The sequence below is a fragment of the Geomicrobium sp. JSM 1781026 genome (genome assembly GCF_041949955.1).
GTDB lineage: Bacteria > Bacillota > Bacilli > Bacillales > Marinococcaceae > Geomicrobium_A.
Genome location: NZ_JBHFQF010000015.1, coordinates 1 through 57,671 on the forward strand (window position 1 = coordinate 1; position 57,671 = coordinate 57,671).

The window sequence follows — 57,671 nt, forward strand, 5'->3', positions numbered from 1 at the left end:
AAAGCGCTCGATCTAGTTCCATAAACGCCTGTTTGGAAGCAGACGTCCATGGATTGGAAGCAGAATGAAGGCAAAAGGGCATCGATGGGGGATTCTGTTTCCAATCCAAGCGCTTTGGAAGCAAAACCCGTTTTCTAGCAATCTCCAGCGCCGATCGATTCCTTCGACCGGCTCTTCGGCCCTTAAAAAGATGGTCAAAATCAAAGCACCAGCAGCGAGAATTAGGAAATCCAACGTAAATCCCCTCGTAAAAGCGTCTATGTGGGGATATTGAGGCGCACGCGGGCCGATCTGTGCCCAAATCCCCACATAAGAAAGGGATATCTCCCCCCATGACCACGCTTACGATGGGATTTGGCATTGAATGGCGGGGGAAGATCGTCCAAATCCCCCCATTGCCGACGCACCGAGGCCGGGCGCGGGGCGAAAATTCTACCCATAACCCCTCCCATGGGCTGATTTGTCTTCTTTTCCGCGTTTCGTGGGTGCAAATCGTACCATAGAAATCAGAAATCCTCCCATTAATGAATCTATGGTAAGATTTTAGGCAAACAGCCTCTCCAATTCCAGAAAATCTTCCCATAGCCTACAGGCACTCACGTGTAAAAGCTTGAGCGGTGTTTTTAACTAGCAAATTCCCTGAATACTGCATGCAAGTAGGTTAGTCATGTATAAGTCTTCGAAAATAACTGTCTACACTGTGGACTGAGTAGTCCTTTCAGAAACCGTCTTCGGTGTATAAAACTCCAGTGGTCAAAATTATGTGAGCACGCTCCCTCGTCTAAGTGAACAACCGAATCCCCCAAAATAAAATAATTATCATAAACAGGCACATTCAGGGTCATTTGCCCATATGCTTAAAGAGAACGTGAAATCTCCAAAATGAATGAATTCCCAGTAAATGTCCTCAAACGATCCCGGTATAGATCTATTAAAATTGGAAACACTAAAACCGATACCAGAATTTAAGGGAGAGATGAGGATGAATACGATGGAGCATCGGTGTGGGGTTTGTGAAAGTCATGGAAAAGACGGCTTTCATCTTTTATCTATGTGGCTTTGTAAGGACTGTGAACGTGCGATAGTAACGCTGGATGTTGAGCATTTGGAATATGATTGGTATGTTCAGCAACTGAGAAAGAGTAAAATGAATGTATTGTTGGCTCATTAAGTGAGGCTATACCCATTCTTTGTTATAATGAAACAATGATTGTATAACAAAAGGATTGACGATGATGAACACTCCAATACTCCAAAAACTTATTGAGCATGCTCATGATCAACCGGTATCACTTCACGTGCCTGGTCATAAAAATGGCGAATTGGCAGAAGGTGACTATGGACGTTTTTTTGAGCAAGTGATGAAACTAGACGTAACTGAACTGCCTGGTTTTGATGATTTACATGCTCCAAGTGAGTGCATTTATGAAGCAGAACAGCTGGCAGCAGAGCAATATGGAAGTGCGCGGACGCGCTTTCTTGTTGGCGGTTCTACCGTCGGGAACCTTGCGATGCTGTTGGCGTTTTGTAATCGTGGTGATACGGTGTTTGTGCAGCGCGATTCTCACCAATCCATTGTTCATGGTTTGGAACTGGCGGGTGTACAAGCTGTGTTTTTGCGGTCTGATCTTGATGAACAAACCGATTTAAGCCGGGGGATTGGCCGAGCGACGTTGGCATCGGCTTACAAGGCTTATCCTAACGCTCGTGCACTAGTCATGACGTCTCCTAGCTATTATGGCTCTGTTGGCGAGTTAGAGGCTGTTGTGAACCTCGCAAAATCGTATGGCCTGTCTGTGCTCGTTGATGAAGCTCACGGGGCACATCTACATATTGATTCAACGTTTCCACGTTCAGCACTTGAATTGGGGGCAGACGCTGTTGTGCAATCTGCACACAAAACGTTGCCTGCGTTAACGATGGGTGCGTATCTACATTTGCGCAGTCTAAAAGATGAATGGAAGATAAATGGATGGCTAAAACGACTGCAAACGAGTAGTCCATCATACATTATCATGGCTTCATTAGACGCAGCACGTGCTTATGCACGTACGATGAAACAGCGTAAACCTGCACGAGCGCTTAGCCGCTTTCACTCGAAAGTACACACTAAGATCCCAGGTGCATCTGTGTCTACGGAGGACCCTCTTAAATTGCTTATGTATGTTCCAGAGGGCTATACGGGGTCAAACTGGGAAAAAGAGTTTCATAGACAAGGGGTTTATCCTGAACTTAGTAACGAACAATTTGTACTCTTGATCCTCCCGATACAGATGAGTGAATCCTATGAACATGAACTGCTTCATGTTTTGGGGGAATTGTACGATGAACAGACGCTACCTAAAAAGAAACAGCGGTTTACCCCTGATTATCCAGAAACGAGTATGATTTCGTTTGAAAGTATCGGCGAAACCGCGACAGAATATATCCATCTAGACCAAGCAGTAGGAAGAACGATTGCAGAAGAAGTTGTTCCCTATCCACCGGGAATTCCTTTATGGATTGTCGGGGAGCGTATTGATGAGAGCAGGCTAGTGTTTTTACTGGAGTGGTGTAAAAGTGGTGGTCGTGTTCAAGGTGGGAATCAGTTGCAGAACGATGAATTACTCGTGGTGAAAGAAGAGGTTACATATGAATAAAAAAGGGTTGTTTATCACATTTGAAGGTGGAGAAGGGGCAGGGAAATCAACGGTATTGAAAGCTGTAGCCGAGCGCCTTGAAACGAATGGTTATCGCGTTGTGACAACGAGAGAGCCTGGAGGTGTGAAGCTTGCAGAAAGTATTCGGCATTCACTTTTGGATGATCCGTCACTTGACATCGATCCAAAAACCGAAGCACTTTTATTTGCAGCGGCAAGAAGGCAACATCTTGTAGAGAAGATTATTCCAGCATTAACTGAGGGGGCCGTGGTCCTCTGCGACCGCTTTGTGGATAGCAGTCTAGCCTATCAAGGAGCTGGCAGGGGGATTGGTGTAGAGGCAGTCCGCCATATTAATGAGTTTGCGGTGGAGGAGCACATGCCAGACGTCACGTTGTTATTTGACTTACCTATTCAAATTGGACTGGACCGAATCAAAGGAAATAAAAGAGAGAGCAATCACCTCGATGAAGAGGGAGCTCTGTTTCATGAGACTGTGAGAAGAACTTACCATCAACTTGCGTCACAAAATGAAGAACGGTATCGTATGATAAAGGCAGATGCCCCTATTGGGGCAGTCGTTGAAGAAACTTATTCTGTCATTCAATCTGCACTAGACCGTATATAGGTCAATCCAGTATGATAAGGACAAGAGATGCGCATGAGTGCATTGTAAAGGGAGGAAAACAGCGTGAAATTAATTGTATCCGTTGTTCAAGATAAAGACAGCAACCGCTTATCAACAGCTCTTGTAGAGAATGATTACCGAGCAACGAAGCTAGCTTCAACTGGAGGTTTTCTAAAAGCGGGAAACACGACGTTTCTCATTGGGGTTGAAGACGATCTTGTTGCCGATGTTTTGGATATCATCAAAGAGAACTGTGAAAGTCGGGAACAACTGGTTGCGCCTGTCTCTCCGATGGGTGGAAACGCTGATTCTTATGTACCTTACCCTGTCGAAGTACAGGTTGGCGGAGCCACTGTCTTCGTGTTGGACGTCGACCAATTTGAACAATTTTAAGTTTGGAAGGGGCGTCGACCGATGACTTGGGATCGATTGCGAAGCCGTCAGCCTGTTGTTGCAAAGCTCTTGCAACAAGCAGTTTTACGAGAGCGGCTTCCTCACGCATATGTTTTTGAGGGCGAAGACCGTTTGGAGCATCGAGAAGCGGCTTCGCTCCTTTGTCGTGCATTTTTATGCAGGTCAACAGAAACGAAGCCTTGCGGAGTTTGCCATGATTGTAAAAGAGCGGAAAACGGAAGTCATCCAGATTTGACAACAATCCAACCGGATGGCCTTTCCATAAAAAAGAACCAAGTAGAGCTACTACAAAAAGAATTTGCCTATAAAGGGATGGAATCTCCTCGCAAAGTATATGTCATCGAGGACGCTGACTTAATGACGGCGAGTGCTGCTAACAGCTTACTCACCTTTTTGGAAGAACCTGAAGGGGAGACGTTAGCGATTCTTATGACGCGCAATCTGCATTTTTTACTGCCGACGATTGTTTCAAGATCTCAAATTCTATCTTTCTCACCTTTATCAGATGTTGAAAGACAAAAAAACCTTGAGGCTGCTGGGGAGAAACCGGTGCTTGCCGCTCTTCGAGCACGGATTGGGGACAAGCCTGTTGATCTTCCCGAAGAAGAGCGAACCGCGTGGATTGTACACGGGCGTCAGGTAGTGATACAATTGGCGGAAGAGGTTCTTCAGCGACCTCAGCAAGCAAGGTTAATCTTACAAGAAAAATGGCACAGTCATTTTAAAGATAGGAATCACATTGATACGGGACTAGACCTTTTCCTATTTTGGTACCGTGATGTACTTTACTTGAAGTGGGAGAGAGAAGACTTAGCGTATCCGGATCAGGCCGAGCGTTTACGTGTAGAGAGCTTGCATCGTTCAGAAACCATGCTTGCTTCCAATATGAAAGCGGTTATGGAAGCGAAGAAATACTTGTCTGCAAACGTAAATCCGCAGCTGATTATGGAACGTCTCTTGCTTCGTATTCAGGAGGGATCATAATTGCACCAAGTGATTGGGATTCGATTTAAGAAAGCAGGGAAGATTTATTATTTCTCACCTGCAGAATTTGACATTCACGTTGGCCAATCTGTGATCGTTGAGACCGCACGAGGTGTGGAATATGGGGTTGTTGTCCTCGGGGTAAAAGAAGTAGATGATGACGATGTTGTACTTCCCCTCAAGAAAGTGCTGCGAATCGCAACGGATGAAGATACGGCCAGGGTGATCGAGAACGATACACTAGCAAAAAATGCACATGACGTATGTTCAGATAAGATTAATGAACACGAATTAGATATGAAGCTCGTCAGTGTAGAATATACATTTGACCGTAATAAAGTGCTGTTCTATTTTACAGCGGATGGCAGAATTGACTTCCGCGAACTCGTGAAGGACCTTGCCTCGGTTTTTCGAACGCGGATTGAGTTACGTCAAATCGGAGTTAGAGATGAGGCGAAGATGCTTGGGGGCGTTGGACCGTGTGGATTGGTTCTATGCTGTTCAACATTTCTTGGTGATTTTGAGCCTGTCTCCATTAAAATGGCAAAAGATCAGAATCTCTCGCTCAATCCTGCAAAGATATCTGGATTGTGCGGCCGACTCATGTGTTGTTTGAAATACGAGAATGACGAATATGAGCAGGCGAAGAAAGAGCTTCCAGATGTAGGCGAAAGAATTCATACCGTTGACGGTAAGGGCAAAGTCACGGGTTTGAATATGCTTGAGCGCATCGTCCAAGTCGAATTATTTGATGAAGAACGCACCTTGGAATATTCCTTAGAAGAATTGATTGAACAAGGATCACTAACCGGCTAAGCTGCCACAAGAGGGTGGGAGACGAACGTGGCGAAGAAAGAAATGTTTTCACAAGTTATCCATATGGAGAAGCAACTCCTTGCCTTCCATGAAGAATTGCGGGAATTAAAGGAGCAGCTTGCTTCACTGATTGAAGAGAATCAAGGGTTGGTTACGGAAAACCGACTGCTGCGAGAGCGGCTTGAACATGAAGGAATTAAACAGCCCTCCCAAGACGAGCAGCGACCGCCCGCAGATGATGGACAAGGGGAAACCGTCCCGCCCGGAGAAGGCTATGATAACCTTGCCCGTTTGTATCATGAAGGTTTTCATATTTGTAATTTGCATTATGGCAGCTTACGAACGGATGGAGATTGCTTGTTTTGTCTTTCATTCTTCCAAGCGAAGTAAAAATCTCTATGTAGACGACCCGACACGACATGTGCCGGGTTTTTCTTTTGAGGAGTCAAGCTATGGAGTTATTATCGAGAGAGAGAATCGATTATATTTACAGAAATCGCCTTAAAATTATTCAGAGTAAGGAGCGCCTTGCGTTTAGTATCGACTCCGTATTATTAGCGCGTTTTGTTTCGGTAAAGCGAACACGAGGACGCATGCTGGATTTATGTTCAGGAAATGGCGTTGTGCCACTCGTACTCACGATGCGAAGTGAGGTGCCGATTACAGCGGTCGAAATTCAAGCGGATGTGGCCGACATGGCAAAGCGAAGTGTGCAAATGAATGGGATGACGGACCAAATTGATGTGCGTGTGTTTGACTTAAAAACGATCAAAGACGAAATGCCACATGGAACATTTGACGTCGTTACGTGCAACCCTCCGTATTACCAGGACTCGCTCAAAAATGACGCCAAGCCTTTTACGATTGCTAGACACGAGGAAGCGTGTACGATTTATGATGTGGCACAAGCGGCAGCTTATGCTCTTAAACATAAAGGCAAAGCAGCATTTGTGTTTCGACCAGAACGCATTCATGAGCTTTTTCAAGCGTGTGCAACGGCAGGTTTAGAGCCGAAAAGACTACAGTATATTCATCCTAAACAAGAGGCCCAGGCAAACATTGTCCTTTTGGAAGCGGTCAAAGGTGGTAAGCACGGGGTAACGACATTACCGCCTGTTTTTGTGTACGAAAATGGCGAGCATACGACGTCTTTTACTCGGGCATACGAGGGGGAATCGTTTGCCTATGAACGCATACAGTGCAAAGTGAAACGAAGAAGCCATTTTGTGTATATGCTGGAGTGCAAGGATGGTTCGTACTATACAGGATACGCACGTGATGTATGGGCGAGACTGAAGATGCATATCGAAGGAAAAGGGGCAAAGTATACACGTGGACGAGGTCCATTTACGTTAATTCACCAGGAAGCGTTTGATACGAAGAGAGAAGCATTACAAGAGGAATGGCGATTAAAACAATTAACGAAGCGCGAGAAAAGGGCGTACATATTAGAAAGAAGGAGGGGTGTTTATGCACCGGGGCACATTATACCTCGTTCCTACACCGATCGGTAATTTAGAAGATATGACGTACAGAGGTGTACGTGTGTTGTCTGAAGTCGATCTCATTTGTGCAGAAGATACGAGACAGACAAGAAAATTGCTCACACATTTCGACATTCCTACACAGACGATTAGTTTACACGAGCATAATGAACATGCTCGTATTCGCGGGTTAATCGAGCAGTTGCAAGCCGGTAAAGATGTGGCCATTGTTAGTGATGCTGGAACACCGCTTGTATCTGATCCAGGGGCGGAATTGGTTGCACAGTGTATTGAAGCAGGAATTGTTATTACTCCTCTTCCTGGAGCTAACGCAGCGCTTACAGCTTTCATTGGATCGGGCCTCGGGGGCGGCGCTTTTTATTTTCATGGATTTTTGCCTCGGAAAAAGAAAGAGATTCGAGAACAACTTGAACATTTACGCCACTTAAAAGTACCGATTATCTTTTATGAGTCTCCTCACCGAATGAATGCGACGCTTGAAACGATGGCAGAAGTTTGGGGAGAAAGAGAAGCGGTCATCGGTCGAGAGCTCACGAAGCGTTATGAAGAGTTTGCTAGAGGTAAGGTGAAAGATCTAGGTCGTGATGAATGGCGAGGTGAGATTTGCTTTGTCGTTGCCGGTGCAGATGAATCGGAACAGGCAGAAACAACCGACTGGTGGGAAGGGCTTTCGATTCGTTTGCATGTGCAAGCCTATGAAGAAAAAGGAATGCAAAAAAATGCAGCGATGAAACAGTGTGCACTTGATCGCAACATCCGCAAGAAAGAAGTGTATAACGACTATCACGGACTTAGCTAACCGGCGTATAGGCTGTTCTATGAGGAGTTTTGGGATGGAAAGCGTCTCAAAAAAGCAAAAATCACACCATACGTATCGAGCCAATAAAAAAGAGCTACCCATCGATTTGGGTAGCTCGACTTATGATATTTATAGAGCGGTTGACTTTGAATTGTCCAAGTACTCTTGAAGCGAACCAATTACTTCGCGTGCCCCGTCCGGGCTAAGTATAATCTTGCCGTCGGCAATTGAGATATTTTCGTCAGAGACTTCGCCTGTGACTTGACAAGTCATATTCGGCTTATATTTCTTTAGAATAATGCGGTCGTGATCCACATAAATTTCTAACGCATCTTTCTCTGCAATATCTAATGTACGTCGTAACTCGATTGGAATTACCACGCGGCCAAGCTCGTCAACCTTGCGAACGATGCCAGTTGATTTCATTGCTTAGAATCTCCTCCTTGCGAGCGCAAATGTATATTTGTGTCACAATTTGACACTTTTTATCTCTATGTGTGCAATCATACCAGTATAGTAAAATCAAGTCAATATAATAATCTTAAAATTCAAATGCGATAAAATGGCTATATCTCAAGTGTTTCTGCATTTTCTGAGACAGCACGAGTGTTTGATATGGTATATGTCTGTTGACTTTAGGGAATCACTGATGTATAATTATCAATTAAGTTTGTGGTTTTTCAACGAATAAACATACCGATGAATGGATGAGTAAACAATAACGAGTGTTCAGAGAGCCGGGTTGCTGGGAACCGGTCACAAACGTATTGTTGAAGATGGTCCGCGAGGTTTTGCATTTTAAGCGTAACGCGTGAGGAATGCACGGTTGACCGACCGTTAGCAGGTGTGTAGCTAATTGTAACTGATTAGCGCTGTTGAGCTTCTCTATCACGAGAAGAAAGCAGGGTGGTACCACGTGAGTCCAACTCTCGTCCCTTCACATAGGGACGGGAGTTTTTTAGATTTGATGAATAGATGGGGGCAAATACAATGAGTAATAAACCAACGTACTATGTGACGACACCGATTTATTATCCGAGTGGAAAGCTTCATATCGGTCATGCGTATACGACTGTAGCCGCTGACACGCTTGCACGTTACAAACGTCTACAAGGCTATGATGTGATGTTTTTGACGGGCACTGACGAACACGGGCAAAAGATTGAAAGAAAAGCGAAAGAAGAAGGGGTTACACCGATTGATTTCGTGGATGAAATTGTCGCAGGCATACGTCAGCTTTGGGACAACCTGGACATTTCTTACGATGATTTCATTCGTACGACCGAAAACCGTCATAAACACTCCGTTCAACAAGTTGTGGAGCAGCTAAAAGATCAAGGTGACATCTATTTGAGCGAATATGAAGGCTGGTACTCTGTGCCTGATGAGACGTACTACACAGAATTGCAGCTGGAAGATCCGGTAAAAGATGAAAATGGCAAAATAATCGGAGGTAAAAGTCCCGATAGCGGGCATCCGGTAGAACTTGTTCGTGAGAAATCGTACTTTTTCAAAATGAGCAATTACGCAGAGCGTCTGCTTCAATATTACGAAGACAATCCAGACTTTATTCAGCCTGAGGCTCGTAAAAATGAAATGATCAACAACTTTATTAAACCAGGTCTTGAAGACCTTGCCATCTCTCGGACAGCATTTTCGTGGGGAGTACCGATTAAAAGCGACCCTGAACACGTCGTGTACGTCTGGATTGACGCATTACTTAACTACATTACAGCGCTTGGTTATGGGACGGACAAAGACGAAGCTTATCACAAGTTTTGGCCAGCAGATGTGCATATTGTCGGGAAGGAAATCGTTCGTTTCCATACCATTTATTGGCCAATCATGTTAATGGCGTTAGACGTGCCATTGCCGAAGAAAGTTTTCAGTCACGGTCATTTACTCATGAAAAATGAAAAGATGTCGAAGTCCAAAGGCAACGTCGTGTATCCCGATGCGCTTATCGAACGTTACGGGCTTGATGCGGTACGTTATTACCTCTTGCGAGAAGTGCCATTCGGTTCAGACGGTGTATTCACGCCAGAAGCTTTCGTTGAGCGGATTAACTATGATTTAGCCAACGACCTTGGCAACTTATTAAATCGAACGGTTGCGATGATTAATAAATACCTTGATGGTGAAATTCCAGAGTATCTAAAAGATGGCACCGGTTATGATGCTTCGTTACTTGATGTGGCTGACGCAACGATCGAAAAAGTGGAAGCGCATATCGAAACGATGGAATTCTCAGTTGCTCTCACCGCCATTTGGCAGTTTATCAGTCGTACGAACAAGTACATTGATGAAACACAACCGTGGATGCTCGCTAAAGAAGAAGGAAGTGAAGAGCTTCGCGCTGTGATGTACCATTTGGCTGAATCGCTACGAATCATTTCTGTTTTGCTCAAGCCGTTCTTTACAGAAGCACCAACGGCAATTGCACAACAACTTGGATTTAGTGACCAAGAAGATCTTGGCACTTGGGCATCGCTCAAACAGTTTGGTTCATTACCTAAAGGCACACAAGTCGTGAAGAAAGGGACGCCGATTTTTCCACGTCTTGAGATTGAAAAAGAAGTGGACCATATTAGCGGGCTAATGGCAGCGCCAAAAACCGACGAAGCGGAAGCTGAAGAGGAAGAGGGCGCGAACCTTATTACGATTGATGACTTTAAAGCGGTCGAGCTACGGGTTGCACAAGTCACAAAAGTAGAGCCGGTGAAAAAAGCAGACCGGTTGTTAAAGTTGCAATTGGATCTTGGTGATGAGACGCGTCAAGTCGTTTCAGGTATAGCTAAAGATTACACAGCGGATGAACTTGAAGGGAAAAAGATCATTTGTGTAACGAATCTTACCCCTGTAAAGCTGCGTGGTGAGCAGTCTCAAGGGATGATTCTTGCTGGAAAAGCGGAAGACACATTAAAATTGGTCACAATTGATGGCGATCTTCCGAATGGAACACTCATATCTTAATTGATGGAAAGCCGGGCATGCCCGGCTTTTTAAAAAGGAGTTAACGATGGTTGAATTGTTTGATACACACGTGCACGTAAACGTGCATCAGTTTGATGATGATCTTGAAGACGTGCTTACCCGTGCACGAGAAGCCGGTGTGAAGTGGATGAATGTCGTCGGGTTCGATCGTGAAACCATTACCCGAGCGATGGCGCTCGTAGATGAATATGAGTTTTTGTATGCGACGATTGGCTGGCATCCAGTCGATAGTGTCGACTTCACCGATGAAGATCTTGCATGGATCGAATCGTTAACGGAGCACCCAAAGGTCATAGCCATCGGTGAAACGGGGCTTGACTATCATTGGGACAAATCTCCGGCAGCGGTTCAGAAGGAAGCGTTTATAAAACAGATCCAGCTTCATAAGCGAGTCGGACTTCCTCTTGTTATTCATGGTCGAGAAGCCCAAGCAGATATTGCGACGATTCTTGAACAAGAAGGGGTCGGCCCGGCAGGTGGAATCATGCATTGCTTTAGCGGAGACGAAGAGACAGCAAAGCGTTGTTTAGATGTGGGCATGCATATTTCTTTTGGGGGACCGGTTACGTTTAAAAATGCGCAACTACCGAAAGATGTAGCGAAGATGGTGCCGCTGGATCGTTTGCTTATTGAGACTGATTGCCCGTTTCTCGCTCCCCACCCTTACCGGGGAAAACGAAATGAGCCAGCTCATGTGGCACTCGTCGCCGAAAAAATTGCTGAACTAAAAGGCGTTACCGTAGAGGAGATCGCTGAGATTACGACAGCCAATGCAAAACGACTTTTTGGGCTTACCGATGAAAATTAAAGAGTGCATCGTTGTAGAAGGCAGGGATGACACGGTTGCAATCAAGCGAGCGGTCGAGGCAGATACGATTGAAACAGTGGGCTCAGCTGTGCCACCGCAAGTGATCGAGCGAATTAAACTTGCTATGATACGTCGAGGCATCATCGTCCTTACCGATCCCGATTATCCCGGAGAGCGAATTCGGCGAATCGTGACCGAAGCGGTACCTGGTTGCAAACATGCATTCATTAAGAAAGTCGATGCGCTATCTGCAAATAAAAATAGCGTCGGGGTAGAACATGCGTCTCCAGAAACGATACGAGAAGCGTTGAGGAATGTTCAGACCATTGGTGAAATGCCTGCGTATGATCCAGTAACGATGGCTGATATTCGAGGAGCCGGCTTATTAGCAGGTGAGGATGCCAGGTCTCGAAGAGAGAAAGTTGGATCGGAATTAAATATTGGTTATGCAAATGGAAAGCAATTTGTAAAGCGGCTAGATGTTTTTCAAATTGAACGTGAGGAATTTTTGGCTGCTTTAGAAAAGGTAGGTTTACGATGAAAGAAATTGCAACCCCTACAAGAACGAAGGAAATTGTGGAACGCTACAACTTAAAAGCGAAAAAAAGTCTCGGACAGAACTTTATGGTTGATGCTCAGTTACTCAGCAAAATGGTTGATCATACAGGTTTAACAGAAAGAGATGGGGTCATTGAAGTGGGGCCTGGCATCGGAGCGTTAACCGAGCAGCTAGCAAAGCGCGCGAAGAAGGTTATCGCTTATGAAATTGATCAGCGCCTTTTACCCGTTTTAGACGATACACTGTCTTCGTATGACAATGTAGACATCAGGCATGAAGATTTTTTGAAGGCCGATCTTACGGAAGTGTTTAAAAAAGATTTTTCCGATGTAGACAACGTGTATGCGGCAGGCAATTTACCGTATTATGTTACAACGCCTATCCTTATGCGTTTTCTTGAAGAGAGGCTGCCGATTGAAACATTAACGGTCCTCATTCAAAAAGAAGTAGGCGACCGTCTCGCCGCGAAGCCATCGACGAAAAGTTACGGATCGTTGTCAATCGCCGCGCAATATTATGCGGAGACAGAAGTCATATCAGCGGTGCCACCGCAAGCTTTTATGCCAAGACCGAACGTTGATTCTTCGATTATTACGTTTCGCATTCGCAAAGAAAAAGCTGTGCAAGTAAACGATGAAGCTTTCTTTTTCAAGTGCATTCGCGCATCGTTCGCTCAGCGCAGAAAGACGCTCCGAAATAACCTGAATCATTGGCTTGGAGACAAAGAGCGGGTAACCGAAGCTTTGGAACGCTCAGAAATTGATGGAGCACGGCGAGCTGAGACGTTAAGCATTCAGGAATTTGGTAAATTGGCAGATGCCCTAAATTCTTAACCATTCGTTTCACCTCTTCCATGGCAAATGCATAGTGTACCGTATGGAGGAGGAGTCACGATGAGCTTACAAGTTGGTGATCTTGTTACGCGAATCTCCTATGGTGAAGATGTTTTGTTTCGTGTGACGGCAGTTGATGACAAGGATAATATTGAACTAAAAGGTGAGGAATTAAGGCTCGTAGCCGATGCCCCGCTGGCGGATTTGAAAAAGGTTGACGATGATGAGCGTTCGGAATTTGAGGAAGAAGAGAAGAAAAAAGAAGAGCAATGTTATCGGCTATTCCGACAAGATAATCGATTGATGCGTGAGAAAAATGAATATGAATTGTCATCGGCATATGCGACCCCGAATCCCCAATATTTTGAGATGAGGGGTCGTGTTCTGCATATGGATGGCGACGCTTCGTATTTGCAAAAATGCACGACGATGTACGACCGTCTCGGCATTCCGGTATACGGTGCGCATATGAGGGAGACGGATATGCCGCAACAAGTGGCGTCACTACTTGAGATGGTACAGCCGGATATCCTCGTGATCACGGGGCATGATGCCTATACGAGAACGAGGGGAGATTCGAATGATTTGAAAGCTTATCGTCACTCCAAAGCGTTTTTACAAACGGTACGTGAAGCACGAAAGGCTGTCCCTAATCTCGATGATCTCATCATTTTTGCAGGTGCGTGTCAGTCGTATTTCGAAGGGCTCATCCGCGCAGGAGCGAATTTTGCGAGTTCACCATCACGGGTGAATATTCATGCGCTTGATCCTGTCTATATTGCTTCAAGAGTGAGCATGACACCTTTTTTAAATCGCGTACACTTAAATGAAGTACTTCGCAACACGATTACGGGTGAAGATGGGCTCGGTGGCATCGACACAAAAGGGGTATTAAGAAGAGGCATTCCCTTGAAAGAACAAGAAAATATATAATCCAAAAAACCTGTCATAGATCATTGCTTTGTGCATGAAACGGCAGGTTTTTGCTATTTTCTCAATGATTTTTGAATAATACGAGGAAATTTCGGCAAAATAAGAGGAATCTTACCGTTCGACAAATTAAACAGTTGACATGCAGGGCTTTTCACTGTTAAAATTTAATATTTTGTATCGGTTTGACGTTTCATAAAAATTGTGGTAAAATTATTACTAGTGAGGTGGGGTGACATAATGGGTAAAACGTTAGTGGAAATTAAGCAGTCGCTTGAAGAGAACGTCGGTAAGCGTATCACACTGAAAGCGAACGGCGGACGCCGCAAGATCGTCGAACGCTCAGGCATGTTAGAAGGAACGTACCCCTCAGTTTTTATCGTGAAATTAGATCGCGACAAACACAAAGTTGACCGTGTATCTTACAGTTATACAGACGTCCTGACAGAAACCGTGCAACTAACGGTTTGTGAAGACGAAGAATTACAAGCATAATATTTTTACTTAAGCTGCCATTTCTTACAGAAATGAGCAGCTATATTTTTGTCTTTTTTGCCGATGCTATGTGTGTACGGGATTATTGAAAAGGAGATGGTTCCGTTGAGCCGTCATCGTAGTATCATGTCTTATGCACTCAAAGAAGAAATCGCAAAAGAATTGGGATTTTATGATACCGTCCAACAAGAAGGTTGGGGCGGAATCAAGGCGAGAGATGCTGGAAACATGGTAAAACGAGCTGTTGAAATGGCAGAAGAACAACTCGCTTCAAGGCAGCAGAAATAAACCGTACACGCCCAGTGAAATCAATGATGATTTCACTGGGTTTTTTACGTCACGATGAATCTGATGAGTGACATTTCAAAAATACTTGTGAAAGCCCTTGCAAAGTAAACATATCCACGTTATAGTTGAGCAACTCTAACTTGTATATACAAGTTAAAAAGGAGGTTGAAACATGAGCGTACAAAAGTTAATCGCACCACTTTCAGGTCGTATTCTCCGGTTGGAGGATGTGCCAGACCCGACATTTGCAGAAAAGATGATGGGCGATGGAATTGCAATTGAACCGAATGAAGGAGAAGTCGTTGCACCTGTCGATGGTGAAATTGTGCAAGTATTCCCAACGAAGCACGCGGTTGGATTACGGACAACCGAAGGGTTGGAAATTCTCATACATGTCGGTATCGATTCCGTCCAGATGGATGGAGAAGGTTTTGAGGTTCATGTAAAAGCAGGCGATTCTGTTCGTGCCGGCGATCGTTTACTTACATTTAGTCTTGAGTTATTGCGAACAAAAGCCGCGAGTGCGATCACTCCGATCGTAGTTACAAACAGCGATGCGGTAGACGCAATCGAATGGAACTCTGAAGAACAACAAGCGACAAAAGGAAAAACCGAACTACTTACTGTACATGTGAAACAAAATAAATCTGAAAAGAAGAAAAAGACAAAAGGTGACTATACCGAAGAAGCAAAACGAATTGTTGAAGCGGTAGGCGGAGAGGAGAACATCATCGCCGCCACGCACTGCGTGACTCGTCTTCGATTTGCCTTAAAAGATGACGCTCATGTCGACAGAGATGCACTAGATGAGATGGATGTCGTACAAGGGCAGTTTCTTACAAATGGTCAATATCAAGTCATTATTGGGCAAGGAACGGTAGATAAAGTTTATAAAGCCATCGTTTCTGACACGAATATTGAGGAAGCATCTAAAGATGAAGTGAAACAAGCGAGTGGAAAAAAACAAAACGTTATTCAAAGAGGCGTTCGTGTTCTTGCTGATATTTTTATTCCGATCTTACCGGCCATCGTCACGGCAGGTCTTTTAATGGGGCTAAACAATATCCTCGCCAATCCAGGTATCTTTGGAGAGCAATCGGTCGTGGAAATGTTTCCACAATGGGCTGATTTTGCAGACATTGTTCATCTCATTGCCAACACCGCATTTACGTTCTTACCCGCACTCATAGGTTGGTCTGCCGTCAAACGTTTCGGGGGCAGTGAACTTCTGGGCATAGTTCTTGGACTAATTCTCGTTCATCCGGATCTATTAAATGCGTGGGCGTACGGAGAGGCTCAAGCGGCGGGGGACGTGCCTACATGGACGATATTCGGTCTAGAAATTGAGCAAATTGGATATCAAGGCCAAGTGTTACCAGTACTCTTTGCTTCTTGGATTTTAGCAAAGATTGAAATCTTTTTACGTAAACGTGTGCTTGATTCGCTACAACTGCTCGTCGTTGCACCGATTGCACTGCTAGTCACTGGTTTTCTCACATTTTTATTTATCGGTCCAGTAACGTTCACATTAGGGAACTTACTAACCGATGGATTGGTCACTGTATTTGACCAGCTTGAAATTGTCGGTGGTCTCGTATATGGTGCGGTGTATGCACCACTTGTTATTACGGGGATGCACCATACATTCCTAGCAGTAGACCTTCAACTTATTGGAACGTTAGGCTTTACATTCCTTTGGCCAATTCTCGCACTATCGAACATTGCGCAAGGGTCGGCAGCACTTGCGGTTATGCTTGCGACCAAAGATGAAAAGCTAAAGGGATTAGCAGGAACATCAGGTTTGTCTGCATACCTTGGAATTACAGAGCCGGCGATGTTTGGAGTGAACTTGCGTTTTCGCTATCCGTTTGTAGCGGCCGTAATCGGCTCAGCAATTGCAGCAGCTTGGATTACATCACAAAATGTTGTCGCAAACTCTGTTGGGGTCGGTGGAGTCCCAGGGTTCTTATCGATTACGAGCTCAGGTTGGATCGCTTTCTTCATCGGAATGGCAATCGTTATCGTCGTTCCTTTTACGATTACGTATTTATTAGCAAAACGAAAAGGGTTTGAAGAATAGAAAGTAGGGTTAGGATGAACGCGAATTGGTGGAAAGAAGCGGTCGTTTATCAGATTTATCCGCGGAGCTTCAATGATACGACTGGCAGTGGAACTGGGGATTTAAATGGAGTAACAAAGCGTCTAGACTATCTAAAAGATCTCGGTGTTGATGTTGTTTGGCTGACCCCAGTTTATAAATCACCACAACACGATAACGGTTATGATATTGCAAATTACTACGAAATTGATCCATTGTACGGCACGATGCAAGACTTTGATAAGTTACTCAACGAGACTCATGCACGTGGTATGAAACTGATTATGGATTTGGTCGTTAATCACACCTCAACCGAGCACGAATGGTTCCAAGAAGCGCAGAAATCAAAAGATAATCCATACCGAGATTACTATATATGGCGTGACGAACCGAACAACTGGGAATCTAAATTCGGTGGTTCTGCGTGGGAATGGCATGAAGCGACTGGACAATACTATTTGCATCTATTTGATAAAACCCAAGCAGATTTGAACTGGGATAACCCAAAGCTACGAGAAGAAATCTATCGGATGATCGAGTTTTGGGGCAAAAAAGGTATCGATGGATTTCGCTTGGACGTTGTTAACTTGCTATCGAAAGGCGAAACTTTTGAGGATGATCATGTTGGGGATGGTCGCCGTTTTTACACCGACGGTCCGAGAATTCATGAGTACATCCATGAAATGAGCACTCGTGCATTTTTGCCTTATGGTATGATGACGGTAGGAGAAATGTCTTCCACAACGCTTGAACAAGGAGTTCTTTACACGCGCCCTGACCGTCAGGAATTGGATATGATCTTTCATTTTCACCACCTTAAAGTCGATTATCCCAGCGGTGAAAAATGGACCGAAGCACCGATTAATTTCGAGCAATTAAAAGAGATTTTTACGAAGTGGCAAGAGGGAATGGATTCAGGCGGTGGTTGGAATGCGGTATTTTGGAGTAATCATGACCAACCGCGCGCGGGTTCGAGATTTGGTGACGGCTCCCCTGAAGCGGCTAAAATGTTAGCGACAACCATTCATCTTCTAAATGGGACACCGTATATATATCAAGGTGAAGAGCTCGGCATGACAAGTCCGGCATTTAAAACCATTGAGGAATATCGAGACGTGGAAACACTCAATGCGTATGATCTGCTCAGAGAACAAGGCGTTCCTGAGAAAGAGGTTCTGTCAATTCTCGCGAGTAAATCCCGTGATAACGGAAGAACACCAATGCAATGGAGTGGTGAAAAGCCTCATGCCGGATTTACAAACGGTACGCCATGGATTGGCCTTGCAGACAACTGGGAGACGATCAATGCAGAGAATGCCATCAATGATCCTTCGTCTGTATACTATCATTTCAAGCAGCTCATTCAACTGAGAAAGAAACATCCGATCATCCAATCAGGAAGCGTTCGATTCCTCGATCATCTTCACCATGCACTGTTTGCTTATGAACGAGTGTTAGATGACAAGCGGCTCGTTGTGGTGAATAACTTTTCTAGTGAAGCGGTGGAGGTTCCTTTACAGATACACGAGGTGCTCATCTCTCATCTGCCTATTCAGAGCGTTGATGACCAGAAGTTTGTATTACCTGGTTACGGTGCAATAGCTTTTTTTGCATAGTTGAAGGAGCGAGAAGGTATGGAGAGAAAATATATAAGCGTGTACCAAGAACTAGCGCAAGAGATACGCCAAAACGTATATGAACCAGGTACACTGCTTCCGTCTGAGAATGAGCTGACCGATCAGTTCACAACATCTCGGGAAACGGTTCGAAAAGCACTAAACTTGCTCGTTCATTATGGGCTCATACAGAAGGTTAGAGGCAAAGGGTCGATCGTATTAGATTCACAGCCGTTTGATCTTCCGGTTTCAGGAATTACGAGCTTTAAGGAATTGACTGAAAACATGTCCATACGAGCGGTAACGAACGTCGATCGAATTGAATCGTTACCTTAAGATAACGACATGCACAAGAAAATGGACATCCCCCCGGATACGCCGGTATGGCAAGTCGTTCGAACGAGGGAAATTGCTGGAGAAGTTGTGATTGTAGACCGAGATTGTTTCATTGAGAACGTTGTTCCGAAGCTCAGCCTAGAAGTTTGTGAACAATCCATCTACGAGTATATTGAAAACGAGTTAGGTCTCACCATTGCTTTTGCACATAAGGAGATCGTCGTCGAGTTGCCTACAGCCGAAGACCACCGGTTACTTAGCCTAAACGGTGCACCGAACGTCGTCGTCATTCGTAGCCTCGTTTATTTGGAAGACTCAAGTGTGTTTCAATATACGGAGTCACGGCATCGCCCTGACAAGTTCCGTTTCGTAGACTTTGCTAGAAGAGAAAAGTGAACCTGTACTGCCCTTATGATCTGGAGAAAAGCTTCCGCCTATGATGGAAGCAAGAATCAACAGCGCAAATTATAAAATGTGAAGTTCACACTATCTAGATCGTTCTTCACTGTTTAAGGTACCGAAAGTGATGATTTGTACTCGTTTTCTGGAAGTAATTAGGAGATTGGCGATCTAGATCGCCCCCTAAATGGTCTAGATAACGTTAAAACGATGGATTTTACCAAATACTGGGCGATCTAGATCATTTTCATGATGATCTAGATCGTTTTTTGCGGTTTTCAGCAGCTACGGTGGCGACGGTCGCTCATTTTTGGGAATGATTAGGAGGTTGGTGAACTAGATCACACCCGAAACGATGGTAAGATTGGTAAAGTGGAAACTGTTCTCGAGTTGCGACCGAACTGTTCTCAAGTTAGGAAAAATTGCAGGGAAAGCAGTATATTTTCATAAACTAGGTAACAGAATGAGCAAACTCGGTAACAGATTACAAAGTCACGTGTGCATCCCCGCCCTTAAGTACCAAACCTCAAGAGCTAGCAACTATCGGCACCAGAGGTGCCGAACATAAACCAAACGAGACGTCGGCATGACTCATGCCGACGTCTCGTTAGCCTTTGTGACAAAAAGGGTCGTAGATTCTCTTACGACGAGCGAAGGGAACGGAGGTTTGATGCGATTACAACATCAAGAATTAGTGATTTCTTTAGTACAACGGATATAGAACGTAAAATGCTGAAAATTAGTCGTTATGTTAGAAACGGGTGTGGTTTACGTCCACTACATTCTAAAAGGTATCCAATGAATCGAAGTTGTTGCTCTTATCGCCGTCAGGCTCACTCCGCAAGATGTCTCTGCCGTACCGTTGAAATACATCAACGTGGGCGAGAGTACCGGCTTTTGCCTCTTGGAGTGCCGATGGGTAATCTAGTTCCCTTCCTCTGTTTGTCTTAAAGGCAATCAGGTTGCCGTCCTCATTCTTTCGCACGGCAACGATCTGCTCATGATCCGAACCAATGTCCGGTTCTGTCGTTCGTGCTTCGTTTTTGTAACGCTCATAAGCATCTTCAAAATCTGTCATCTTTTGACCTCCTTTCACCCTAGTGTGTGCTCGTTATTTTGGATTTAACCCCTGTCCTGTACATGCCCTTTATTTTCGACTAGAATAAAGGAAAACCAAGACCATCTTGTGAAAGAAGGAGAATGACGTTGAAATGTTCGTTAAAGGCACCGGCGAAAATCAACCTTTCTTTAGATGTGCTTGCCAAACGCGAAGATGGATTTCATGAAGTAGAAATGATTATGACAGAAGTTGACCTTGCCGATCGGATCGACCTTACGAGCCGGAGAGATCAGCAAATTGTCATTCAGACGCATGCAGGCTATATTCCTGCAGATCGTCGTAACCTCGCGTATCAAGCGGCAAGTCTTTTGAGAGAAAGGTATCGTATTTCAGCAGGTGTAACGATTTATATACAAAAGAATATTCCTGTAGCGGCTGGACTGGCAGGGGGAAGTAGTGATGCGGCAGCGGTGTTACGTGGGCTGAATCAGATGTGGGGATTGAAGCTTTCCAAAGAGCGTCTGGCAGAACTTGGCTCGGAAATCGGCTCGGATATTGCGTTTTGTGTTCATGGTGGCACTGCCAGGGCGACAGGGAGGGGCGAGAAGATTGAGCATTTGCCTGCGCCTCCTGCTTGTTGGGTCGTTCTCGCAAAACCTCCGATCGGTGTTTCGACAGCAGATGTGTACGGCAGAGTCCAGGTGACGAACCCAGATCCTGCGAACACAGGTAGCCGAGCAATTGAACAAGCCATACGTGACGAAGATTATCGCCAGATCTGTACGCACCTTCACAATGATCTCGAACAAGTGACGATGAAACTTTATCCTGAAGTCGGGCAGATTAAAGAACGGATGCTTGAGTCAGGAGCGGATGCGGCGCTAATGAGCGGGAGTGGGCCGACCGTATTTGGCCTCGTTAACAGTGAAGGCAAAGTTCATCGCGTGTACAATGCATTGCGTGGTTTTTGTGATCAAGTGTATGCTGTGCGGCTAATTACGTGAGTAACTTGAGAAAATACGTATAATAATGGTAAAATAATCTTTAATATTCGTGTTTTCGGAGGTTCTGATGAAAAAATTAAAAAGAAGCGGTCGTCTAGTTGATATGACACATTTTTTGTTGCAACATCCGAATCAACTCATTCCTCTTACTTATTTCTCTGAAAGGTATCAGTCTGCAAAGTCTTCAATTAGTGAAGATTTAACGATTGTAAAGAGTATATTTGAGAGCGAAAAGACGGGGTACTTAATTACGGTACCTGGGGCGAGCGGAGGGGTTCGTTATGAACCTGCAGTACCCGCAAAAGAGGCCGAAGAACTCGTTCAGTCTCTATGCCAGAAACTTCAGGATCCAGAGCGGCTTTTGCCTGGCGGTTATTTGTATTTGATGGATATTCTCGGGCGTCCACGATTGATGAATGATATTGGACGTTTATTTGCAGGGCTGTATCGGGAGACACAAGTCGATGCCGTTATGACAGTAGCAACGAAAGGGATACCCCTTGCGTATGCCATTGGCAATCATCTTGATGTGCCTGTCAGCATCGTCCGTAAGGATCATCGGGTCACGGAAGGCTCGCTCGTTAGTATTAACTATGTGTCAGGCTCATCGAAAAGAATTCAAACGATGTCTCTCGGTCGTAGAAGCATCCAAGAAGGGGCAAAGGTCCTCATTGTTGATGATTTCATGAAAGGCGGCGGAACCGCTCAAGGAATGGCAGAGCTTCTTAAAGAGGTTAAAGCAGAACTTGTCGGGACAGCTGTTCTTGTAGAAGCAACGACCGATGAGCGAGTGGTACAAGACTACATTTCATTAATTTGCTTGGAAGAAGTGAATGAACGAACGAAGAAGATTATTGCAAAGCCGGGAAATTTTGCTAAACATTTACGTTAGGGGAGAAGGAAGATGAAAAAAGTTTTTACAAAAGACGCACCTGAAGCGATTGGACCGTATTCTCAAGGGATGATTGTAAACAACCTATTTTACAGTTCAGGCCAAATTCCTCTCACTAAAGAGATGGAAATTGTTGAAGGTGGCATTGAAGAGCAGACGCACCAAGTGATGAGTAACGTGAAAGCGGTCTTAAAAGAAGCCGGTTCTTCACTTGACCAAGTTGTAAAGACGACGGTGTTTATTAAAGACATGAACCAATTCCCACAAATTAACGACGTGTATGGACAATATTTCAGTGACCACCAACCGGCCAGGTCTTGCGTAGAGGTCGCTCGACTACCTAAAGATGTGCTCATAGAAATTGAAGTTATCGCCCTTGTTTCCTAAACGTTATAGCCTCCATATCCTCATGATATGGAGGCTACTTATTGGTGTTAACACTTTCACGCTCGTTATTTATATTATTCTGATAATAAAAAATGCAGGTAATATAGCATCGTCTCCAGCAATTCTATTATAGTTCTGTGTCAACCTATTTTCCTACGTAATGTTGACGAACCGTTAATTACTTCAAATTACCACTCGGTTTGGTTTTCAGTTATTATAAGCCCGATTGTCTCTAATTCATGATCACAACCAATTACGCGATAGGATGTCTCGTTACCTTGAGTATTGGCTTCGATATCTTCACACGTAACTGTAAATGTACCATACGGCTTTGCGTACTCATCATGCCGATCGTTATAAGTGACTTCTAAACCATTGTTTTCATATACGAGGTCAATAAAGATTGGGTCACCCTCGTCTGTGAACTGAGTAACTCTCACTTCGTCACTTTCGCCGAGTTCCATGTTTACTATAAAATCCTCTAATAAGTGGACGTTTTCACCTTCTGGAGCAGCTCCTGGACCACTTACGACCTCGTTATTTTCTATTGCATCTTCTGCAGTATAACTACAGCCTCCGAGAAGTATAATAAGAAAAAAAGAAAGGCCCATCTTGTTATTCATAATATCACCACCGACTTTTTATAGTAACGTTAACATGAAAAAATTAATTTGATGATTATTAACCTGTGTTTCACTAAAGATTAGGCCAAAAACCACACTAGATCCGGTACAATAACTGTCACATTGTACGAGGATTTTTCAAGTAGAACGATTTAGGTGCATTTCCAATTTCTGAAACCGCTAATGCGCTCAAATCGAAGGTGTTACTACCTACTTACCTAAGCAAGACCATTTTCGTTTTGGCACCAGGGTGGCCTCCCTCCCCGCCATGGGGTAAGGAAGCTAATATCGTTCTTATGCCCCAGAGCGCAACCATCCATTTGTTGTAGAAATCAAAACCTACAATGTAGCTCGGTATCGTCTATAGTTTGTCTCTTTTCGGAAATTTCTGGGAACAAATCGTGAATATTTTTTGAAAGTTAGCAGGAATTCAAGTTCCCGATGTTGAAAGGTATTGCCCAGAGTCAAAATAAAAACGCTCACAACTAGAATTTTGTGAAGTAGGAGAAGGTGGTGAAAGGATGGAAGTAACAGACGTAAGACTTCGCAGGGTAAGTACAGCTGGACGCATGAGGGCCATTGCATCGATTACTTTCGACCAGGAATTTGTTGTACACGACATTCGTGTCATTGATGGGAACAATGGATTGTTCGTTGCAATGCCAAGTAAGCGGACCCCTGATGGAGAGTTTAGAGACATCGCCCACCCGATTTCTTCTCGGACACGCGAGAAAATCCAAACTGCGGTACTGGATGAATACGAGCGTCAAGGTGATTTGGAAAATGTAGAATATGAAGAAGCGGGTGCTTCTTAATCAATGAAGACTCTGTACAAGCCGTTGTACAGGGTCTTTTTTCGTGTATGGAGACTGTTCCCATCTGTTGAAAATCATGCGATTATAGGATATATTCATACGAGATACGAGCGCGTTACATGTTAAAGATTTAAATGTGGAGGTCGTTGAATGAGTAATCGATATGCAGTTATTCTCGCTGCGGGTCAAGGCACTCGAATGAAATCGAATTTGCCAAAGGTTTTGCACACGGTGTGTGGAAAATCAATGATTAACCATGTCATTGATCAAGTACAATTGGCAGGTTTTGACCAGACAACCGTTGTAGTTGGCCACAATGGGGAAGATGTGAAACAAGCGGTCGGAAATTCAAGTGAATTTGTATGGCAAAAAGAGCAACTAGGAACAGGTCATGCGGTTAAGCAAGCGGCTCCCCTTCTTGCAGGAAAGGAAGGAACAACGCTTGTCATCAGTGCGGACACGCCGATGATTTCTGCAGCAACGATGCAAGCGCTAAGCGACCATCATGAGCATAGCGGTGCAAAGGTAACAGTGTTAACTGCTCGAGTTGATGATGCAACCGGCCTCGGTCGAATTATTCGTGACTCAGAAACTGGTGATGTACAAAGGATTGTAGAACATAAAGATGCCTCTTTGAAAGAACGGGGCATTTCAGAAATTAATACAGCTACGTATTGTTTTGACAATGAAGCGCTTTTTTCCGCACTCGAAGAAGTGAAAAATAACAACGCACAGTCAGAGTATTACTTGCCTGATGTGTTAGAAATCCTTCGTAATCGTGGTGAGCGGGTCGCAGCTTGGGAAACTTATGACGGTGCAGAAGCGATGGGTGTAAACGACCGTCTTGCGTTGTCGCAAGCAGAGAAAGTTATGCAAAAGCGCATCAATGAAGCGTGGATGAAACAAGGCGTGACGATGATTGATCCTGATCAAACGTACATTGCTGCTGATGTTCAGTTAAGCGCGGACATTCTTTTGGAACCAGGCACTGTAATACGTGGAAACACGGCAATTGGAGAAGGGTGCACGATCGGTCCACACACAGAAATTACAGACAGTCAAATCGGAATGAGTACGAACATTAAACAATCGGTAGTAACGAATAGTCAAATCGGGAACGATGTGAACATTGGACCGTTTGCCCACATTCGCCCAGAAACGGTCGTTCATGATGAAGTGAAGCTTGGAAACTTTGTTGAAGTGAAGAAATCAACGGTCGGTGAACGTTCGAAGGCCAATCACTTAAGCTATATTGGGGATAGCCATATCGGGCAAGATGTGAATGTTGGCTGCGGCGCGATTACCGTCAATTATGATGGAAAGAACAAACACCTCACTACCGTCGAAGACGGTGCGTTTATCGGATGCAACGCAAATTTAGTCGCACCGGTTACAGTTGGCAAAGGCGCATTTGTTGCTGCAGGATCTACGATTACAGAAGATGTGCCAGCGAGTGCTCTCGCGGTTGCAAGAAACCGTCAAACCAATAAAGAATCGTACATGGACAAAAAATAACAATTGTGGAGGACAAATTCTCATGACGACGTATGATGATTCATCGTTAAAGATTTTTACGTTAAATTCCAATCCTGCATTGGCAGAAGAGATCGCAGAGCATATCGGAGTACGCATGGGAAAAAGTTCAGTCAAGCGCTTTAGTGATGGCGAAGTACAAATGAACATTGAAGAGAGTATACGTGGGGATGATGTGTACCTTGTTCAATCGACATCGAACCCTGCGAACGAACATATGATGGAGCTTCTCATTATGATTGATGCATGTAAACGAGCATCAGCGAAAACGATCAATGTCGTCATGCCGTATTACGGCTATGCTAGACAAGATCGCAAAGCGAGATCAAGAGAGCCGATTACGGCAAAGCTCATGGCGAACCTTCTTGAGACAGCCGGTGTAACGAGGTTGTTAACCTTTGATTTGCATGCATCTCAAATCCAAGGATTTTTTGACATCCCGGTTGACCAGCTCCTCGGCTCCCGGATCCTCTCTTCTTATTTTAAAGACAAGAATTTAGATGACCTTGTCATCGTGTCACCAGATCATGGCGGGGTTGTACGTGCACGTCGTATGGCCGACATGATGGATGCCCCAATCGCCATCATTGATAAGCGGCGCCCGCGACCAAATGAAGCAGAAGTGATGAACATTGTCGGAAACATTGACGGCAAAACGGCGATTATTATCGATGACATTATAGATACTGCAGGTACACTGCAAATTGCTGGTGATGCATTGATCAAACAAGGAGCAAAAGAAGTCTATGCTTGCGCGACACACCCGGTATTCTCAGGCCCAGCAATTTCTCGTCTAGAAGATTCACAGATTAAAGAAGTCGTTGTAACGAATACAATCGTTCTCCCAGAAGAAAAGCAAATTCCTAAAATCAAGCAGTTATCCGTCGGATCATTAATGGCAGATGCGATTGTACGCGTTCATGAACAAACGTCAGTAAGTACATTGTTTGACTAAACAGTCATTCATTTGCAACAGTTCGTGAATCGTGCTAGCATATAAGCTTAGAGGGATACAGTTTTAGTACACATGTTTAAGGGAAAATATAAACAGTACTAGGAAAATAAATGACGAGGTGACAATAGAACAATGGTTAAATTACAAGCACATTCTAGAGAAGACTTGCGTCGTTCTGTAACGCGTAAGCTAAGAAAAGACGGCTATGTACCAGCTGTTCTTTACGGAAAGAAAACAGAAAGCACAGCGGTTTCTGTACCAAGCATTGAATTTATGAAAACGCTCCGTGAAGCGGGTCGTAACGGTATTATCGACTTGTTCGTTGACGGAGACGGCAAGAAGCACCAAGTCATGGTTCACGACGTACAAAGCGACATCTTAAAAGGTGACACGACGCATATCGACTTCTTCGAAGTGGACATGAAGTCAGAGCTTGATGCTGACGTAGCCGTTAACCTTGTTGGTGACGCACCAGGCGAAGCTGAAGGCGGCGTTTTATCACACATGATGTTTACAATTTCTGTACGCGCATTGCCAACAGAGATTCCAGAGCAAATTGAAGTCGATATTTCCGGTCTTGGAATCGGTGACTCAATTGCAGTTGCAGACCTCAAGTCTGGTAAGAACTTCGAATTCAATAACGATGACGAAGAAACAGTTGTAGCTGTACTTGCGCCAACGATTGAAGAAGAGCCGGCTGAAGGCGAAGAGACTCAAGAAGAGCCAGAGCTTGTTGACAACGATGAAGATGCTAGTGAAGGTTCTGACGAACAATAGAATTATATGCGGAGCACAAGGCATAGCCTCTTGGTTATGCCTTTTTCGCATCACAAAAAACGAGGAAGGAAGAGTGCAGTGAAACTAATCGCCGGTCTAGGAAACCCCGGACTGAAATATACGAAAACGAGACATAATGTTGGGTTTATGGCAGTAAACGATTTAGCAGCGGCGTGGAATATGAAACTCAAAAAGCATACTGCTTTTCGGGGTGAATATAATGAGATCAATGTGAACGGGGAGAAGGTCGCACTATTAAAACCGCTTACATTCATGAATCGGTCTGGCGAATCGATTAAAGCTGTTATGGATTTCTATAAACTTAGCCCAGAAGACTTGCTCGTCGTTTATGATGACTTAGATTTACCGGGGGGCACGGTTAAATTCCGCAAATCAGGTGGACATGGGGGCCATAACGGCATCCGCTCAATTATTGACCATCTAGGTACGAAAGAATTCAATCGGGCTCGAATGGGCATCAGTCGACCTCCTGAAGGCGTCCAGGTGGTCAATTACGTGCTGTCCAAATTTAGCAAAGAGGAAAAATCGAGCATTGAAGAGGCGAAGCAAATCGTCGTTCAGGCAAGCAAAACATGGTCGGAGAATGATTTTGATCGGGTGATGAACAGCCATAATTGATGTATATCTGTCTCCTTAATCGTTGAAACTAACGATAAAACAGAAGATAAGGAGACAGCGATGATGGTTGTATATTATCGATGCCGACAGTGTTTAAAAGAAATGGGTAAAGTGTCGTCAGAAAAAGCAACGCATTATAACTTAGGGTTTGATGCGCTAACGGAAGAAGAACAAGCGGAAATGATTTCGGCTGACCAAGACGGTCACGTACATGTAGAGTTACTCTGTGAGCATTGTCATCAAATGACGGCAAATAACCCGGATCTGCACGCGCAAACGAACTGGTACCACTAGATCGAAAGCGCGGGCGAATGTAGATTGTATGTTGAATTGTTTGAAAGTTCAAGAGGAGGACCGGCTTCATGAAAGCGATTGAAGAAAAGCTGCGCGTAAACCAACACATCCAAAGCGTCGCAGACGGTTTGGATGAAGGGATGCGCGAACAGCTATTAACAGGCCTGAGCGGTTCAGCGAAAACGTTATTGTTATCCGGTCTTTATGATCAGGGCAGCAAACCACAAATATTAATTACGTACAACTTGTTGCAAGCGCAAAAATGGCAAGAAGACTTAAGTGATCTCGTCGGTGGGGACAACGTATACTTATACCCAGTAAATGAGTTAATCTCTTCGGAAATTGCGATTGCAAGCCCAGAGATGAGAGCGCAACGCATTGAAGTCATGAATGCGTTTTTTGCTGATTTTAAAGGAATTGTCATCGTCCCTATCGCTGGACTGAGAAGACTTCTGCCACCTAAAGATTTATGGCAAAAAAGTCAGTACACACTCACTGTAGGCGAAGATATTGAGGTTGAATCCTTTTTGGCTCACTTACAGGCGATGGGCTACACCCGAGTTGATCTCGTCCAGACACCGGGTGAATTTAGTGTGCGCGGTGGAATTATAGATATTTATTCATTAACCGAAGAGTACCCGCTACGCATTGATTTATTTGATACTGAAATCGACTCGATGAGGTTTTTCAATGCCGAGGACCAACGCTCTCTTGAAGAGATTACGACGGTGCGTATCGGACCTGCGGAAGAGACGATTATGTTTGATGAAGAGTGGGACCGAGGGGCTCAGAAGTTGCACAGCGAGATGCAGCAAACGATGAAAAAAGTGAAGGATGAAGAAACGCGCGATAAATTAGAGCAAAACTTAACGTACGAAATTGACCAGCTTAAGGAACGAATTCGTTTCCAAGGGTTGTATAAGTATGTGTCATATTTCTATGAAACGGGCAGTACGCTCATTGACTACTTGCCTGAAGATGCAACGATTTTCGTTGATGAAATTAGCCGTGTGCAAGAGACGGCTGAACGTTTAGATGGAGAGGAGTCTGGCTGGAAGCTCACGATGTTAGAGCAAGGGGAAGCTCCTCACAACTTGCACCTGTCTACTGACTTCCAAGGGCTGCTTCAAGCGATGCATCAACAAGTCGTGTACTTCTCAATATTTATGCGCAATATCCCAGGTGTGCAACCTCAAAACGTCGTGAATATAAACTGTAAAGCTATGCAGCAATTTCACGGACAAATGCCGGTGTTGCAAAGTGAGATGGACCGTTGGATGAAAGCGGAGTTTACTGTCGTATTTATTGCATCCGATGAGGACCGGGCAAAACGTTTGCAAAGTGTGCTGAGTGATTATGACATTCACGCCTCAGCGGTTTCTAGGGATACGTCACTCCAGCCTGCTCAGGCGTATATTATTGAAGGGGACTTACACAACGGCTTTGAATTGCCATTTGATAAGTTTGCGCTCATTACCGAACGTGAAACATTCACAAAAAAAGTGACCAAATCGCGACGTAGGCAGAAACTTTCAAACGCTGAGAGAATCAAAAGTTATTCAGAACTAAACATCGGCGACCTCGTTGTACATGTAAGCCACGGAATTGGGAAGTACCTAGGGATTGAAACACTCGCTGTAAACAATATGAACCAAGACTACGTGCACATTTCCTATGCAGGTAACGATAAACTTTATGTGCCTGTTGAGCAAATTGATCAAGTTCAAAAATATGTAGGTTCCGAAGACAAAAATCCGAAAATCTATAAACTTGGTGGTCAAGATTGGAAGAAAGTAAAACGTAAAGTCCAATCGTCGGTTGAAGACATTGCCGATGATTTAATCAAACTATACGCTGAACGAGAGAGCTCAAAAGGGTATGCGTTCCAAGAGGATAGTGCGGAGCAGCGTGAGTTTGAAAATGCGTTTCCATACGAAGAGACGGAAGACCAAGTGAAAGCCATCGGTGAGATTAAAGAAGATATGGAACTCGAACGACCGATGGACCGATTGCTATGCGGAGATGTAGGTTACGGAAAAACTGAAGTGGCAATACGTGCAGCGTTTAAAGCAATTATGAGTGGCAAGCAAGTGGCATTATTGGTGCCGACGACAATCCTTGCCCAGCAGCATTTTGACACGTTTACGGAGCGCTTTGCTGACCATCCCATTAATATTGGCTTGTTGAATCGCTTCCGAACGAGAAAACAACAAAATGAAGCGATCCGCTCGCTAAATGCAGGCGGTCTAGATTTGGTCATAGGAACACACCGCATTCTGTCAAAAGACGTTCAGTTTAAAGATTTGGGTCTTCTCATCGTCGATGAAGAACAGCGGTTTGGGGTGACTCATAAAGAGAAGATTAAACAGATGAGGGCAAACATTGATGTGCTTACGTTAACAGCGACACCTATTCCGCGTACGCTGCACATGTCGATGCTCGGGGTGCGAGACTTGTCGTTAATTGAGACGCCACCTGAAAATCGTTTCCCGGTGCAGACGTATGTGTTGGAATACAATGCATCGCTTGTGAAAGAGGCGATCGAGAGAGAAATTAGTCGGGGAGGACAAGTGTACTTCCTCTACAATCGTGTCGACAATATTGAACGAATGGCCGAAGAGATTTCGATGCTCGTGCCGGATGCGGACGTGTCTTATGCCCACGGGCAAATGAATGAACGAGAACTCGAATCGGTCATGATTGATTTCTTGGAAGGGCATAAAGATGTGCTCATTACGACGACGATTATTGAGACGGGTGTCGACATTCCAAATGTAAATACGTTAATCATTGCTAATGCTGACCAAATGGGATTGTCACAACTGTATCAAATTCGAGGACGAGTCGGACGATCCAATCGAGTAGCGTATGCATACTTTACGTACAAGCGCGATAAAGTGCTCACTGAAGTTGCGGAGAAGCGTTTACAAGCGATCAAAGAGTTTACAGAACTTGGTTCAGGTTTTAAGATTGCGATGCGAGATTTGTCCATTCGTGGGGCTGGGAATCTGCTAGGTGCAGAACAGCACGGCTATATTGACTCGGTCGGGTTCGATATGTATTCCCAGATGTTAAAAGAGGCTATTGATGAACGCAAGTACAAAGGCACGAAAGAAGAAGGAAAGCCAAAAGCAGATGATATGCAGCTAGATATTAAAGTGGAAGCGTACCTTCCAGAAACATATATTAAAGATGCAAAACAAAAAATTGAAATGTATAAACGTTTCCGGAGTGTCTATACATTCGATGAATTATCAGACCTTCAAGATGAAATGATTGACCGCTTCGGGGAGTATCCAGATGAGGTTCGCTCTTTATTTTCTGTTGCAACGGTGAAGTTGTATTGCTTGCAAGAAGGTGTTGTTTCTGTGACAGAGACGAATGGGAAGTGTACGATCCTTTTCTCTGAAGAAGCTTCAAATGAGATAGACGGTGCTGAACTGTTCCGAGTTGTCAATGAGATGGGTAGAGACGTTGGGGTAGGGACCGAAGGGAAAAGCATAAAGATCAATATTCAGAAACGGAAGATGAGTTCCCTCGTCTACATTACATTACTTGAGAAGCTCATGGCACGAATTCCAGATATTAAAAAGCGGAACACGCCACAAAACGTTTCGTAACGAGAGTCGGCGGAATTTATTTCCGTCGATTTTTCCTATTATGGCAGGCTTTCTAAAGAAAAAGGGAAATTTATTTCTTTATGGGTGAATAGTTCTTTTTTGGTTACGAATACTAAAAACAGTCATGAGAGCCAAATCATCGCTGTAGTAGAGAAACCATATTGAAAGAGAGGCATTTCCATGAAAGCTACTGGTATTGTTCGTCGCATTGACGACCTTGGTAGGGTTGTAATCCCAAAAGAAATTCGGCGCACGTTGCGCATTCGTGAAGGTGATCCTTTAGAAATATTTGTTGATCGTGACGGTGAAGTCATTCTAAAGAAATACTCACCCATCTCAGAGCTAGGTGATTTTGCAAAGGAGTATGCAGAAGCGTTGTATGATAGCTTGGGGCATCCGATTCTCGTTGCTGATCGAGACTCTTATATTGCTGTATCTGGCGGATCAAAAAAAGATTATGCGAACAAGAGCATTGGGGATATTGTGGAAGATTCGATTAACAATCGCTCGACGAATGCAGCATTTGAGCCTGGGGACTATAATTTAGTGAGTGACCATCGCGATAATATGCAAGGGTATGTTGTTGCGCCAATCATTGCAAGCGGGGATCCTATCGGTGCTGTCGTTATGATTGCAAAAGAAAAGCCGCCCGAGGAAAGTGTTGCACGCATGTTAATTGAAACAGCTGCAGGCTTTCTCGCGCGACAAATGGAACAATGATACCGAACTTATTAATTTTTCAGCTGGTATCCCTTTACAGATTCCGGCTGTTCCTTTATCATTGTAAGTAACATATCGATTCACCCCAAATATCATAACCCAAGGAAGCAGGCCATTGTCATCGTGGTCTGCTTTTATCGTTCTTAGTAGAATGTTTACCCACTGTGAGAATTCTTAAACATACGATCATGAATTAAGTTCTCTAGCGCCTGGTTTTGATCATCCAGTTCTTCAAACTGAGACTCGATGGTTTCTACATGGCCTCTTTGTTCTTCCACGCTGGCAACAACTTCTTCCATTGCGGTGAGAGACTCGTCGCTAGAAGCAGCAACTTCTGATAATTCGTCGGTAATCGTAAGAGAAGATGATGTTAAATGCTTCACAATTGAGTTTAGTTCACTTGCATAGTCTGAGAAGGTGTGGGCATGATTGAGTAGCACCGATATGCTCTCCTCGTTTTCCTCCGTTATTGCAAGACTTAATTGCATCGCTTTTGTACTTTCCCGCACTTCTTCTTGAACCCTTTTTGTTTGCTCCTCAATTTCCGTTAACATGTTGCGAATCTCTTCGGTCGATTGTTTTGAATGATTGGCGAGCTTTTTGATTTCGTCTGCAACGACCCCGAAGCTTTTGCCGTGTTGTTTGGCACGAGCGGCTTCTATAGCAGCATTAAGAGATAAAAGGTCGGTTTGTTCAGCGATTTGATCGACGGTTTCTAAAATGCCGCCAATGTTTCCAGACATATTGGTGAGTCGTTCCATCGATTCGGTTGTTGTATCCATTCGCCCTTGTAACTGTTGAATTTCTGTTTTTAATTTCCCGATCCGCACTCGCTGCGCTTTCGTTTCCTCCAAACTCGCTTGAGACGCTTTATTTGAACGTGCAGCTGCACCACCTAGATGTTGCACTTGTTCGTCTTGTTTTGTCATCATGTCATTCATCGTGTTTACGCTAAGTGATTGTTGCTCTATACCAGCAGACACCTCATTGAAAGCGGTCTCAATTTCTGAAGTGACTTTTCGCGTAGATTGAACATTTGATTTCACCCGCTGGCCAAACGTAGAAATCGCCGCTTGTGTGCGTTGAATTGATTGGAGAAGCTTTTGCATCTGGGCGTTGCTTTCTTTGGCGTGAGCGGCTTCTTTAGCCGTTTCCTGTTGCATCGTTGAAGCAATGTGAGCTTGGAACATTAAGATAATGGTTGTTAAAATGATGTATAAGTTTAACGAGAATAAAATGTCGAACCCAAGCCCTTGAAACATGGAGTCATTAAATGAAATAAAAAAGAAGTTGGTTAAACCAAGATTCAATACTCCAGATATTCCGATTAATGAATAACGATTGTATAATGAGACGACCGCCAAACTAATAAAGATGATGAGCAAATTCGACAGCTTCGGTGACGTTGCTGTTAAAATAAGGCTGAAGATGGAAATGAACACGACGACAAGATATGGAACTGTTCTAGGTATCCACTTTTTGTACGCACTGACGGTAATAATGAGTACGAGTATTGCTCCAGAGGCAGCATAAGCGACAATGCCTTGGACGGGGACACCGCTAATAAAATTGTTTGCGAGGCCTAATAGATATAGAATAATAAGCAGATTAGAAAGCATTCGATTGCGTGAAATGAGTGTCTCTCGATTCATACATATACCCCCGAGGTTAATCGTGTACTAGTACTTATATCGGCGAATTCCCAAATAATTCAAGCGCATAAGGAGGTAAGCCCCATGAGCCCTATAAAAAAGTCATTGCCTTACTACATCCAGCTGTATCATGAGATGAAACGGATGATCTATCAACAAGAGCTACCGCCAGGAGAGCGAGTGAATGAGAGTAAACTTTCGAAAGACCTTGGTGTGAGTCGTTCGCCCATTCGCGAGGCGATGCGCTTATTGGAAAAAGACGGCCTCGTTATTGATGATGAATCTGCGGGGTTTATCGTCTATACGTTTAAAAGCGCAGATGTGAAACATATTTATCAAATTCGGTCAGCGTTGGAATCCCTCGCTGTGCAGTTGCTCATTGAACAGGCGACAACAGCTGAGCGGTTGGAAATTGGCAACTTGCTGGATGACATTGATGATCGGATTCATAAAAACGACACGGACCCGAAGATTATTAATATGAATCAGCAGTTTCATGAAATGATTGCCGCAGGAAGCCAAAATCCATACTTGGTCAAACAACTGCATTCTATTAAAGTGTTGACGTATTATTTTCGGGTTTTGAATTTCGAAGGGGCTGGCAGAGCTCGTCGAATTCAACAGGAACATCGCGCAATTTATGAGAAAATCGAGGGGTCCGACGCGGCAGGTGCTGCTTATGAGATGCAAAAGCACCTCGCCCAAGATCTACAACATTTACGACGTGTGATTAATAAAGACGACAGCGGGGTGTAAGCATCCCACTGTCGTCTTTTTTTATGAAGCATCAAATTATTTCCCGGGAAAAGGTGTGTCGCCACCAGAGCGCGACCGCGAACAATATGAACGCCCCGACGAGGTATAGAAGGCGAATGTCTACAAGTTCGGCAATAATGCCGACAAGTAGTGATCCGACGCCGAACGCCAGCATGGAGAGAGCATGTTCCGCTGCGTAAACGTTGGCGAGTAGCCCTTCCTCAACCTTCGCTTGGTAAATCGTCTGGGTGCCGACATTCTCCAGCTGTAAAAACCACCCAAGCCCAATCATGAGGATGAGGGCAACAACGGGAACGGTATTTACACTAAACAACAACGTGAGTATCGCAGAGCCTAAAAATCCTACAAATACGACACGAGCCAAGTAGAGCTGAACAAACTGATCGTATCGTTGCAACAAGATGCCTGCGACCATTAGTCCGATAAATAAGCTTGCATTTAGCAGCCCCCACCAAGCTTCAGACACCGCTAAAACCTCTTCGGTAAACACGTAGAGTATCGCGGCAATCCAAATGACACTAATGATCGACGAGAAAAAGGATATGCCGGTCGTGTGGCGAAGCCACCGGGTTTGTAAAATCGTTACCCACCCTTTCTTCAATGTGGAGGAAAACGACTCCGTCGATCCTTCCTCGTTCGCGAAAACGTCGGGCAGACGTCTCATTAGAATAAAGAAACAAACCGCAGCGATCGTATAGACGGTGAGCACGATCCAAAGAACGAATTGTGAATGAGTCACCGCCAGTAGGACGCCACCAAGTGCCCAGCACCCCATTTCCGTCGTTTCATTTACAACGGCAGCTTTACTGTTTGCTGCAACACGCTTGGAAGGATCAATGATCCGAGGAATGAGCGTGTAGCTACACGGATCTGCCCACGCATCAAAGCTTGCGAGCAAGCCGATAACAATAAACCAAACGGGTACTGGAGCGAAAGGCACCGCCCATAGCAATGCCAACATGAGAACGACTTTCGTTCCTTGCGCAATAAATAGTAGACGAGTTAACGTGACACGTTGAAAGAGCAAAGGGACGATGAGGCTTGATAGAAACCGTACCCCAGTAATCGTGACAGGTATAAGACTCATGATGAACGGTGACGCGGTTTCAGCATAGATGACATGCATCAAGCTAACGATGTAAAGGACCATCCCCGCTTGATTGAACCCTCTGCCACTAACAAGTAGGGCGAACGTGCGGTTACGCATGGAACGTAAGCCTCCTTTTCGTCTTCAATGTTTAGCCAATGAGTAAAAGGAAGGCTTGTTTACATCGGAACACCCCTCTCTATAAAGGCGTAGCTCAGTTTATTCATCGCATCGAATCACATTGGATTCACCTCGTCATATGTATTGAATACAGTTTAGCACGAAACACGAAGACAACTTAAGAAGAAAAAAAGTAGAAGTTGTAACTGCATCAACCCTTCTTTCCATACACTCATCGAAAGGTATTCGACCATATTTCGTTCGCGAAAACCAACATGACGACAGCACAGACCGTTCGGTTCACCATCGGCACCTCTGGTGCCGATGGTGGCCAGCTCTAGAGGTTTATGTAGATAAGCAAGGTTGAAGCTTGGTGTAGAAGCAAAGGTTCATATAATGCCCTTTATTAGGTGAATTGCGGTGTTTTAAAGCGGTCTAGATAGCCAACCTCCTAGGAATTCCCCAAATGAGTGTCGCCACGAATTGTGTAGAAAATCGTGAAAAAACGGTCTATATAGAATGAAATTAAGATTTTCCTGAGTTGCTCTGTTGGGAGTTGCTTTCCACTGCAGGCGGATGCTTGCACTCCAGAGCATAAGGGCAACATCGGCAGCCAAAATACGTCCGCCGTGTTTTCTTTACACTCCGGAGTACAAGGGCAACATCGGTGGCGAAACATCTGCCACCGTGTTTTCTATGCACTCCAGAGCATAAGGGCGATATCGGTTCACGTTTTTGCCTCCTGGCTACGGTGTGTGGAAAGAAGTCCAAATGCCCCATATATTCATATTTGTGACACTTGAGAAAGAAAAATCATGATTTTAAACGTGAATGTGCACATAAATGGTGTCAGCTGTCACAAATATTGCGATTTGTGACAGTTGCGTGCCGAAAGTGCCCGATTTGAGGGCTGGATTGTCACATACGTGACCGACCATTACATGCTTGTGCCAGGTGGTGAGCCTCGGTCACGACTTTTTACCCTTCGGAAAACGTTTTTCGTGTTGCCCCCAACCTTTGCAGTGACGAACAACGATCGGCAACGATGTTGTCGAAGTGCAACGAGATGAATTTCAACACGCAATACGCAAGCACTCACCCGCAAGGGTCCATCTCGGTCATCCGATTCAATGAATTTCTTTAGTTCAACTTATATAGATCATCAATCTCCTGAAATCCCTCAAATTTTACACAACTGGAGGCTTATGTGAGCAAACACCGCCTCAACCGCGGTAGAGTGCAACTGCAACCGTAAAACGACTGCACATATGTGGATGTCGGGGTTTCCCACTAGCATTGCTCGCTTATTATCTCTTCGGTCATGCGTACGGCAAATCGTCGTTTGTTCATCTTTACAACGTAAAAAAGACCGAACTCCATGTGGAGTTCGGTCGATTTCTTAACCTATCTCATTCGCCTCAATAGAAATTAAATCTCGGTTTAGTATCCGCCAGCATCTCCAGAAATAGAAACGTTACTGAAGTCATAGATGCCGTTATTTTGTAATACAAACCCATCAACAGAGTCAGAAATTCCAGTAATATAATCGTTATGAACAGTGAAGATTTGTGGCGCGTCGTTAATGATAATTTGTTCAGCTTGTGCGTACAAGTCTTCACGAACTTCATCATCGGTTTCGCGACGTGCTTCGTCAAGAAGCTCGTCAACTTCTTCATTCACATAGAAAGAGTTATTCCCTTCAGAACCTAGGTTATCTGAGTGGAAGTTCGGGTGCATGGCATAGTCTGCATCTGCCGTTACTGTAGACCAACCAGAGATGAAGATCTCGGTATTACCAGAGTTCATCGCCTCTAAATACGTACCCCATTCCATCATTTCAATGCTAATATCGACACCGATTTGACCAAAGTAATCTTGAGCAACTTCGGCTAATTGAATACGTGAGTGGTTTTCATCGTTCGTGTATAGTGTTGCGGAGAATCCATCTTCATAACCTGCTTCGGCAAGAAGGTCTGCTGCAGCATCAAGATCATGTTCAATCGCTTCAGTATCTTCACTATAACCAAATGTAATCGGGCTTAAAGGTCCTTTGGCTACTTGACCGTAACCGGAGTATAATCCTTCTACAATCGCTTCACGATCAATGGCCATCGCAAGTGCACGACGTACGTCAGGATCGTCGAATGGTTCTACTTCAGTGTTAAAAGCAATCGATTGAAATCCGAGTTGTTCTTGAGACAAGAGAGATGCACCATTGATGTTATCAACACTTGCAGCATTTGCAGGTTCAATCTGGTCAATGAAATGCACTTCGCCTTGATCGAGCATTCCCATTCTCGTGCTCTGTTCAGGAACAACATTGAAAGAAACAGTGCTCACTTGTGGCTCATCGCCCCAGTAATCATCATTTTTCCCTAAGTCAATCGCGTTTCCTTGCTCCCAATGCTCAAGTTGGAATGGCCCAGTACCATAAGCTTCAGTACCGAGTAATAGGTCACCATTGTTATGGTCTTCAATCGCTTGCGGGCTAATAATCGCAGCGGCACTATGTGTAAGGTGGTCATCAAGGGATGCAAATGGTTCACTTAATTCAAAATGAACAGTATAGTCATCAACCGCAATCACATCTTCAACGAGTTCAAACATGTTAGCGCGTGGTTTTAGCTCATCTGGATCAAACAATCGATCAAAAGAAGTGACTACCGCTTCTGCATCTAACGGTTCACCGTCATGGAATGTAACCCCTTCACGAATATTAAATTCCCAAGTAAGGTCATCAATAATTTCGAATGATTCTGCAAGTGCAGGAACAACTTCCATGTTCTCGTCATGTTCAACGAGTGTCTCATAAATATTCGTTGTGACTTGAGAAGAAGGTACGTCTGTAGCAAAGTGAGGGTCCAGTGTGTCAATATCAGAAGATACTGCCATTACAAAATTATCTCCACTTGCAACTTCACCTTGGTCGTCACTACCTGCAGCGCTTTCGTCAACGTCGCCAGGGTCTGATGTACATCCAGCAAGTAGAACCGCCGTACCAGCAATTCCGGCAAATAAGTGTTTCTTACTTGTCATTACTCATTCCTCCAATTATAGTATGGTGCATCTGAGATGATTGAGGCATTACCTATGATATAATAACACAGACAAGCAATAGAAACGAGGAGATGTCATTGGCGAAATTTCCAACAATTTGTGTATTTGGACTCGGGGCGGGAACGCTCGATCAAATGACACTTTCCACTTACCGACAACTACAAGAGACAGACCTTCTATACTTGCGTACGAAAGCACATCCTGTCGTACGTGAACTTCAGGACCTTCACATCCAAATGGAATCCTTTGATCATATATACGAATCACATGAAACATTTGGCCCAGTGTATGAAGCAATTGCCGAGCAATTAATAGAGAAAGCGAAAGATACGCCTGAGAAGACGGTGTTTTATGCTGTGCCAGGTCACCCACTTGTTGCCGAAGAGACGGTCCAACGTCTGATTGACGCTGAAAGAAAAGGTGAGATCATCTTGACGATTGTAGGAGGACAAAGTTTTTTAGATCCAGTATTTAACGCCCTTCGCATCGATCCGAGTGAGGGGATGCAACTGCTTGATGGTACGCAATTTCGCGGGCGAGATTGGCAGGTGACAAACCACCTCATTGTTACACAAGTGTATGATTCAATCAGTGCTTCCAACGTAAAGCTCGAACTGATGGAGCAAGTTCCAGATGATTATATTGTCAAAGTCGTCGTGAGTGCAGGAAATGATGATGAATCAGTCAAAGAAATTCCTTTATATACATTAGATCATGACTTTGAGATGACGAATCTTGCAGTTGTTTATGTTCCTCCTATAAGCGACCTAGAGGAGCGTTACCACACATTCCAAACGTTAAGAGACGTCATTGCGACGTTGCGTGGACCTGGCGGTTGTCCGTGGGATCAAAAACAGACACACACATCATTGAAAAAGTATTTGCTTGAAGAGACGTACGAAGTGTTGGAAGCGATTGATGAAGAAGACGATGACCACTTAGTCGAAGAGCTAGGCGACGTTTTGCTGCAAGTGATGTTACACAGTCAAATCGGAGAAGACGAAGGCTATTTCTCTGTTGATGATGTCATCCGTACCCTCACCGAGAAGATGATTCGCAGACATCCACACGTGTTTCATGTGGATTCACACAGTGAGAACATCACTTCAGAACAAGTCGTTTCGAACTGGGAGCAGGTTAAACAGCGTGAAAAAGAAACAGATCAAAAGCTGTTAGATGGGATTCCAACGTCCATGCCTGCCATCATGATGTCGTATGAACTGCAGAAAAAAGCGGCCAAAGCAGGCTTTACTTGGCGTGAGGCAGAGCCGATGTGGGAAAAGCTCCAAGAAGAGATACAGGAATGGCAAGAAGCACTAGCCCAAGGGTCTGACACCGAGTCAAAGAAAGAATTAGGTGATGTGTTGTTTATCATCGTCAACCTTGCAAGATTTTACAAACTCCAGCCTGAAGAAGCTTTGCTTATGACAAACCATAAATTTAAATCTCGCTTTTCGTATATCGAAGATCGCTTAAAAGAAGAAAATAAAACGCCAAACGATAGCAATTTAGAAGAAATGGATGCCTTGTGGAATGAGGCAAAAACCAGGGAGGATCAAACATGAGAATCGATAAATTTCTTAAGGTATCAAGAATCATTAAGCGAAGAACAGTAGCAAAAGAAGTCGCCGGTGCAGGAAGAATTCAAGTGAACGGCAATGCAGCAAAAGCAGGAACAGAAGTCATTCCTGGCGACGAAATTGCGATTCGCTTTGGTAAGAAGACGCTAACGGTGCGGGTCGAATCCACCGCATCTGCAGCACACAAAGACCAAGCCGCTCATATGTACACAACGTTAAATGAACAGTATCACGATGACAACAATAACTAATGATTCACCCCCTTGCAAAGTAATCCCACTTTGCAGGGGGGTAATAAACAACACTGGTCTAAGCAGATCCCTCATAAAGTTATGAAATTCACTCACGTATCAGCTAAGCGTTCCTCCGATCATTCTGGGGGCTTTAGAAAAATAATACGTTTATTTCACAGATATCCCGTCATAGAACTCTCTATGACGGGATATCGTCTTTCTATTTGAGAGATCACTGAAAAATGGCGTCCCGTTCTTAATTAATGAAATAAACAATACTTCAGTTACTCGTTAACACAATCGTTGTAGGATTTGAATTAGGTAGTCGTCTGCTATGGAAGATTTCCTCAAGTTTTCTAGCGTAATAGGCTGAAATCTTACCATTGGCCATTCTATGGTACAATTTCTCGTTTCGATGGGAGAATATTCAACAATATGCCTTGTAAAACAAGAAAGATCATACCATAAAACCACCTATGGCAAGATTTTCGTCCCGCGCCCCCGATCCAATGCTCAGTCAGCGTATGTGGGGATCCCCTACGATATTCATGTATAACAAGGGAAACACAAGTATATGTTTATGAACGTGCTGAATTGAGTGAATTTCATTAAACAGAGAGCGAACATGAATTATTAATCTCACCAACGTCTATGTTGACAAAGTGTATAGCACTTAGAGGTGCGTGCACTCAATCGACCTCGCTCGGGCCACCACAAATTCTCCATTCCTACATAGCTTGTTCTTTTCCGTACTGTTCGTGCATACATTTTGGTAACGAGAGCTGAATATTGAATGCTAGGAGGTTCTTTATGGCTGAATATACGACAAATCAACGTTATCAACCGATGGAATCAGCACATCATGAAGTGGTTATGAAAGGCAGAAAGTCGCTCGAAATAAGCGGAGTAAAAGAAGTGCAGAGTTTTGACAGCGAAGAGTTTTTGCTGGAGACAGTTATGGGTTTCTTGTCAGTTCGAGGGCAAGAGCTTCATATGAAGAACTTGAGCGTAGAAGAAGGGTTAGTGTCTATCGTCGGGAAGGTCGATGATCTCATTTATGTGGATGCGGGCGGTGCAGGCAAACCAAAAGGGATGCTCGGGAAGTTATTTAAGTGACACTGGCCATTCAATTCCAAACATTTTTGGCTATGTTGGCGGCAGGCTCTTTCATTGCAATTCAATTGGATGTGTATCATCGACTCCTCCCACAACGAGCAAGGTCCAAATGGCCACAGGCCATTTTGGACCTAGGTTTTTGGATCGTACAGGCTGTGCTCGTCTTTTACGTATTGTTCAATATGAATGATGGTGAACTACGGATCTATATTTTCATAGCGATCCTCTTTGGGTTCTGGGTTTATTGGTTAACGTTTCGTCCTGTTTTTCTACAACTGCTAGAGGGAATTATTACTGTTGTTGATGGTATTTATCGATTTATAAGGAAAGTCTTTTATTTGTTCTTATGGCTTCCTGTGGTATGGTTGTATCAAGGAATTGTACATCTATTGAATTTTATCTTGACAGTACTCCACTGGATTGTGGTTCAATTAAGTAAAATCTTGTTCTTTTTTCTCCGACCGATCTATGAACTTGTTCAAGGACCGAAGATCGTGAACAAGGTGAAGACATCTAGTAAACGAATCTACCGATGGTTCTCTCCAAAAGGTGATGATGAAGACGAGCGATAGCCGTCTTCTCTTCGTCTTGGGGGCTCGAAAAGGAGGTGCAATATGTCTAAAGATCGAAAAAAGGTGACCGCGATTCATCGGGACAAGCATTATGAGCAAGAACAAGAACGGCTAGCTGCTCGGGAAGAGAGAAGGCGTATTGGGCTTAGGCGCAGGTTGACGATGATTGGCATCGTTGGAGCCGTCGTTCTTATTTTTGCGAGTATCGGTCTCGTTTCTCAACAATCGATGATTGATGCGAATGAAAAAGAACAACAGCTATTGGATGAACAATATGCGGAGCTTCAACTTGAACAACAACGTTTGGAGCAAGAGATCGAGAATTACAATGATATTGACTATATTGCAGAAGTTGCACGACGAGATCTTTATTTAACCAAGCCTGGGGAAACGATTTTCAAAGTTCCGGAGTACGAAGAAGATGAAGACGAAGAAGAAGAGGATTCTTAATCACACAACTGATTTTGCATCATAGGATAGATATCGGGTAAGCTTGGAATACATACGTGTTACGTATGATTTACAATTAATATGAGGAGGAACGTTTCGTCAATGTCGATTGAAACTGGCAATAAGTATCAAGGGAAAGTTACCGGTGTTACAAAATTCGGAGCATTTGTTGATTTGCCTGGAGGAAAGACAGGTCTCGTTCATATCAGTGAGGTTGCCGACCAGTACGTGAAGGACATTAATGAGTTCGTAAAAGTTGGCGACGAAGTTACTGTAAAGGTACTAAAAGTTGAAAATGACGGAAAGATTGGACTGTCCATCCGAAAAGCAACGGATCGCCCGAAACAAGAGGAAAAGCCCCGCAGAAATCAACCGTTTAAGAAGCGAGAGCAGACGTTATCTTTTGAAGATAAAATGAACCGCTTCTTAAAAGACAGTGAAGAGAATCTTGCGACCATTCGCAAGAAGAGTGACAACAGAAAAGGCGGTGGCCGCAGGTAACGTGTCTGTTTCATTACTGAGGACGGAACTTGTTCATCTACGTATATACAGAAGTTCTTTCGAAAGGACTTCTTTTTTTGTTGAAATAGCATTGACTTCTTAGTCCCTACTCGTTATAATTTAGCTTGTCTTGTTTTTGATGGCGGTGTAGCTCAGCTGGCTAGAGCGTACGGTTCATACCCGTGAGGTCGGGGGTTCGATTCCCTCCGCCGCTACCATTTATATTCAACAGTACCCATACACATGTATGGTTTTTTTATGTCTTTTTTTCCTTCGTTCGAGCCCCATGCGACTGCAATTTGTCGAAACAACCCCCTCTGAATGTGTTGAATTTGCGCTATAATCATGAAGCTAATGGGCACACATTGCCGTCCGTCTCCCGTTTTTAGAATCATATAAAAATTCGTCGAACGATTATTGTCCAACTTTCTCTATTTTGACAAACACCGCGAGCCAATGCGGGTATACTCAACCCACGAATAAAAAAACGGTGGTGGGCGTCTATGTTGCAAAAAGGAACGACAGAGGGGAATTTTGGACGAGCTGTTCCTTACTCAGAGTGGCTCGGTAAGTTAAAACAATTATGGTTACGCTCGGTACAAAAGCTTGAGAAAGGAGCGAATCTTGTTTTTCTCAAGTGGGGGCTTTTGTTATTCATCGTCGGTGTGATGCTTGGCCGGGCGGCAATACTCTCCGATTTATATCCATTCGCATTGCCGTTCTTTGCAGCTGTGTTCGTACTTCGAAAAAACAAAGCATTACTTGCTGCGACGGCGGTGCTAATCGGAACGATTTGGGGGTTAACGTTCAACGTCCCTTATGTACTGGCCGGGTTGTTCTTGTTTCTTGTTTTTTATCAGCTAGTTAGTAAGTATAAAAGCAATACGCGTTGGGCGCTTCCGGCGACCGTGTTTGCCGCCTCGTTTATTAGCAGGCTTGCGATTACGTACTTTACGATGGGTACAGTAAGTCAGTATCACCTATTTATGGGTGCGATTGAAGCTGGATTAGCACTCATGCTCACAATGATTTTTTTGCAAAGCTTACCTCTATTGTCACCAAGAAGAAAACAACGGGCATTAAAGAATGAAGAGATTGTTTGTTTCGTCATTCTTATTGCGTCGGTAATGACAGGAGCAATTGGCTGGGTCATTTACGGGTTAGGTGCTGAACATGTGTTAGCCAGATACTTAGTGTTGTTATTTGCTCTTGCTGGGGGAGCGGCGATCGGCTCTACTGTCGGGGTGGTGACCGGGCTAATCCTTAGTCTAGCGACAGTCGTGAATTTATATCAAATGAGCTTATTAGCGTTTGCTGGTCTATTAGGTGGTCTATTAAAAGATGGGAACAAGCTCGGCGTTAGCTTCGGGTTGTTTGTTGGAACGGCACTCATTGCTCTGTATGGGCAAGGGCTTGGCAATGCAGGCATTACTGTCATGGAATCAGTTGCGGCAATTGCGTTGTTCTTACTCACGCCTAAAAGTGCGATTCAGTACTTAGCTAAATACGTTCCCGGTACGGTTGAACACTCCCACGAACAACAACGGTACATGAGGAAAATTCGAGATGTAACGGCGGCTAGAGTAGAACGGTTTTCAGATCTTTTTTCAACGTTATCATCGAGTTTTACAAACGATCGAGAATCCTCGCACCTTCAGGATAAGAACGTTGACGGTGATCGATTCCTTGCCGACATTACGTCTTCCACTTGTCAGAAGTGCTTTCGAAAGGAAACGTGTTGGGTGGAACGTTTTGATACAACCTATGATCTGATGGGCCAAGTTATGACAGATATTGAAGAAGATGAACGGGTAAGCACTCGGTCTTATGAAAAATTAAAACGGCATTGCATCTATCCTGATCGTATTGCGAAAACGATGAAAGAACAGTGGGGGCCTCATGAACTTCGAAAAGTATACGCCCGGCAATTAGAAGAGAGCCGGCGTCTCGTTGCCGACCAATTGCAAGGAGTATCGCAAGTGATGGGAGACTTTGCAAAAGAGATTCAAAAAGAAAAAGAAGCGCATGAGCAACAAGAGGAACAAATTCATACTGCGTTACACGACGCCGGCATCGATATTGGACAAGTTGAAGTGTACAACCTCACCCCGCGTGATGTTCGTATTGAAATTGAGCTCGGGGAGCATCTAGGCATTGAGGAAGCAGAGAAGCTCATCGCACCGATGTTATCGGGGATATTAAGTGATCACATTATTGTCGATGAAGAAGAACGGGAAAGGGGCGTAGATGCCTTTAGTAAAGTGAGCTTTGTATCGGCGAAAACGTATACAATTGACCGAGGTTCCGCGACGGTTGCGCAAGGGGGGGCGTGGCTTTCTGGGGACAATCATGCTGCGATGCAGCTTGGGTACGGGAAGTTTGCTGTTGCGATTAGTGATGGTATGGGTAATGGAAAGAAAGCGTACGAGGAAAGCAAAGCGACACTTAATCTTTTAGAAAATTTGTTGCAATCAGGCATTGATGAGAAAGTAGCCATCCAATCGATGAATTCCGTCTTATCGTTACGCGCGGACGAAGAGATGTTTTCGACACTCGATTTAACGATGATTGATCTACAAACGGCAGACACGTCATTTATTAAGATTGGTTCAATGCCGAGTTTCATTAAACGAGCCGGGCATGTGTTCAGTGTGGAATCTGCAAATCTACCAATGGGAATCATCTCAGAAGCGAACTTTGATGTGGTGACTGAGACGCTACAAGATGAAGATCTATTAATTATGATGAGCGATGGGATGTTTGACGGACCGAAGTTTATTGAGAACAAAGAGCGATGGATGAAGCGCATTATTGCTGAGATGGAGACCGATGACCCGCAAGAGTTGTCCGATTTACTTTTAGAAGAGGTCATTCGTGTGAGTGAGGGCACAATTGGAGATGACATGACGGTTGTCGTCACAAAAATTAAAAGAAATACGCCTAGGTGGGCAACCATCCCGATGAATAAATGGAAGCCGCCTGTGTATAAGCAAGCCCAGTAACGTATAGGCACCTCCTTTATCGTCAAAGATGGAGAAAAGACGATGACTCAGATTAGGGAGGAAAAGAGGATGAGTGCAGGCACGTTACGTCAAATTCTGTTATTAACCGATGGGTGTTCAAATGAAGGTGGAGACCCGGCTGCTGTTGCGGCACTAGCAAGGGAAGAAAATATTACGGTTAATGTGATTGGGGTATTAGAAGAAGGAACGTTGAACGAAAAAGCAAGTCAAGAAATTGAATCAATTGCAGAGTCTGGAGGCGGAATTAGCCAAATTGTCTATATGAAACAGCTTGCAAAAACAGTGCAAATGGTGACGAGACAAGCGATGACCCAGACACTTCAAGGTGTTGTGAATAAAGAATTATCACAAATTTTAGGGAAAGACCAAGAGTGGGATGAACTCCCTCCAGAAAAACGGGGTGAAGTGATGGAGGTGGTTGACGAGCTCGGCGAGAGTGCCAATCTTGAAGTGGTCATTCTTGTGGATGCCAGTGCGAGCATGCGAAACAAACTACAAACCGTGCAAGAGGCACTCGTCGACCTTTCCATATCGATGGATTCAAGAAGTGGAAGCAACCAGTATACGTTGCTCACCTTCCCAGGCAAGAGAAAAGATGTTGAAATGCTCCGAGGCTGGACGACAGGCATTACAGAGATGAGCGGCCTCTTCAATAAAATTGCGGCAGGTGGTATTACTCCGACAGGCCCCGCACTTCGGGCAGCTGTCAATGAATTTCGTACGTTGAAAAGAAGGAGTATGATCTTTGATGGAGAAGATGAACTCGACCTCGAAGAACGAGGCTCCTAATTTACCAAAAGGTCAAAAAATCACCGGCAAATGGAACCGAAATAGCTACACAGTCATTCGTCCACTCGGTAGAGGCGCAACCGGAGCGGTATTCTTAGTCGAACAAAATCAACAATATTTTGCGCTGAAAGTCGGTCATAGCAGCATGTCCATTACGTCAGAAGTGAATGTGCTCAAGCACTTTGAGAAGGTCCAAGGGCAAATACTTGGTCCTTCTTTTGTCGATGCCGATGATCTTTTCGTGTATGGTGAACGCTTTCCTTTTTATGTGATGGAATATTTACAAGGCACAACGGTGTTTAAACATGTTGAGCGTCATGGGAAAGAGTGGGCGCCTGTGCTTATTGTTCAGTTGCTTGGGGATTTGTCCCGTTTACACCGAGCCGGTTGGGTGTTTGGAGACTTAAAACCGGACAATTTGATCGTGACAGGTCCACCATTTCGAATCCGCTGGTTGGACGTCGGTGGAACGACAATTAAAGGTAGAGCGGTAAAAGAATACACGGAATTCTTTGATCGGGGCTATTGGGGAATGGGTGATCGAAAAGCCGATGAGCAGTATGATCTCTTCTCCGCGGGGATGGTGTTTATCCATCTCATTAGCAGGCAGAGGTTTGAACGAGACAAAGACGGGTGGCAGACGATCTCTAAACATATTGAACAACACGCCAGGTTGCGACCATACAGACAATGGCTAAAGCGTGCACTCACGGGGTATTATACGAACGCTGATGATATGAGGGTCGCTCTCATGGAGATGATCCAAACGGCAGAGAGCATGGAGTCAAAAAACACGTCTCCCCCTAAAAAGAAAGCAAAAAAACCGGTGGCTACGAACACGCGTCGTCCGAAGAAAACCGTGCCGATGGTTGGAATTGTTGATGTAATTTTAGTCATCTCTTTCCTGATCATTACTTCTATTTTATACTTGGTGGGACAATTGATTTAAGATCCGGTAAAGGGCGGTCCAAATGACAACGAAAAATGACAGGTTAATTGAACTGTGCCTCACTGCCGGTAAGCTCATGCTTATGTACGGGGCCGAAACGTATCGTGTGGAAGATACGATGAAGCGGATGGCTGTGGCAGGTGGCATGAGAGACGTGAACAGCTTTGTAACAACGACAGGTATCTTTCTGTCAGGCATGCTTGATGATGATGACGATGTGATGCAAATGATTCGGATCGTTGATCGTTTTCAAGATTTAAGCAAAGTAACAGAAGTGAATCATCTATCTAGAGAATTTGTTTCTGGAAGTATGACAATCCAAGAAGCGCGAGCAGAGTTAAAACGCATTGAAAAACAGCCGATGAATTATCCGTTATGGTTAATTTATCTTGCCTCAGCAGTAGGAGGAGGGGCGTTTTCCTACCTGATTGGCAACTCGATGTTTGATATGTTGCCCGCATCTATCGGTGGTCTCGTCTCAACGCTTGCACTCGTTTTGTTTCAGCACTACTTGCAAGCAAAATTCTTCTCTGAATATCTCGCGGCCTTCTTTGGTGGGATTACAGCATTAATTCTTGTTCATTCAGGGTTTGGTACGAACTTGGACCAAATTATTATCGGTTCGGTCATTCCCCTCGTTCCTGGTGTGCCATTAACAAACTCTGTCCGGGACTTGATGGCTGGTGACCTCATCTCGGGTCTTGCACGTGGTGCTGAAGCTGCACTAACGTCATTATCGATCGCAGCAGGTGTAGCGACTGCCGTTTCATTATTTATTTCGTAGACAAGGGGTGTGCAGTTTGATTTGGGAACTCATCATTTGCGGAGTTGCAACGATCGCGTTTGCTATTATCTTCAACATTCCTTATCAGCTGCTTTGGATGATTGGGCTTATTGGGATTACATCTTGGAGCGTATTTAGCTTCTTGCCGGTAACAGGAGTCGGTCCTGTGCCTGCAGCGGCAGTTGCCGCCTTTACTTCTGCACTCATAAGTCATTGGTGCGCACGAAAGAAGCGGGTGCCGGTCACGACATTCACCATCCCAGGCATTATCCCCCTCGTCCCCGGAGGACGTGCATACGAGACGATGTTGGCATTTGTACAAGGGGATTATGTTGAAGGATTGGCTCAAACGGCGGGTACGCTGCTTCAAGCAGGAGCAATTGCAGGTGGATTAGCGTTTGCCTTATCGATTTTTTCAATAGGAAGAGGAGTCGGGCAAAGATATGAAACGAATCGATGATTTTGTTCAGACGAATGATTTAATCACGAAAGATTCAACGGTCATCGTAGCTGTTTCGACTGGCGTCGACTCTATGCTGTTGTTAGAATGGTTGCTCCGACGTGAGTCTTTATATAATATACAAATTGTCGTGGCGCATGCGCATCACGGGTTAAGAGATGCTTCGAATGAAGAATTGTCATTTATTCGTCATTATTGTGAGCAGCGACACATCAAATTATATACGAAATACCTACACGTACATGAACAACAAAAGGCAAACAACGATGCCGGCAAATCGGTGCAACAACTGGCTAGAGAGCTCCGCTATCAGTTTTTTGAGGAAGTAATGGAGAAGGAACGGGCGCATTATATTATGACTGGACATCATGGAGATGACCAAGTAGAAACCGTGCTAATGCGAGTGACGCGAGGGTATAGTGGAGGGGGGCTAGGCATTCCGAAAGTGCGTGCATTTGGACGAGGTCAACTCGTACGGCCGCTATTATGCTTAGCAAAAGAGGATATTTATGAACTCGCCCGTGCTGAACAAATTTCATGGTGTGAAGACGTATCAAATGAGGATCAACACTATACGAGAAATCGATTCCGTCAGGCAGTACTTCCTAAACTCAAAGATGAAAACAGGCGTTTGCATGTATCTTTCCAGCATTTTGTTGATGACTATGAAGAACAAAGGGTATACATAGAAGCTGAGGCGGAAAAAATATTACAACAATGTGTATTTCAACAAGAAGAAGGCCACATTCTTCACATTCACCCTTTCCGTATTCACCCTATTCCTTTACAACGGCGGGCGTTTCACTTACTATTGAACTATCTATACCGAAACAAAAATGTCTTGGTATCACGGGTACATAGTGATCAATGTCTCCGCCTTTTACACGCCGACCGTTCTTCTGCAGAAATTCAATTGCCGGAAGGTTTGAAAGTGTCAAGGAGCTACGATCAAATTCGATTTACGTACGGACAGCCTTTTGCGCAAATGCCACAAGAGACCGTCCGTGTGAATGAATGGCCAACGGTCGTACAAACCTCGATTGGCGCGATTACATTTGAACAGACAGAAAAAAGGCGCTCAGCATCATTGATGGAGTGCCATATTCCTATGGAACACGTAACGGTGCCCTTGTTTGTGCGATCAAGGTTGCCAGGAGATGTCATTCAACCGCAGGGGATGACTGGTACTCAAAAGGTGAAACAAGTATTTATTGATCAGAAGATCCCGAAAGAAGAGCGAGCAAGTTGGCCGATCATAACCGATGATCACGGGCAAATTATTTGGATTCCGAAGTTGAAGAAAAGCACAATCGCAGACGAGCAATCACAATCTTCATACATTCGCATGACAATCCAACGAACCGTAAATCTTTGAGTAATGGAAACGAGGGTGTTTAAGTTCGATGAGGAATGAAATTGAAGAAGTATTAATTAGCGCTGAAGAAATTGAGGAAAAATGCAAAGAGCTCGGCAAGGAAATTACAGAAGAATATAATGACAAGTTTCCTCTATTGATCGGTGTACTTAAAGGTGCATTGCCATTTATGGCCGACCTAACCCGATGCATTGATACACATGTCGAAATTGATTTCATGGATGTTTCTAGCTATGGAAATAAAATGAGATCTTCTGGAGAAGTTAAGATTGTAAAGGATCTTGACGCTTCTGTTGAAGGGCGCGATGTATTAATTATTGAAGACATTATTGATAGTGGTCTCACACTTAGCTATCTCGTAAGTTTGCTAGAACATCGTGGTGCTAAGTCGGTTAAAATCGTAACGCTTCTTGATAAACCGGAAGGGCGTAAAGTTGATATTGTTCCGGAGCTAGCCGGATTTACTGTGCCGGACGCTTTTGTTGTAGGCTATGGTCTTGACTTTGCAGAGCGTTATCGCAACCTCCCCTATATCGGTATTCTAAAACCAGAAATCTATCAGGACTCTTGATTATGGCTTTTTCATTTAGTGTGATAATATTACCTGTATTGTGTGACAAGCGGGAGGAGGTCTCGAATGAGTCGGGCGGTTAGATATACATTATTTTGGGGTGTCATCGTATTGATCCTTGTTGGAGTCGTCAACATGTTCAACGATGATGTCGGCGATTCAGAAGTGCTGACAACCCAAGAGTTTTTAGAAGTTCTAGATCAAGATGAAATTGTATCAATGACGGTACAACCTGAGTTAGACGTTTACTTCATTGAAGGTGAACTCACAGGTGGTACTGAAGATGATCCGAATACATTCCAAGCACATATTCTACAATCACAATTGATTACAGATATGCTTGTTGAAGAGTTTCAAACGAACCCTAATCTTATGATGGGGGATTCTGAGCCTGCCCAAGAATCAGGTGGATGGCTCCAGTTCTTAACAGCAATGCTGCCGTTTATCATTATCTTTATTCTCTTCTTCTTCCTACTGAGCCAAATGCAAGGTGGCGGAAGTCGAGTCATGAACTTTGGCAAGAGTAAAGCCAAAATGTATCAAGAAGATAAGAAGAAAGCTCGGTTTAAAGATGTTGCTGGTGCCGAGGAGGAGAAGCAAGAACTCGTTGAAGTTGTTGATTTCTTAAAAGACCCTCGTAAATTCTCAAACATTGGAGCGAGAATACCAAAAGGTGTGTTGTTAGTTGGACCACCAGGTACAGGTAAAACCCTACTCGGTCGTGCTGTTGCAGGCGAGGCGGGCGTGCCATTCTTCTCGATTAGTGGTTCAGACTTTGTCGAGATGTTTGTTGGTGTCGGTGCTTCTCGTGTGCGTGACCTCTTTAGCAACGCGAAAAACAATGCGCCATGTATCATCTTTATTGATGAGATTGACGCCGTTGGTCGTCAGCGTGGAGCGGGTGTTGGTGGCGGTCACGATGAGCGTGAGCAAACGCTAAACCAATTGCTCGTTGAGATGGATGGTTTTGATGGCAATGAAGGAATTATTATTATTGCTGCGACAAACCGTGCCGATGTATTGGACCCAGCGCTCTTGCGTCCAGGACGTTTTGACCGACAAATTACTGTTGGTGCCCCAGATGTTAAAGGTCGTGCCGATGTGCTTCGTGTGCATGCGAAGAACAAACCGTTAAACGAAGATGTTAAGCTGGAGGTCGTCGCCCAACGTACGCCAGGATTCTCAGGAGCCGACTTAGAGAACCTCTTAAACGAAGCAGCCCTCGTTGCTGCTCGTGCGAACCAAACAGATATCCGGATGGTTCATATTGAAGAGGCGATTGACCGTGTTGTCGCAGGTCCTGCGAAGAAGACGCGAGTCATTTCGAAGAAAGAACGTAACATTGTCGCGTTCCATGAAGCAGGTCATACCGTGGTCGGTGTGAAGCTAGAGAACGCAGATGCCGTTCATAAAGTAACGATTGTCCCTCGTGGGCAAGCGGGTGGTTATGCCATGATGCTTCCTAAAGAAGACCGTTATTTTATGACGAAACCCGAATTAATGGATAAGATTGTTGGTTTGCTCGGTGGGCGAGTGGCTGAAGATGTGATCTTCGGTGAAGCGAGTACAGGCGCTCATAATGACTTCCAACGAGCGACGGCCATTGCCCGTAAGATGGTTACTGAGTACGGGATGAGCGAAAAGCTTGGACCGTTGCAGTTTGGCTCATCAAGTGGTGGTCAAGTCTTCCTCGGTCGCGACATCCAAAATGAGCAAAACTACTCTGATGCGATCGCATTCGAAATCGACCGTGAAATCCAGTCGATTATTAAAGAAAGCTATGATCGTTGTAAACAGATTCTTACCGAAAACAAAGATAAACTCGAGCTCGTTGCCGAGAAGTTGCTAGAGCTTGAAACGTTAGATGCAGAGCAGATTTATTCTCTTGTTGAGGATGGGAAGTTGCCGGAGAACCATCACTCCAATCAAAAGCAATCTGACGCGATTGAAAGCTCATCAACCCAAGATCATGTCGACGATGAGAATGTTAAGGTGAACATTCATTCGAAAGAAGAAGAGCCACCTGTTGACGAAGACGTGTCTAAAGATGATGAAGCAACAAATGAATCCACTCATGAGGATGAGAAATCATCAGATGAGGATGACCGAAAGTCGTAAACGATGAAGAAGAGGGATGTCATACCGGCGTCCCTCTTTTCTTATGAATGCTTAGAGGAAATGGGGTGAACGGATGGAACTTGTCATTGATGTAGGGAATACACATATTGTGTTTGGGGTATACGAGGGTGAAGAGCTCCTGCATTATTGGCGGCTCACGACGAATCAAAATCGTACCGAAGATGAATATGGCATGCTTATGCAAACGTTGCTACAGAACGAAGGCGTGTCTTCTAAAGATATACGAGGCGTGATGATTTCTTCAGTCGTTCCTTCGCTCATGTTTGCACTTCAACATATGACGGAGAAATATTTTCAAACAGAAGCAATGGTTGTCGGCCCTGGAATTAAGACGGGATTGAACATATTGTATGATAATCCAAAAGACGTCGGAGCCGACCGGATTGTTAATGCGGTTGCAGGCATTCGTGAATACAAAGCACCGTTAATTATCGTTGATTTTGGAACGGCGACAACGTTTTGTTATATTGATGAGCGGGAAAATTATGTAGGTGGAGCTATTGCTCCAGGGATTTCTATCTCAACTGATGCATTGTATTCTCATGCGTCAAAACTTCCGCATATAGAAATACAAGAACCAAAGGCAGTGGTCGGTCGGAATACGATTACGGCGATGCAATCAGGCATATATTATGGGTATGTCGGGCAAGTTGATGGCATTGTAGGTCGGATGAAAGCAGAAGCTAAACGTAAGCCGCAAGTCATTGCGACTGGAGGCCTTGCCCGTATGATTGGGCGCTCCGCGTCATCGATTGACGTTATTGACCCGTTCCTTACGTTAAAAGGACTCAAACACATCTACGATATAAATGTTAACCGAGACAAAAGGAGAGAAATCGATTGAAAGACTACCTAGTAAAAGCATCAGCGTACGATAACCAAATCCGAATTTATGCTGCAACAACAACGGATATGGTAAATGAGGCAGTTGGGCGGCATGGAGTGTGGCCAACTGCAGCGGCGGCCCTTGGGCGAACGATGATTACAGGTACGATGATGGGTGCGATGCTAAAAGGGGAAGACAAAGTGACAATTAAAGTAGAAGGCGATGGACCGGTTGGGCCGATCATCGTTGATAGCGATGCTCACGGCAATACGCGTGGTTATGTATACAACCCTGCTGTTCATTTTGACTTGAATGCAAACGGAAAGCTTGATGTCGCCCGAGCTGTAGGAACAAATGGTCATATCGCGATCACGAAAAATCTTGGAATGAAAGAGCAGTTTACAGGCCATTCCCCGATCGTTTCTGGAGAGCTAGGGGAAGATTTCACGTATTATTTTGCGAAGTCCGAGCAAATCCCGTCATCGGTTGGTGTCGGAGTCCTCGTGGATACCGACCATTCGATTAAAGCCGCGGGCGGTTTTATTTTGCAAGTTATGCCAGGAGCTGATGATGCGACAGTGACGAAGGTGGAACAGCAAATTGGAGCTATGCCACCGGTGTCTAAGCTCATTGAACGCGGCGATTCCCCAGAGCAAATCATCGCTACCGTAACAGGTGGGGAATACAAAAAACTTGAGACGATGGATGTCGCATTTAAATGTGAATGTTCCCGTGAACGAATTGCTCGAGCCATAGTTAGCCTTGGTTCTGATGAGATTCAATCGATGATTGAAGAAGACGGCGGGGCAGAGACGCAATGTCATTTTTGTAATGAGAAGTATGACTTCAACGAAGTTGACTTACAAGAGCTCAAAGATGAAGCTAACGCACATTAATGGGCGCAGGAAACAATTGACAGAAAATTGCCCTTCCGTTAGAATGGAACTAATACCAATAAAAATACTTGGGATTAATTTTGAGGAGGCTATCATTCATGAGTAAAGTTGCAAATTCTGTTACTGAGTTAATTGGCGATACACCGCTTGTAAAGATCAATCGACTCACTGGGGATAATGATGCAGATGTGTACCTCAAACTGGAATACTTCAATCCAGGTTCTTCGGTGAAAGACCGTATTGGTTTGGCGATGATTGAGAGAGCTGAACAAGAGGGTAAGATTTCACCAGGTAAAGATACAATTATTGAACCGACGAGTGGGAATACGGGAATTGGCCTTGCGATGGTCGCGGCTGCTAAAGGTTACCGGTCGTTACTCGTTATGCCGGAGACGATGAGTCAAGAGCGCCGAAACCTTCTCAAAGCTTATGGCGCTGAGCTTGTGCTTACACCTGGACCTGAGGGTATGGGTGGAGCGATTCGAAAAGCGAAAGAGCTTGCCGAGGAGAAAGGTTATTTCATGCCGCAACAGTTCGAAAACCAAGCGAATGTTGATATTCATCGGGAAACGACAGGTAAAGAGCTGTTAAAGCAAGTAGACGGTCAAATTGACTCGTTTGTTGCTGGAATTGGAACTGGCGGTACAATCACAGGGGCTGGTGGGTTGCTGAAAGAAAACTTCCCGAACGTAAGAATTGTCGCCGTAGAACCAGCTGATGCACCCGTTTTATCTGGAGGTCAAAAAGGACCGCATAAGATTCAAGGAATTGGTGCAGGTTTTGTTCCTGGTATCCTAAACACAGACATTTATGATGAGATTACCCAAGTGACGACTGAGCAAGCATTTGAGTTTGCACGACGTGCAGCGAAAGAAGAAGGAGTGCTCGGAGGGATATCCTCAGGTGCGGCTCTTTACGCAGGTCTTGAAGAAGCGAAGAAGCTCGGCAAAGGCAAGAAAGTTGTCGTTGTGATCCCTTCAAACGGGGAACGGTACTTGAGTACTCCGTTATATCAATTTGATGACGAATAAAGAAACGTTTCTGCAGCGGCTCCGTTTAGGGGCCGCTTTTGTTTTTGTATACAAGATGATAAACTATGGAGATAGTAAGACGAGTAGAGTTTAGCTGAGCTGAGGAGGAGATTAGTATGTTGCTTATGATTGATAATTATGATTCTTTCACGTACAACCTTGTGCAGTATTTCGGTGAGTATGGCGAGGACTGCCGGGTATTTCGTAATGACGAAATTACACTTGAAGATATGATTGAACTCGGGCCAGAGCGTCTTGTCATTTCTCCAGGACCGTGTTACCCCGACCAAGCAGGAATTAGCTTAAAAGCTATCGAATATTTCAGTGGTAAAATTCCTGTGCTAGGTGTCTGCCTTGGTCACCAAGCGATTGGGCAAGTGTTTGGAGGTTCTGTGAAACAAGCACCTCGGTTAATGCACGGTAAGACGTCATCCTTAATTCACGACAATAAAGGGTTGTATAAAGGAATTCCACAAAATACAAAAATCATGCGCTATCACTCGTTGACCGTTGACCAAGATACACTTCCCGACAGCCTTCTCCCAACGGCTTGGACTGAGGAAGGTGAGCTTATGGGCTTTCGCCACCGTGAGCATCCAACAGAAGGGGTGCAGTTTCACCCTGAGTCAATTATGACAACAGAGGGAAAACGAATGATGCAGCAATGGTTGCAAACAGAAGCTACATTAGCTCCTGCCGCACCGTAATGGCATGTTGTTAGATAGAAAGGAAGAAGGCATATGACACCAACCGATGCGATGAGTTGGGGGAAGTGGCAGCTAGACTTTACGAAGAAGACACTCATCATGGGTGTGTTGAATGTCACCCCAGACTCCTTTTCTGATGGAGGGCGATACGAAGCGGTCGATGTAGCTGTGGCTCAAGCTAAAGCTATGGTTACTAACGGTGCAGATATCATTGACATCGGTGGGGAGTCAACTCGACCAGGGTTCACGCCTGTTTCGCAAACAGATGAACTAGAACGTGTACTGCCTGTCATAGAAGCCCTACGTGGAGAAGTTAATGTGCCCATTTCCATTGATACGTATAAAGCCGAGACAGCTAGGCAAGCCATTGAAGCAGGGGCAGCCATCATCAATGATATTTGGGGAGCAAAATATGATCCAGAGATGGCGAAGGTTGCAGCAAAAACAGACGTGCCGATTATCCTTACTCATAACAGAGAATCGTTAGAGTATACGAATTTCATGGACGACGTGATT

At 44.4% G+C, this 57,671-nt stretch carries 57 protein-coding genes, 1 tRNA gene and 1 other annotated feature (1 of these 59 running past the window's edge); of the genes, 52 read left to right on the plus strand and 6 right to left on the minus strand.

Annotation, left to right across the window (positions count from 1 at the left end; all coding sequences use genetic code 11):
• Positions 1-982: 982 nt before the first annotated feature.
• From ACE1TF_RS18925 to rsmI, 9 genes are all read left to right on the plus strand, one after another.
• Positions 983-1,171: a sigma factor G inhibitor Gin gene (locus tag ACE1TF_RS18925; protein ID WP_052363917.1), complete on the plus strand. Its 189-nt coding sequence runs from the start codon at positions 983-985 to the stop codon at positions 1,169-1,171.
• A 64-nt stretch (positions 1,172-1,235) separates the two neighbouring features.
• Entirely contained in the window at positions 1,236-2,639 is a 1,404-nt protein-coding gene (locus ACE1TF_RS18930; RefSeq protein ID WP_375019061.1) for an aminotransferase class I/II-fold pyridoxal phosphate-dependent enzyme, read from the plus strand.
• Positions 2,632-3,267 (plus strand): dTMP kinase, encoded by a 636-nt coding sequence (gene tmk / locus ACE1TF_RS18935; protein ID WP_375019063.1) that lies wholly within the window; start codon positions 2,632-2,634, stop codon positions 3,265-3,267. The genes ACE1TF_RS18930 and tmk overlap by 8 nt, the downstream gene beginning before the upstream one ends.
• A gap of 63 nt (positions 3,268-3,330) precedes the next feature.
• Positions 3,331-3,660: a cyclic-di-AMP receptor gene (locus ACE1TF_RS18940; RefSeq protein WP_042429422.1), complete on the plus strand. Its 330-nt coding sequence runs from the start codon at positions 3,331-3,333 to the stop codon at positions 3,658-3,660.
• Between the two features lie 21 nt (positions 3,661-3,681).
• Entirely contained in the window at positions 3,682-4,665 is a 984-nt protein-coding gene (locus ACE1TF_RS18945; protein ID WP_375019065.1) for a DNA polymerase III subunit delta' C-terminal domain-containing protein, read from the plus strand.
• Complete coding sequence (locus ACE1TF_RS18950; RefSeq protein WP_042402348.1) at positions 4,666-5,481, plus strand: PSP1 domain-containing protein; 816 nt, start codon at positions 4,666-4,668, stop codon at positions 5,479-5,481. It abuts the gene before it with no gap.
• Positions 5,482-5,508: 27 nt separating this feature from the next.
• Positions 5,509-5,871, plus strand: a complete 363-nt coding sequence (gene yabA / locus ACE1TF_RS18955; RefSeq protein ID WP_042402351.1) for a DNA replication initiation control protein YabA — start codon at positions 5,509-5,511, stop codon at positions 5,869-5,871.
• Positions 5,872-5,933: 62 nt separating this feature from the next.
• Positions 5,934-6,995, plus strand: coding sequence for a GIY-YIG nuclease family protein (locus tag ACE1TF_RS18960; RefSeq protein WP_375019067.1), 1,062 nt, complete (start codon positions 5,934-5,936; stop codon positions 6,993-6,995).
• Complete coding sequence (gene rsmI / locus ACE1TF_RS18965; protein WP_042402354.1) at positions 6,952-7,785, plus strand: 16S rRNA (cytidine(1402)-2'-O)-methyltransferase; 834 nt, start codon at positions 6,952-6,954, stop codon at positions 7,783-7,785. Before ACE1TF_RS18960 ends, rsmI begins: the two co-directional genes overlap by 44 nt.
• Positions 7,786-7,914: 129 nt before the next feature.
• On the opposite strand, the gene ACE1TF_RS18970 is transcribed toward rsmI, so the two are convergent.
• Positions 7,915-8,211 carry a transition state genes transcriptional regulator AbrB gene (locus ACE1TF_RS18970; protein WP_042429430.1) on the minus strand — a complete coding sequence of 99 codons (297 nt, stop codon included), beginning with the start codon at positions 8,209-8,211 and terminating at the stop codon, positions 7,915-7,917.
• Between the two features lie 264 nt (positions 8,212-8,475).
• Positions 8,476-8,725, plus strand: a binding site (T-box leader).
• A gap of 50 nt (positions 8,726-8,775) precedes the next feature.
• On the opposite strand from ACE1TF_RS18970, the gene metG reads away from it, so the two are divergent.
• The 11 genes from metG (at position 8,776) to ACE1TF_RS19025 (ending at position 19,138) form a co-directional block, all read left to right on the plus strand.
• A complete protein-coding gene (metG, locus tag ACE1TF_RS18975) occupies positions 8,776-10,758 on the plus strand; it encodes a methionine--tRNA ligase (RefSeq protein WP_375019070.1) in 1,983 nt (660 codons plus the stop codon).
• Between the two features lie 46 nt (positions 10,759-10,804).
• On the plus strand, positions 10,805-11,587 hold the full coding sequence (locus ACE1TF_RS18980) for a TatD family hydrolase (protein ID WP_375019072.1): 783 nt from the start codon (positions 10,805-10,807) through the stop codon (positions 11,585-11,587).
• Positions 11,577-12,128 (plus strand): ribonuclease M5, encoded by a 552-nt coding sequence (gene rnmV / locus ACE1TF_RS18985; protein ID WP_375019074.1) that lies wholly within the window; start codon positions 11,577-11,579, stop codon positions 12,126-12,128. The genes ACE1TF_RS18980 and rnmV overlap by 11 nt, the downstream gene beginning before the upstream one ends.
• Positions 12,125-12,979, plus strand: coding sequence for a 16S rRNA (adenine(1518)-N(6)/adenine(1519)-N(6))-dimethyltransferase RsmA (gene rsmA, locus ACE1TF_RS18990; RefSeq protein ID WP_375019076.1), 855 nt, complete (start codon positions 12,125-12,127; stop codon positions 12,977-12,979). Before rnmV ends, rsmA begins: the two co-directional genes overlap by 4 nt.
• Positions 12,980-13,039: 60 nt before the next feature.
• Entirely contained in the window at positions 13,040-13,912 is an 873-nt protein-coding gene (gene yabG / locus ACE1TF_RS18995; protein WP_375019078.1) for a sporulation peptidase YabG, read from the plus strand.
• A gap of 237 nt (positions 13,913-14,149) precedes the next feature.
• The gene (gene veg / locus ACE1TF_RS19000) at positions 14,150-14,404 is read left to right on the plus strand and encodes a biofilm formation stimulator Veg (RefSeq protein ID WP_042402365.1); all 255 of its coding nucleotides are present in this window, start codon (positions 14,150-14,152) and stop codon (positions 14,402-14,404) included.
• A gap of 105 nt (positions 14,405-14,509) precedes the next feature.
• Positions 14,510-14,692: a small, acid-soluble spore protein, alpha/beta type gene (locus tag ACE1TF_RS19005; RefSeq protein WP_042402447.1), complete on the plus strand. Its 183-nt coding sequence runs from the start codon at positions 14,510-14,512 to the stop codon at positions 14,690-14,692.
• 172 nt (positions 14,693-14,864) lie between these two features.
• On the plus strand, positions 14,865-16,772 hold the full coding sequence (gene treP, locus ACE1TF_RS19010; protein ID WP_375019081.1) for a PTS system trehalose-specific EIIBC component: 1,908 nt from the start codon (positions 14,865-14,867) through the stop codon (positions 16,770-16,772).
• Between the two features lie 14 nt (positions 16,773-16,786).
• Positions 16,787-18,406: an alpha,alpha-phosphotrehalase gene (locus ACE1TF_RS19015; protein ID WP_375019083.1), complete on the plus strand. Its 1,620-nt coding sequence runs from the start codon at positions 16,787-16,789 to the stop codon at positions 18,404-18,406.
• An 18-nt stretch (positions 18,407-18,424) separates the two neighbouring features.
• Positions 18,425-18,742, plus strand: coding sequence for a GntR family transcriptional regulator (locus ACE1TF_RS19020; protein WP_375019085.1), 318 nt, complete (start codon positions 18,425-18,427; stop codon positions 18,740-18,742).
• Positions 18,743-18,751: 9 nt separating this feature from the next.
• A complete protein-coding gene (locus ACE1TF_RS19025) occupies positions 18,752-19,138 on the plus strand; it encodes a UTRA domain-containing protein (RefSeq protein ID WP_375019087.1) in 387 nt (128 codons plus the stop codon).
• 787 nt (positions 19,139-19,925) lie between these two features.
• Here the strand turns inward: ACE1TF_RS19025 and ACE1TF_RS19030 are convergent.
• Complete coding sequence (locus tag ACE1TF_RS19030; RefSeq protein ID WP_375019089.1) at positions 19,926-20,219, minus strand: DUF3892 domain-containing protein; 294 nt, start codon at positions 20,217-20,219, stop codon at positions 19,926-19,928.
• A 128-nt stretch (positions 20,220-20,347) separates the two neighbouring features.
• Here ACE1TF_RS19030 and ispE point away from each other — a divergent pair, with 128 nt between their 5' ends.
• The 3 genes from ispE (at position 20,348) to ACE1TF_RS19045 (ending at position 22,484) form a co-directional block, all read left to right on the plus strand.
• Positions 20,348-21,205: a 4-(cytidine 5'-diphospho)-2-C-methyl-D-erythritol kinase gene (ispE, locus tag ACE1TF_RS19035; RefSeq protein ID WP_375019091.1), complete on the plus strand. Its 858-nt coding sequence runs from the start codon at positions 20,348-20,350 to the stop codon at positions 21,203-21,205.
• Between the two features lie 67 nt (positions 21,206-21,272).
• Positions 21,273-22,097 carry a pur operon repressor gene (purR, locus tag ACE1TF_RS19040; protein WP_042402372.1) on the plus strand — a complete coding sequence of 275 codons (825 nt, stop codon included), beginning with the start codon at positions 21,273-21,275 and terminating at the stop codon, positions 22,095-22,097.
• A gap of 12 nt (positions 22,098-22,109) precedes the next feature.
• Positions 22,110-22,484, plus strand: coding sequence for a RidA family protein (locus ACE1TF_RS19045; RefSeq protein ID WP_375019093.1), 375 nt, complete (start codon positions 22,110-22,112; stop codon positions 22,482-22,484).
• A 188-nt stretch (positions 22,485-22,672) separates the two neighbouring features.
• Here ACE1TF_RS19045 and ACE1TF_RS19050 read toward each other — a convergent pair whose 3' ends face one another.
• Positions 22,673-23,107, minus strand: coding sequence for a DUF4362 domain-containing protein (locus tag ACE1TF_RS19050; RefSeq protein WP_375019095.1), 435 nt, complete (start codon positions 23,105-23,107; stop codon positions 22,673-22,675).
• 521 nt (positions 23,108-23,628) lie between these two features.
• Between ACE1TF_RS19050 and spoVG the strand changes: the two genes are divergently transcribed.
• The 8 genes from spoVG to spoVT all read left to right on the plus strand — a co-directional run bounded on the left by spoVG (position 23,629) and on the right by spoVT (position 32,460).
• Positions 23,629-23,922 carry a septation regulator SpoVG gene (spoVG, locus tag ACE1TF_RS19055; RefSeq protein ID WP_375019097.1) on the plus strand — a complete coding sequence of 98 codons (294 nt, stop codon included), beginning with the start codon at positions 23,629-23,631 and terminating at the stop codon, positions 23,920-23,922.
• Between the two features lie 150 nt (positions 23,923-24,072).
• On the plus strand, positions 24,073-25,437 hold the full coding sequence (gene glmU / locus ACE1TF_RS19060; RefSeq protein ID WP_375019099.1) for a bifunctional UDP-N-acetylglucosamine diphosphorylase/glucosamine-1-phosphate N-acetyltransferase GlmU: 1,365 nt from the start codon (positions 24,073-24,075) through the stop codon (positions 25,435-25,437).
• A gap of 22 nt (positions 25,438-25,459) precedes the next feature.
• Positions 25,460-26,410, plus strand: a complete 951-nt coding sequence (locus ACE1TF_RS19065; RefSeq protein WP_042429442.1) for a ribose-phosphate diphosphokinase — start codon at positions 25,460-25,462, stop codon at positions 26,408-26,410.
• A gap of 132 nt (positions 26,411-26,542) precedes the next feature.
• Entirely contained in the window at positions 26,543-27,187 is a 645-nt protein-coding gene (locus ACE1TF_RS19070; protein ID WP_375019101.1) for a 50S ribosomal protein L25/general stress protein Ctc, read from the plus strand.
• Between the two features lie 78 nt (positions 27,188-27,265).
• On the plus strand, positions 27,266-27,826 hold the full coding sequence (pth, locus tag ACE1TF_RS19075; RefSeq protein WP_375019103.1) for an aminoacyl-tRNA hydrolase: 561 nt from the start codon (positions 27,266-27,268) through the stop codon (positions 27,824-27,826).
• A 63-nt stretch (positions 27,827-27,889) separates the two neighbouring features.
• Positions 27,890-28,120, plus strand: a complete 231-nt coding sequence (locus tag ACE1TF_RS19080; protein WP_042402381.1) for an anti-sigma-F factor Fin — start codon at positions 27,890-27,892, stop codon at positions 28,118-28,120.
• Positions 28,121-28,188: 68 nt separating this feature from the next.
• The gene (gene mfd, locus ACE1TF_RS19085) at positions 28,189-31,740 is read left to right on the plus strand and encodes a transcription-repair coupling factor (RefSeq protein WP_375019105.1); all 3,552 of its coding nucleotides are present in this window, start codon (positions 28,189-28,191) and stop codon (positions 31,738-31,740) included.
• 180 nt (positions 31,741-31,920) lie between these two features.
• Positions 31,921-32,460, plus strand: a complete 540-nt coding sequence (spoVT, locus tag ACE1TF_RS19090; RefSeq protein WP_042429449.1) for a stage V sporulation protein T — start codon at positions 31,921-31,923, stop codon at positions 32,458-32,460.
• A 155-nt stretch (positions 32,461-32,615) separates the two neighbouring features.
• Here the strand turns inward: spoVT and ACE1TF_RS19095 are convergent, their stop codons facing one another.
• On the minus strand, positions 32,616-34,112 hold the full coding sequence (locus ACE1TF_RS19095; protein WP_375019108.1) for a methyl-accepting chemotaxis protein: 1,497 nt from the start codon (positions 34,110-34,112) through the stop codon (positions 32,616-32,618).
• Positions 34,113-34,196: 84 nt separating this feature from the next.
• Here ACE1TF_RS19095 and ACE1TF_RS19100 point away from each other — a divergent pair, with 84 nt between their 5' ends.
• Positions 34,197-34,868, plus strand: a complete 672-nt coding sequence (locus ACE1TF_RS19100) for a GntR family transcriptional regulator (RefSeq protein WP_375019110.1) — start codon at positions 34,197-34,199, stop codon at positions 34,866-34,868.
• A gap of 31 nt (positions 34,869-34,899) precedes the next feature.
• On the opposite strand, the gene ACE1TF_RS19105 is transcribed toward ACE1TF_RS19100, so the two are convergent.
• Entirely contained in the window at positions 34,900-36,096 is a 1,197-nt protein-coding gene (locus ACE1TF_RS19105) for an MFS transporter (protein WP_375019112.1), read from the minus strand.
• A 1,440-nt stretch (positions 36,097-37,536) separates the two neighbouring features.
• A complete protein-coding gene (locus ACE1TF_RS19110; RefSeq protein WP_042402393.1) occupies positions 37,537-39,132 on the minus strand; it encodes a glutathione ABC transporter substrate-binding protein in 1,596 nt (531 codons plus the stop codon).
• 92 nt (positions 39,133-39,224) lie between these two features.
• Between ACE1TF_RS19110 and yabN the strand changes: the two genes are divergently transcribed.
• The 20 genes from yabN to folP all read left to right on the plus strand — a co-directional run.
• On the plus strand, positions 39,225-40,718 hold the full coding sequence (gene yabN / locus ACE1TF_RS19115) for a bifunctional methyltransferase/pyrophosphohydrolase YabN (protein WP_375019114.1): 1,494 nt from the start codon (positions 39,225-39,227) through the stop codon (positions 40,716-40,718).
• Complete coding sequence (locus ACE1TF_RS19120; protein ID WP_042402396.1) at positions 40,715-40,984, plus strand: RNA-binding S4 domain-containing protein; 270 nt, start codon at positions 40,715-40,717, stop codon at positions 40,982-40,984. The genes yabN and ACE1TF_RS19120 overlap by 4 nt, the downstream gene beginning before the upstream one ends.
• A gap of 792 nt (positions 40,985-41,776) precedes the next feature.
• Positions 41,777-42,082 carry a sporulation protein YabP gene (gene yabP, locus ACE1TF_RS19125; RefSeq protein WP_042402399.1) on the plus strand — a complete coding sequence of 102 codons (306 nt, stop codon included), beginning with the start codon at positions 41,777-41,779 and terminating at the stop codon, positions 42,080-42,082.
• The gene (gene yabQ, locus ACE1TF_RS19130; RefSeq protein ID WP_375019117.1) at positions 42,079-42,654 is read left to right on the plus strand and encodes a spore cortex biosynthesis protein YabQ; all 576 of its coding nucleotides are present in this window, start codon (positions 42,079-42,081) and stop codon (positions 42,652-42,654) included. The genes yabP and yabQ overlap by 4 nt, the downstream gene beginning before the upstream one ends.
• Positions 42,655-42,696: 42 nt before the next feature.
• Entirely contained in the window at positions 42,697-43,104 is a 408-nt protein-coding gene (locus ACE1TF_RS19135; RefSeq protein WP_375019119.1) for an FtsB family cell division protein, read from the plus strand.
• Between the two features lie 102 nt (positions 43,105-43,206).
• Positions 43,207-43,605 carry a S1 domain-containing RNA-binding protein gene (locus ACE1TF_RS19140; RefSeq protein ID WP_042402405.1) on the plus strand — a complete coding sequence of 133 codons (399 nt, stop codon included), beginning with the start codon at positions 43,207-43,209 and terminating at the stop codon, positions 43,603-43,605.
• A 141-nt stretch (positions 43,606-43,746) separates the two neighbouring features.
• Positions 43,747-43,823: transfer RNA gene (locus ACE1TF_RS19145), tRNA-Met, on the plus strand.
• A 285-nt stretch (positions 43,824-44,108) separates the two neighbouring features.
• Positions 44,109-46,607, plus strand: a complete 2,499-nt coding sequence (gene spoIIE / locus ACE1TF_RS19150) for a stage II sporulation protein E (RefSeq protein WP_375019122.1) — start codon at positions 44,109-44,111, stop codon at positions 46,605-46,607.
• A 69-nt stretch (positions 46,608-46,676) separates the two neighbouring features.
• Positions 46,677-47,417, plus strand: a complete 741-nt coding sequence (locus tag ACE1TF_RS19155; protein WP_375019124.1) for a VWA domain-containing protein — start codon at positions 46,677-46,679, stop codon at positions 47,415-47,417.
• A complete protein-coding gene (locus tag ACE1TF_RS19160; protein ID WP_375019126.1) occupies positions 47,377-48,366 on the plus strand; it encodes a serine/threonine protein kinase in 990 nt (329 codons plus the stop codon). Before ACE1TF_RS19155 ends, ACE1TF_RS19160 begins: the two co-directional genes overlap by 41 nt.
• Positions 48,367-48,388: 22 nt before the next feature.
• Positions 48,389-49,150, plus strand: a complete 762-nt coding sequence (locus ACE1TF_RS19165; RefSeq protein ID WP_042402412.1) for a threonine/serine exporter family protein — start codon at positions 48,389-48,391, stop codon at positions 49,148-49,150.
• A gap of 7 nt (positions 49,151-49,157) precedes the next feature.
• On the plus strand, positions 49,158-49,610 hold the full coding sequence (locus ACE1TF_RS19170) for a threonine/serine exporter family protein (protein ID WP_307189820.1): 453 nt from the start codon (positions 49,158-49,160) through the stop codon (positions 49,608-49,610).
• A complete protein-coding gene (gene tilS / locus ACE1TF_RS19175; RefSeq protein ID WP_375019129.1) occupies positions 49,594-50,985 on the plus strand; it encodes a tRNA lysidine(34) synthetase TilS in 1,392 nt (463 codons plus the stop codon). Before ACE1TF_RS19170 ends, tilS begins: the two co-directional genes overlap by 17 nt.
• 28 nt (positions 50,986-51,013) lie before the next feature.
• A complete protein-coding gene (gene hpt, locus ACE1TF_RS19180; protein ID WP_042402420.1) occupies positions 51,014-51,556 on the plus strand; it encodes a hypoxanthine phosphoribosyltransferase in 543 nt (180 codons plus the stop codon).
• A gap of 66 nt (positions 51,557-51,622) precedes the next feature.
• Positions 51,623-53,674, plus strand: coding sequence for an ATP-dependent zinc metalloprotease FtsH (ftsH, locus tag ACE1TF_RS19185; protein ID WP_375019132.1), 2,052 nt, complete (start codon positions 51,623-51,625; stop codon positions 53,672-53,674).
• Positions 53,675-53,747: 73 nt separating this feature from the next.
• Positions 53,748-54,539, plus strand: a complete 792-nt coding sequence (locus tag ACE1TF_RS19190) for a type III pantothenate kinase (RefSeq protein ID WP_375019134.1) — start codon at positions 53,748-53,750, stop codon at positions 54,537-54,539.
• The gene (hslO, locus tag ACE1TF_RS19195; protein WP_375019136.1) at positions 54,536-55,417 is read left to right on the plus strand and encodes an Hsp33 family molecular chaperone HslO; all 882 of its coding nucleotides are present in this window, start codon (positions 54,536-54,538) and stop codon (positions 55,415-55,417) included. Before ACE1TF_RS19190 ends, hslO begins: the two co-directional genes overlap by 4 nt.
• Before the next feature lie 98 nt (positions 55,418-55,515).
• Positions 55,516-56,448: a cysteine synthase A gene (cysK, locus tag ACE1TF_RS19200; protein WP_375019138.1), complete on the plus strand. Its 933-nt coding sequence runs from the start codon at positions 55,516-55,518 to the stop codon at positions 56,446-56,448.
• A gap of 116 nt (positions 56,449-56,564) precedes the next feature.
• Complete coding sequence (locus tag ACE1TF_RS19205; RefSeq protein ID WP_042429484.1) at positions 56,565-57,155, plus strand: anthranilate synthase component II; 591 nt, start codon at positions 56,565-56,567, stop codon at positions 57,153-57,155.
• 33 nt (positions 57,156-57,188) lie between these two features.
• A protein-coding gene (gene folP / locus ACE1TF_RS19210; RefSeq protein ID WP_375019140.1) for a dihydropteroate synthase crosses the window boundary here: on the plus strand, positions 57,189-57,671 show its 5' portion. It continues 363 nt past the right edge of the window; 483 of the gene's 846 nt are visible here — the first part of the coding sequence; its start codon is at positions 57,189-57,191; its stop codon lies off the right edge, out of view.

Coding starts and splice junctions, on each gene's coding strand:
- ACE1TF_RS18980 (WP_375019072.1), top strand. CDS start 10,805: ATGGTTGAATTGTTTGATACACACGTGCACGTAAACGTGCATCAGTTT.
- ftsH (WP_375019132.1), top strand. CDS start 51,623: ATGAGTCGGGCGGTTAGATATACATTATTTTGGGGTGTCATCGTATTG.
- ACE1TF_RS19110 (WP_042402393.1), bottom strand. CDS start 39,132: ATGACAAGTAAGAAACACTTATTTGCCGGAATTGCTGGTACGGCGGTT.
- ACE1TF_RS19140 (WP_042402405.1), top strand. CDS start 43,207: ATGTCGATTGAAACTGGCAATAAGTATCAAGGGAAAGTTACCGGTGTT.
- mfd (WP_375019105.1), top strand. CDS start 28,189: ATGAAAGCGATTGAAGAAAAGCTGCGCGTAAACCAACACATCCAAAGC.
- ACE1TF_RS19155 (WP_375019124.1), top strand. CDS start 46,677: ATGAGTGCAGGCACGTTACGTCAAATTCTGTTATTAACCGATGGGTGT.
- tmk (WP_375019063.1), top strand. CDS start 2,632: ATGAATAAAAAAGGGTTGTTTATCACATTTGAAGGTGGAGAAGGGGCA.
- rsmI (WP_042402354.1), top strand. CDS start 6,952: ATGCACCGGGGCACATTATACCTCGTTCCTACACCGATCGGTAATTTA.
- spoIIE (WP_375019122.1), top strand. CDS start 44,109: ATGTTGCAAAAAGGAACGACAGAGGGGAATTTTGGACGAGCTGTTCCT.
- rnmV (WP_375019074.1), top strand. CDS start 11,577: ATGAAAATTAAAGAGTGCATCGTTGTAGAAGGCAGGGATGACACGGTT.
- spoVT (WP_042429449.1), top strand. CDS start 31,921: ATGAAAGCTACTGGTATTGTTCGTCGCATTGACGACCTTGGTAGGGTT.
- hpt (WP_042402420.1), top strand. CDS start 51,014: ATGAGGAATGAAATTGAAGAAGTATTAATTAGCGCTGAAGAAATTGAG.
- ACE1TF_RS19100 (WP_375019110.1), top strand. CDS start 34,197: ATGAGCCCTATAAAAAAGTCATTGCCTTACTACATCCAGCTGTATCAT.
- ACE1TF_RS19135 (WP_375019119.1), top strand. CDS start 42,697: ATGTCTAAAGATCGAAAAAAGGTGACCGCGATTCATCGGGACAAGCAT.
- ACE1TF_RS19190 (WP_375019134.1), top strand. CDS start 53,748: ATGGAACTTGTCATTGATGTAGGGAATACACATATTGTGTTTGGGGTA.
- ACE1TF_RS18970 (WP_042429430.1), bottom strand. CDS start 8,211: ATGAAATCAACTGGCATCGTTCGCAAGGTTGACGAGCTTGGCCGCGTG.
- ACE1TF_RS18930 (WP_375019061.1), top strand. CDS start 1,236: ATGAACACTCCAATACTCCAAAAACTTATTGAGCATGCTCATGATCAA.
- ACE1TF_RS19205 (WP_042429484.1), top strand. CDS start 56,565: ATGTTGCTTATGATTGATAATTATGATTCTTTCACGTACAACCTTGTG.
- spoVG (WP_375019097.1), top strand. CDS start 23,629: ATGGAAGTAACAGACGTAAGACTTCGCAGGGTAAGTACAGCTGGACGC.
- ACE1TF_RS19065 (WP_042429442.1), top strand. CDS start 25,460: ATGACGACGTATGATGATTCATCGTTAAAGATTTTTACGTTAAATTCC.
- ACE1TF_RS19015 (WP_375019083.1), top strand. CDS start 16,787: ATGAACGCGAATTGGTGGAAAGAAGCGGTCGTTTATCAGATTTATCCG.
- veg (WP_042402365.1), top strand. CDS start 14,150: ATGGGTAAAACGTTAGTGGAAATTAAGCAGTCGCTTGAAGAGAACGTC.
- cysK (WP_375019138.1), top strand. CDS start 55,516: ATGAGTAAAGTTGCAAATTCTGTTACTGAGTTAATTGGCGATACACCG.
- tilS (WP_375019129.1), top strand. CDS start 49,594: ATGAAACGAATCGATGATTTTGTTCAGACGAATGATTTAATCACGAAA.
- ACE1TF_RS19050 (WP_375019095.1), bottom strand. CDS start 23,107: ATGAATAACAAGATGGGCCTTTCTTTTTTTCTTATTATACTTCTCGGA.
- ACE1TF_RS19070 (WP_375019101.1), top strand. CDS start 26,543: ATGGTTAAATTACAAGCACATTCTAGAGAAGACTTGCGTCGTTCTGTA.
- ACE1TF_RS19025 (WP_375019087.1), top strand. CDS start 18,752: ATGCACAAGAAAATGGACATCCCCCCGGATACGCCGGTATGGCAAGTC.
- ACE1TF_RS19080 (WP_042402381.1), top strand. CDS start 27,890: ATGGTTGTATATTATCGATGCCGACAGTGTTTAAAAGAAATGGGTAAA.
- purR (WP_042402372.1), top strand. CDS start 21,273: ATGAAAAAATTAAAAAGAAGCGGTCGTCTAGTTGATATGACACATTTT.
- yabG (WP_375019078.1), top strand. CDS start 13,040: ATGAGCTTACAAGTTGGTGATCTTGTTACGCGAATCTCCTATGGTGAA.
- ACE1TF_RS19020 (WP_375019085.1), top strand. CDS start 18,425: ATGGAGAGAAAATATATAAGCGTGTACCAAGAACTAGCGCAAGAGATA.
- ACE1TF_RS19165 (WP_042402412.1), top strand. CDS start 48,389: ATGACAACGAAAAATGACAGGTTAATTGAACTGTGCCTCACTGCCGGT.
- ACE1TF_RS18945 (WP_375019065.1), top strand. CDS start 3,682: ATGACTTGGGATCGATTGCGAAGCCGTCAGCCTGTTGTTGCAAAGCTC.
- ACE1TF_RS19120 (WP_042402396.1), top strand. CDS start 40,715: ATGAGAATCGATAAATTTCTTAAGGTATCAAGAATCATTAAGCGAAGA.
- ACE1TF_RS19105 (WP_375019112.1), bottom strand. CDS start 36,096: ATGCGTAACCGCACGTTCGCCCTACTTGTTAGTGGCAGAGGGTTCAAT.
- ACE1TF_RS19030 (WP_375019089.1), bottom strand. CDS start 20,219: ATGACAGATTTTGAAGATGCTTATGAGCGTTACAAAAACGAAGCACGA.
- ACE1TF_RS19095 (WP_375019108.1), bottom strand. CDS start 34,112: ATGAATCGAGAGACACTCATTTCACGCAATCGAATGCTTTCTAATCTG.
- ACE1TF_RS19045 (WP_375019093.1), top strand. CDS start 22,110: ATGAAAAAAGTTTTTACAAAAGACGCACCTGAAGCGATTGGACCGTAT.
- ACE1TF_RS18925 (WP_052363917.1), top strand. CDS start 983: ATGAATACGATGGAGCATCGGTGTGGGGTTTGTGAAAGTCATGGAAAA.
- metG (WP_375019070.1), top strand. CDS start 8,776: ATGAGTAATAAACCAACGTACTATGTGACGACACCGATTTATTATCCG.
- yabP (WP_042402399.1), top strand. CDS start 41,777: ATGGCTGAATATACGACAAATCAACGTTATCAACCGATGGAATCAGCA.
- treP (WP_375019081.1), top strand. CDS start 14,865: ATGAGCGTACAAAAGTTAATCGCACCACTTTCAGGTCGTATTCTCCGG.
- rsmA (WP_375019076.1), top strand. CDS start 12,125: ATGAAAGAAATTGCAACCCCTACAAGAACGAAGGAAATTGTGGAACGC.
- ACE1TF_RS19160 (WP_375019126.1), top strand. CDS start 47,377: ATGGAGAAGATGAACTCGACCTCGAAGAACGAGGCTCCTAATTTACCA.
- glmU (WP_375019099.1), top strand. CDS start 24,073: ATGAGTAATCGATATGCAGTTATTCTCGCTGCGGGTCAAGGCACTCGA.
- ACE1TF_RS18960 (WP_375019067.1), top strand. CDS start 5,934: ATGGAGTTATTATCGAGAGAGAGAATCGATTATATTTACAGAAATCGC.
- yabN (WP_375019114.1), top strand. CDS start 39,225: ATGTCATTGGCGAAATTTCCAACAATTTGTGTATTTGGACTCGGGGCG.